The sequence below is a fragment of the Lapidilactobacillus salsurivasis genome, from assembly GCF_054785215.1.
On the sequence record NZ_BAAABI010000012.1, the window covers coordinates 1 to 57,671 of the forward strand.

55 protein-coding genes and 1 pseudogene are annotated in these 57,671 nt (G+C 50.6%); 24 read left to right on the top strand and 32 right to left on the bottom strand.

What is annotated here, in order from left to right:
• Nucleotides 1-109: 109 nt before the first annotated feature.
• A complete protein-coding gene (locus ACYVSB_RS11310; protein ID WP_263853261.1) occupies nt 110-232 on the bottom strand; it encodes a hypothetical protein in 123 nt (40 codons plus the stop codon).
• A gap of 621 nt (nt 233-853) precedes the next feature.
• On the opposite strand from ACYVSB_RS11310, the gene ACYVSB_RS11315 reads away from it, so the two are divergent.
• Complete coding sequence (locus ACYVSB_RS11315; protein WP_225422221.1) at nt 854-958, top strand: putative holin-like toxin; 105 nt, start codon at nt 854-856, stop codon at nt 956-958.
• Between the two features lie 737 nt (nt 959-1,695).
• Here the strand turns inward: ACYVSB_RS11315 and tyrS are convergent.
• The 9 genes from tyrS to ACYVSB_RS11360 form a co-directional block, all read right to left on the bottom strand.
• Entirely contained in the window at nt 1,696-2,961 is a 1,266-nt protein-coding gene (gene tyrS, locus ACYVSB_RS11320) for a tyrosine--tRNA ligase (RefSeq protein ID WP_461219460.1), read from the bottom strand.
• Nucleotides 2,962-3,287: 326 nt separating this feature from the next.
• On the bottom strand, nt 3,288-3,611 hold the full coding sequence (locus ACYVSB_RS11325; protein ID WP_461219461.1) for a hypothetical protein: 324 nt from the start codon (nt 3,609-3,611) through the stop codon (nt 3,288-3,290).
• A gap of 29 nt (nt 3,612-3,640) precedes the next feature.
• On the bottom strand, nt 3,641-4,072 hold the full coding sequence (locus tag ACYVSB_RS11330; RefSeq protein ID WP_461219462.1) for a hypothetical protein: 432 nt from the start codon (nt 4,070-4,072) through the stop codon (nt 3,641-3,643).
• A gap of 621 nt (nt 4,073-4,693) precedes the next feature.
• Nucleotides 4,694-5,350 carry a glycerol-3-phosphate acyltransferase gene (locus ACYVSB_RS11335; protein ID WP_461219463.1) on the bottom strand — a complete coding sequence of 219 codons (657 nt, stop codon included), beginning with the start codon at nt 5,348-5,350 and terminating at the stop codon, nt 4,694-4,696.
• A 283-nt stretch (nt 5,351-5,633) separates the two neighbouring features.
• Nucleotides 5,634-6,536 carry a sigma-70 family RNA polymerase sigma factor gene (locus ACYVSB_RS11340; protein ID WP_461219464.1) on the bottom strand — a complete coding sequence of 301 codons (903 nt, stop codon included), beginning with the start codon at nt 6,534-6,536 and terminating at the stop codon, nt 5,634-5,636.
• A gap of 191 nt (nt 6,537-6,727) precedes the next feature.
• Nucleotides 6,728-7,558: a hypothetical protein gene (locus ACYVSB_RS11345; protein WP_461219465.1), complete on the bottom strand. Its 831-nt coding sequence runs from the start codon at nt 7,556-7,558 to the stop codon at nt 6,728-6,730.
• Between the two features lie 564 nt (nt 7,559-8,122).
• A complete protein-coding gene (locus tag ACYVSB_RS11350; RefSeq protein WP_461219466.1) occupies nt 8,123-9,205 on the bottom strand; it encodes a C40 family peptidase in 1,083 nt (360 codons plus the stop codon).
• 201 nt (nt 9,206-9,406) lie between these two features.
• On the bottom strand, nt 9,407-9,646 hold the full coding sequence (locus ACYVSB_RS11355) for a DUF2922 domain-containing protein (RefSeq protein ID WP_461219467.1): 240 nt from the start codon (nt 9,644-9,646) through the stop codon (nt 9,407-9,409).
• Between the two features lie 16 nt (nt 9,647-9,662).
• Nucleotides 9,663-9,875: a hypothetical protein gene (locus ACYVSB_RS11360; protein WP_461219468.1), complete on the bottom strand. Its 213-nt coding sequence runs from the start codon at nt 9,873-9,875 to the stop codon at nt 9,663-9,665.
• A gap of 1,107 nt (nt 9,876-10,982) precedes the next feature.
• Here ACYVSB_RS11360 and ACYVSB_RS11365 point away from each other — a divergent pair.
• Nucleotides 10,983-12,290: an FRG domain-containing protein gene (locus ACYVSB_RS11365; protein ID WP_461219469.1), complete on the top strand. Its 1,308-nt coding sequence runs from the start codon at nt 10,983-10,985 to the stop codon at nt 12,288-12,290.
• A gap of 232 nt (nt 12,291-12,522) precedes the next feature.
• Here ACYVSB_RS11365 and ACYVSB_RS11370 read toward each other — a convergent pair whose 3' ends face one another.
• The 3 genes from ACYVSB_RS11370 to ACYVSB_RS11380 form a co-directional block, all read right to left on the bottom strand.
• Nucleotides 12,523-13,764: an SLAP domain-containing protein gene (locus tag ACYVSB_RS11370; RefSeq protein WP_461219470.1), complete on the bottom strand. Its 1,242-nt coding sequence runs from the start codon at nt 13,762-13,764 to the stop codon at nt 12,523-12,525.
• 450 nt (nt 13,765-14,214) lie between these two features.
• A complete protein-coding gene (locus tag ACYVSB_RS11375; protein ID WP_461219471.1) occupies nt 14,215-16,911 on the bottom strand; it encodes an ABC transporter permease in 2,697 nt (898 codons plus the stop codon).
• Between the two features lie 5 nt (nt 16,912-16,916).
• Nucleotides 16,917-17,621, bottom strand: coding sequence for an ABC transporter ATP-binding protein (locus ACYVSB_RS11380; protein ID WP_461219472.1), 705 nt, complete (start codon nt 17,619-17,621; stop codon nt 16,917-16,919).
• Nucleotides 17,622-18,397: 776 nt separating this feature from the next.
• On the opposite strand from ACYVSB_RS11380, the gene ACYVSB_RS11385 reads away from it, so the two are divergent.
• A complete protein-coding gene (locus ACYVSB_RS11385) occupies nt 18,398-18,586 on the top strand; it encodes a hypothetical protein (protein ID WP_461219473.1) in 189 nt (62 codons plus the stop codon).
• Between the two features lie 554 nt (nt 18,587-19,140).
• On the opposite strand, the gene ACYVSB_RS11390 is transcribed toward ACYVSB_RS11385, so the two are convergent.
• Nucleotides 19,141-20,694 (bottom strand): MucBP domain-containing protein, encoded by a 1,554-nt coding sequence (locus tag ACYVSB_RS11390; RefSeq protein ID WP_461219474.1) that lies wholly within the window; start codon nt 20,692-20,694, stop codon nt 19,141-19,143.
• 230 nt (nt 20,695-20,924) lie between these two features.
• Here ACYVSB_RS11390 and ACYVSB_RS11395 point away from each other — a divergent pair, with 230 nt between their 5' ends.
• Nucleotides 20,925-21,407 carry a glutathione peroxidase gene (locus tag ACYVSB_RS11395; RefSeq protein WP_461219475.1) on the top strand — a complete coding sequence of 161 codons (483 nt, stop codon included), beginning with the start codon at nt 20,925-20,927 and terminating at the stop codon, nt 21,405-21,407.
• A 322-nt stretch (nt 21,408-21,729) separates the two neighbouring features.
• Here the strand turns inward: ACYVSB_RS11395 and ACYVSB_RS11400 are convergent, their stop codons facing one another.
• The 3 genes from ACYVSB_RS11400 to ACYVSB_RS11410 form a co-directional block, all read right to left on the bottom strand.
• On the bottom strand, nt 21,730-21,876 hold the full coding sequence (locus ACYVSB_RS11400; protein WP_461219476.1) for a hypothetical protein: 147 nt from the start codon (nt 21,874-21,876) through the stop codon (nt 21,730-21,732).
• A gap of 86 nt (nt 21,877-21,962) precedes the next feature.
• A complete protein-coding gene (locus ACYVSB_RS11405; protein ID WP_125601832.1) occupies nt 21,963-22,160 on the bottom strand; it encodes a hypothetical protein in 198 nt (65 codons plus the stop codon).
• Nucleotides 22,161-24,140: 1,980 nt separating this feature from the next.
• Nucleotides 24,141-24,836 (bottom strand): alpha/beta fold hydrolase, encoded by a 696-nt coding sequence (locus tag ACYVSB_RS11410; RefSeq protein WP_461219477.1) that lies wholly within the window; start codon nt 24,834-24,836, stop codon nt 24,141-24,143.
• 94 nt (nt 24,837-24,930) lie between these two features.
• Between ACYVSB_RS11410 and ACYVSB_RS11415 the strand changes: the two genes are divergently transcribed.
• Entirely contained in the window at nt 24,931-25,173 is a 243-nt protein-coding gene (locus ACYVSB_RS11415) for a hypothetical protein (protein WP_125600400.1), read from the top strand.
• An 81-nt stretch (nt 25,174-25,254) separates the two neighbouring features.
• On the opposite strand, the gene ACYVSB_RS11420 is transcribed toward ACYVSB_RS11415, so the two are convergent.
• Both ACYVSB_RS11420 and ACYVSB_RS11425 read right to left on the bottom strand, forming a co-directional pair.
• Nucleotides 25,255-26,220 (bottom strand): glycosyltransferase family 2 protein, encoded by a 966-nt coding sequence (locus ACYVSB_RS11420; RefSeq protein WP_461219478.1) that lies wholly within the window; start codon nt 26,218-26,220, stop codon nt 25,255-25,257.
• 316 nt (nt 26,221-26,536) lie between these two features.
• Nucleotides 26,537-26,800, bottom strand: a complete 264-nt coding sequence (locus ACYVSB_RS11425) for a hypothetical protein (protein WP_125600394.1) — start codon at nt 26,798-26,800, stop codon at nt 26,537-26,539.
• 132 nt (nt 26,801-26,932) lie between these two features.
• Between ACYVSB_RS11425 and ACYVSB_RS11430 the strand changes: the two genes are divergently transcribed.
• The 3 genes from ACYVSB_RS11430 to ACYVSB_RS11440 all read left to right on the top strand — a co-directional run bounded on the left by ACYVSB_RS11430 (nt 26,933) and on the right by ACYVSB_RS11440 (nt 29,214).
• Nucleotides 26,933-27,169, top strand: coding sequence for a hypothetical protein (locus ACYVSB_RS11430; RefSeq protein ID WP_461219479.1), 237 nt, complete (start codon nt 26,933-26,935; stop codon nt 27,167-27,169).
• Between the two features lie 43 nt (nt 27,170-27,212).
• On the top strand, nt 27,213-28,013 hold the full coding sequence (locus tag ACYVSB_RS11435) for a tyrosine-protein phosphatase (RefSeq protein ID WP_461219480.1): 801 nt from the start codon (nt 27,213-27,215) through the stop codon (nt 28,011-28,013).
• A 211-nt stretch (nt 28,014-28,224) separates the two neighbouring features.
• Nucleotides 28,225-29,214: an alpha/beta hydrolase gene (locus ACYVSB_RS11440; protein ID WP_461219481.1), complete on the top strand. Its 990-nt coding sequence runs from the start codon at nt 28,225-28,227 to the stop codon at nt 29,212-29,214.
• A 180-nt stretch (nt 29,215-29,394) separates the two neighbouring features.
• On the opposite strand, the gene ACYVSB_RS11445 is transcribed toward ACYVSB_RS11440, so the two are convergent.
• The 5 genes and pseudogenes from ACYVSB_RS11445 to ACYVSB_RS11465 form a co-directional block, all read right to left on the bottom strand.
• On the bottom strand, nt 29,395-31,101 hold the full coding sequence (locus ACYVSB_RS11445) for a hypothetical protein (protein ID WP_461219482.1): 1,707 nt from the start codon (nt 31,099-31,101) through the stop codon (nt 29,395-29,397).
• 225 nt (nt 31,102-31,326) lie between these two features.
• The gene (locus tag ACYVSB_RS11450) at nt 31,327-33,438 is read right to left on the bottom strand and encodes a hypothetical protein (protein ID WP_461219483.1); all 2,112 of its coding nucleotides are present in this window, start codon (nt 33,436-33,438) and stop codon (nt 31,327-31,329) included.
• Nucleotides 33,439-33,689: 251 nt separating this feature from the next.
• On the bottom strand, nt 33,690-33,986 hold the full coding sequence (locus ACYVSB_RS11455; protein WP_461219523.1) for an LPXTG cell wall anchor domain-containing protein: 297 nt from the start codon (nt 33,984-33,986) through the stop codon (nt 33,690-33,692).
• Nucleotides 33,987-34,121 (bottom strand): annotated as a pseudogene (locus ACYVSB_RS11460) (bacterial Ig-like domain-containing protein); the annotation flags it as partial.
• A gap of 31 nt (nt 34,122-34,152) precedes the next feature.
• Nucleotides 34,153-34,776 (bottom strand): YczE/YyaS/YitT family protein, encoded by a 624-nt coding sequence (locus ACYVSB_RS11465; protein ID WP_461219484.1) that lies wholly within the window; start codon nt 34,774-34,776, stop codon nt 34,153-34,155.
• A gap of 371 nt (nt 34,777-35,147) precedes the next feature.
• Between ACYVSB_RS11465 and ACYVSB_RS11470 the strand changes: the two genes are divergently transcribed.
• The 3 genes from ACYVSB_RS11470 to ACYVSB_RS11480 all read left to right on the top strand — a co-directional run bounded on the left by ACYVSB_RS11470 (nt 35,148) and on the right by ACYVSB_RS11480 (nt 40,800).
• On the top strand, nt 35,148-36,137 hold the full coding sequence (locus tag ACYVSB_RS11470) for a DUF1002 domain-containing protein (RefSeq protein WP_461219485.1): 990 nt from the start codon (nt 35,148-35,150) through the stop codon (nt 36,135-36,137).
• 3,627 nt (nt 36,138-39,764) lie between these two features.
• Nucleotides 39,765-39,986, top strand: coding sequence for a heavy-metal-associated domain-containing protein (locus tag ACYVSB_RS11475; RefSeq protein ID WP_461219486.1), 222 nt, complete (start codon nt 39,765-39,767; stop codon nt 39,984-39,986).
• Between the two features lie 148 nt (nt 39,987-40,134).
• Complete coding sequence (locus ACYVSB_RS11480; protein WP_461219487.1) at nt 40,135-40,800, top strand: Crp/Fnr family transcriptional regulator; 666 nt, start codon at nt 40,135-40,137, stop codon at nt 40,798-40,800.
• Here the strand turns inward: ACYVSB_RS11480 and ACYVSB_RS11485 are convergent.
• Nucleotides 40,754-41,164 (bottom strand): hypothetical protein, encoded by a 411-nt coding sequence (locus tag ACYVSB_RS11485; protein WP_461219488.1) that lies wholly within the window; start codon nt 41,162-41,164, stop codon nt 40,754-40,756. The two genes, ACYVSB_RS11480 and ACYVSB_RS11485, sit on opposite strands and share 47 nt — an antisense overlap.
• Before the next feature lie 224 nt (nt 41,165-41,388).
• Between ACYVSB_RS11485 and ACYVSB_RS11490 the strand changes: the two genes are divergently transcribed.
• Complete coding sequence (locus tag ACYVSB_RS11490) at nt 41,389-41,580, top strand: hypothetical protein (RefSeq protein ID WP_461219489.1); 192 nt, start codon at nt 41,389-41,391, stop codon at nt 41,578-41,580.
• Nucleotides 41,581-41,712: 132 nt separating this feature from the next.
• Here ACYVSB_RS11490 and ACYVSB_RS11495 read toward each other — a convergent pair whose 3' ends face one another.
• Together ACYVSB_RS11495 and ACYVSB_RS11500 are read right to left on the bottom strand one after the other, a co-directional pair.
• Nucleotides 41,713-41,901 carry a hypothetical protein gene (locus tag ACYVSB_RS11495; RefSeq protein WP_461219490.1) on the bottom strand — a complete coding sequence of 63 codons (189 nt, stop codon included), beginning with the start codon at nt 41,899-41,901 and terminating at the stop codon, nt 41,713-41,715.
• 471 nt (nt 41,902-42,372) lie between these two features.
• Nucleotides 42,373-42,621: a hypothetical protein gene (locus ACYVSB_RS11500; RefSeq protein WP_461219491.1), complete on the bottom strand. Its 249-nt coding sequence runs from the start codon at nt 42,619-42,621 to the stop codon at nt 42,373-42,375.
• Nucleotides 42,622-42,952: 331 nt separating this feature from the next.
• Here ACYVSB_RS11500 and ACYVSB_RS11505 point away from each other — a divergent pair, with 331 nt between their 5' ends.
• The 4 genes from ACYVSB_RS11505 (at nt 42,953) to ACYVSB_RS11520 (ending at nt 47,031) form a co-directional block, all read left to right on the top strand.
• On the top strand, nt 42,953-43,102 hold the full coding sequence (locus ACYVSB_RS11505; protein WP_461219492.1) for a hypothetical protein: 150 nt from the start codon (nt 42,953-42,955) through the stop codon (nt 43,100-43,102).
• 92 nt (nt 43,103-43,194) lie between these two features.
• Complete coding sequence (locus tag ACYVSB_RS11510) at nt 43,195-43,389, top strand: hypothetical protein (protein WP_461219493.1); 195 nt, start codon at nt 43,195-43,197, stop codon at nt 43,387-43,389.
• Between the two features lie 50 nt (nt 43,390-43,439).
• Complete coding sequence (locus tag ACYVSB_RS11515; RefSeq protein ID WP_461219494.1) at nt 43,440-45,176, top strand: ABC transporter ATP-binding protein; 1,737 nt, start codon at nt 43,440-43,442, stop codon at nt 45,174-45,176.
• Nucleotides 45,169-47,031, top strand: a complete 1,863-nt coding sequence (locus ACYVSB_RS11520) for an ABC transporter ATP-binding protein (RefSeq protein ID WP_461219495.1) — start codon at nt 45,169-45,171, stop codon at nt 47,029-47,031. The genes ACYVSB_RS11515 and ACYVSB_RS11520 overlap by 8 nt, the downstream gene beginning before the upstream one ends.
• Before the next feature lie 54 nt (nt 47,032-47,085).
• Here ACYVSB_RS11520 and ACYVSB_RS11525 read toward each other — a convergent pair whose 3' ends face one another.
• Together ACYVSB_RS11525 and ACYVSB_RS11530 are read right to left on the bottom strand one after the other, a co-directional pair.
• A complete protein-coding gene (locus ACYVSB_RS11525) occupies nt 47,086-47,454 on the bottom strand; it encodes a hypothetical protein (protein ID WP_461219496.1) in 369 nt (122 codons plus the stop codon).
• Nucleotides 47,455-47,474: 20 nt separating this feature from the next.
• A complete protein-coding gene (locus ACYVSB_RS11530; RefSeq protein WP_461219497.1) occupies nt 47,475-47,900 on the bottom strand; it encodes a hypothetical protein in 426 nt (141 codons plus the stop codon).
• Between the two features lie 150 nt (nt 47,901-48,050).
• Here ACYVSB_RS11530 and ACYVSB_RS11535 point away from each other — a divergent pair, with 150 nt between their 5' ends.
• Complete coding sequence (locus tag ACYVSB_RS11535) at nt 48,051-48,371, top strand: hypothetical protein (protein WP_461219498.1); 321 nt, start codon at nt 48,051-48,053, stop codon at nt 48,369-48,371.
• Here ACYVSB_RS11535 and ACYVSB_RS11540 read toward each other — a convergent pair.
• Complete coding sequence (locus ACYVSB_RS11540) at nt 48,313-49,050, bottom strand: ribonuclease H family protein (protein ID WP_461219499.1); 738 nt, start codon at nt 49,048-49,050, stop codon at nt 48,313-48,315. The two genes, ACYVSB_RS11535 and ACYVSB_RS11540, sit on opposite strands and share 59 nt — an antisense overlap.
• A 99-nt stretch (nt 49,051-49,149) precedes the next feature.
• Between ACYVSB_RS11540 and ACYVSB_RS11545 the strand changes: the two genes are divergently transcribed.
• The 4 genes from ACYVSB_RS11545 (at nt 49,150) to cls (ending at nt 53,432) form a co-directional block, all read left to right on the top strand.
• On the top strand, nt 49,150-50,073 hold the full coding sequence (locus tag ACYVSB_RS11545) for an alpha/beta hydrolase (protein WP_461219500.1): 924 nt from the start codon (nt 49,150-49,152) through the stop codon (nt 50,071-50,073).
• A gap of 186 nt (nt 50,074-50,259) precedes the next feature.
• Entirely contained in the window at nt 50,260-50,910 is a 651-nt protein-coding gene (locus ACYVSB_RS11550; RefSeq protein WP_461219501.1) for a hypothetical protein, read from the top strand.
• Between the two features lie 245 nt (nt 50,911-51,155).
• Nucleotides 51,156-51,854, top strand: a complete 699-nt coding sequence (locus ACYVSB_RS11555; protein ID WP_461219502.1) for a zinc metallopeptidase — start codon at nt 51,156-51,158, stop codon at nt 51,852-51,854.
• A 108-nt stretch (nt 51,855-51,962) separates the two neighbouring features.
• On the top strand, nt 51,963-53,432 hold the full coding sequence (gene cls / locus ACYVSB_RS11560) for a cardiolipin synthase (protein WP_461219503.1): 1,470 nt from the start codon (nt 51,963-51,965) through the stop codon (nt 53,430-53,432).
• On the opposite strand, the gene ACYVSB_RS11565 is transcribed toward cls, so the two are convergent.
• Entirely contained in the window at nt 53,392-53,607 is a 216-nt protein-coding gene (locus ACYVSB_RS11565; protein WP_461219504.1) for a hypothetical protein, read from the bottom strand. The two genes, cls and ACYVSB_RS11565, sit on opposite strands and share 41 nt — an antisense overlap.
• Nucleotides 53,608-53,928: 321 nt before the next feature.
• Here ACYVSB_RS11565 and ACYVSB_RS11570 point away from each other — a divergent pair, with 321 nt between their 5' ends.
• Complete coding sequence (locus ACYVSB_RS11570) at nt 53,929-54,279, top strand: hypothetical protein (RefSeq protein ID WP_461219505.1); 351 nt, start codon at nt 53,929-53,931, stop codon at nt 54,277-54,279.
• Between the two features lie 7 nt (nt 54,280-54,286).
• On the opposite strand, the gene ACYVSB_RS11575 is transcribed toward ACYVSB_RS11570, so the two are convergent.
• Nucleotides 54,287-54,748: a hypothetical protein gene (locus tag ACYVSB_RS11575; protein ID WP_461219506.1), complete on the bottom strand. Its 462-nt coding sequence runs from the start codon at nt 54,746-54,748 to the stop codon at nt 54,287-54,289.
• A gap of 503 nt (nt 54,749-55,251) precedes the next feature.
• Here ACYVSB_RS11575 and ACYVSB_RS11580 point away from each other — a divergent pair.
• Nucleotides 55,252-57,108 carry a heavy metal translocating P-type ATPase gene (locus ACYVSB_RS11580; RefSeq protein ID WP_461219507.1) on the top strand — a complete coding sequence of 619 codons (1,857 nt, stop codon included), beginning with the start codon at nt 55,252-55,254 and terminating at the stop codon, nt 57,106-57,108.
• Between the two features lie 192 nt (nt 57,109-57,300).
• A complete protein-coding gene (locus ACYVSB_RS11585) occupies nt 57,301-57,531 on the top strand; it encodes a hypothetical protein (RefSeq protein ID WP_461219508.1) in 231 nt (76 codons plus the stop codon).
• The last annotated feature ends 140 nt before the right edge of the window (nt 57,532-57,671 follow it).

Genomic DNA, 57,671 nt, shown 5'->3' on the forward strand with positions numbered 1-57,671 from the left:
CGACCTGGGTAGCTCCTGAGCATTAGCCTAGCAACTATTTTGGAGGCCGGTCTATGCCTCCAGAATAGTTGCGTAGCTAAGCGGAAGAAGCTAGGTCGGCGAACACGTTTCAACGCCACGCTCCGCTCCAGCCGCTCAACGTTTTAACAGCCGTTTGAGCACTCACGCCAATTGGCAAGCTATCGCCAGTTAATAGGAAGCCACGGAATTGACGACCGTGGTTAGTGGTCACCAGCTTTAGATTGGTGACACCAAAGCAGTCTGTTTGATGAACTACGGCAAGTTCTTGATGGATCAGTTAAAACGGTCGGTTTCCAACCAAGAAGTGTTGAAGAAACCGGTAAAGATTTCCAGTCAGAATCTAATTAAATGGGTGCGACGTGCTGCTAGACTACCGAAATATCTCGGCCGATTAATCCGCATCAGTTGGTGTTGCCGTACCACGGAAAAAGGGCAAAAAAAATAACCGTCTAAGCTTTCAGCGGCTAACGGTTATTTTTTTAACATAATCACAGCCACCGTGATTGACACGGTTCTGCAGGAGCAGCCGCGCAAGGCTACTCTTTTTATACATTCAGTATAACATAGATTCCATTTTTGGCAATCAAATTTATCCGCACGAACGAGATATAGATTAGCCAGAAGAATCTAGTATGACCAAAATCAGTCGAATTTCTGATCCTCTCCACGTCACATTTTTGTTAGGAAATTCACCTATCTTTCCAATGCTTAACCTGTTAAACTAAGTCTTGCAGAGCGAAAGTGCGGCGGTGGCTAATCTGATTCGAAAGGTTGTGGTCGAGATGACCCCATGCGATGAACCAAGTCGTAAATCTTGAGAAAGGAATAGCAAATGTCCATCACAGAAATTCTCACTTTGCTGATATTGACTGGAACGTTCATTATCCAGTTAATTCAGCTCGTGATTGACGTGATTGAATTAGGACAAAAAAAATAACCGTCTAGCTTCCCGGCTCTCGGTTATTTTCCCAAATAATCACAGCCACCGTGGTTCACACGGTTCTGCAGGAGCAGCCACCAAACGGCTGCTCTTTTTATACATTCAGTATAACATAGACTCCATTTTTGGCAATCAAATTTCACCGCATTACACAGAATAGCAAAATGTCCATCACAGAAATTCTCACTTTGCTGATATTGACCGAAACGTTCGTCATCCAGTTAATTCGGCTAGTGATTGACGTGATAAAATTAGGGCAAAAAAATAACCGCCTAAGCTTTCCCTGGCTTACGATTATTTTTTTTTAATACAATCACAGCCACCGTGGTTCACACGGTTCTGCAGGAGCAGCCACCAAACGGCTGCTCTTTTTATACATTCAGTATAACATAGTTTCCATCTTTGACAATCAAACCTCGCCGTCCAATGGAACACATCGCTCGCCGCCTGTTTACAGAACACATATATACACATATATAATAGAAAGAACACGTCAAAATCCCTGCGCAAATGGCATCCCACCAGCCGCACGATCCCGTATCACTTGCGGGTTTAGCGCGTTTCACCCAACAAAAAAAGGCGTGGCGAACCACACCTTATCAAATAACTGTGTCTCGAATTTTTGGCAGGCGCGGGAATTAGCTTGCGGTCATGCGGCTGTGCCGCTGACCGCGCGCCGTCGCGGCTGTCGCTGGCTTGTTTCTTGGGGTATTTTTAGCTGGCGTGCTTGGGGGCTAGTCTTCGATTCGCACCAAGGTGTATTTCTTCTTGCCTTTACGGACAATGACAAACTTGCCGTCAAAGGCTGCGGCGGGATCGACTTGGAAGGCCACGTCTTGTTGGCGCTGGCCGTTGATGTAGATGGCGCCGTTGTTGATGTCTTCTCGGGCTTGTCGGCGACTTGGTTCGATCGCCGTCACGTCGACGAGGAATTCGACCAGGTCGTGGGGCGCGTTGGCGATGGTCACGCCGGGCATGCCGTGGAAGCATTGCGCCACTTCATCCGCGCTCAGGCTCAAGAGATCGCCGGAGAAGAAGGCAGCGGAAATATGTTGGGCTTGTTGACAAGCGGCGGCTCCGTGGACAAAAGTCGTCACTTCTTCAGCCAGCCGGCGTTGCGCTTCCCGCTTCTCAGGCGCGCTGGCAACTTTCGCCGCCAGGGCATCAATTTCGTCGTGGGACAGGAAAGTGAAGTATTTCAAATATTTGACCACATCACGATCGTCTTGGTTCAGCCAGAATTGATAAAATTCATAAGGCGTGGTCTTTTCCGGATCCAGCCAAACAGCGCCACCAGCGGTTTTGCCGAACTTGGTGCCGTCCGCTTTCAGCATCAACGGAATCGTCAAGCCATACACCCGCGCCTCCGCGCCTAATTTCTTGTGGATCAAATCGGTGCCGGCGGTGATGTTGCCCCACTGATCCGCGCCACCGATCTGAACTTGAACATCATGTTCCTTGTACAGCGTCAAGAAATCCACCGATTGCAAAATTTGATAGGTGAACTCCGTGAAAGAAATCCCTGTCGCCAACCGTGACGCGACAACTTCCTTGTTCAACATCACGTTGATCGGGAATTCCTTGCCATAGATCCGCAGGAAATCAAGCAGGCTGATTTTGGAAAGCCAGTCGTAATTATTGACGATCGAGAAATTCTCGGTGCCAAACAAACGGGTCATTTGCTTGGTGATCGCGTCCTCATTGTGCTTGACCTGCTCCATGGTCTGCAAAGTCCGCTCGGTTTTGCGCCCGGAAGGATCCCCGATCGAGCCGGTCCCGCCGCCGATCACAATGTAAGGATGATGCCCCGCATTCTGGAACCGTTTCAAGATCATGAACGGAATCAAGTGACCGATGTGCAAGGAATCGCCGGTGGGATCAACGCCGCAATACAGGGAAACCTGCTTCTCAGCGGTCAATTCCGTCAAACCATCCAGATCTGTCACCTGATTGACCGCGTCCCGCCACGCCAAATCCGCTAAAATTTCATTTCTTTCCATGTTAACGACCTCCATCATGTCTTCTTTTATTAAAATCATTCAATCCTAACTGGTTAACCTTCCAACCGCTCGATCCCCTGCCGCGGCAAAATAAAAAGTCCCCGATCAGTTAAGATCAGGGACGATAATTTACCGCGGTACCACCCAATTACCCGCCAACGCGGACAACTTTACGTTCGTAGAGAGAACGACGCTCGTGCTCATTCTAGTGTAATTCATGTTGGGAACGCGGCTGATTCGCAGCGAGCATCAGCTTTCTGAACGCGTCTGGCCGCAACACTACTGGGCTAGATTCGACCTATTGGAATGGATTAAATGTATCAGACTTAGTGGGTTATGTCAAGGGTTGGCGGAGAACAGCCTGCCTGCGTTGGTAAAAGTAGTCTGGCCGCAGCTTGCGCTGCGAAATTCGGGGTGAGCTCGCTGTGGGCGCTGTTTTGAGCCAATCCGCAAAGTGCGCGGCTTGGCTCAAAATCAGGCCTTGGTCTAAGTGGCATAGCCACTAAGACCAATTTCACGGCGATCTCACCCCGAATTTCTCCGCTCCAGCCGCTCAACGTTATAACAGACGTTTGAGCGCTCACGCCATCCGGCGAGCTATCTTCAATTGATGGGGAACCACGCAATTGACGACCGTGGTTAGTGGTCACTAGCTTTAAGTTGGTGACACCAGGACAGTCTACCTGATGAACAAACTTGGTTCTCGATGAAGCAGCCAGAATAGTAGCGGTTTGAGCCACGCTTGGCGTCGGTGGCGGGCAGATGTGGTGGGGCTCCAGGTCGGGCTGGGGGTGGTGGAACGCGGCGGGCACGATTTTGAGCTTTTCGGAAACCCGCCGAAAATCTCAAAACTCGGCCTTATTCTAGGCGGCAAAGCCGCCAAGAATAATATCGCGGCTGACTCACCCCCAGCCCGACCTTCCGCCGACAAGCAAACAGACCACCAACGCCACGCTCCGCTCCAGCCGCTCAACGTTATAGTAGCGGTTTGAGCACTCACGCCAATTGGCAAGCTATTGCCAATTGATGAGGAACCACGCAATTGACGACCATGGTTAGTGGTCGCAAGCTTTAAATTGGTGACACCAGGACAATCTACCTGATGAACCACCCTAGTTCTCAGCGAACCTGCTTAAATTACAACACAGATCTCCCCGAATCCTATCTTTTTCACCGAGACGAGCTTGGCATTGAAAGCGGTGATTATGAGGACAAAATGAGAGGGATGTGGTGGATTTTGGGGCGGAAATTTGTCTGATTTCCAGTGTAAAAATTGGCGCTGGCCGTCAGCCGAAATCGGCCAAAAAACGGTCGGAATCGGCTGTTTGTGAAGAATGCCTTTTCCGCCAAACTGGTCGATCAACCCCCTGCTTGACTGATTATCCCGCAAAAAAGGCGCGGGCGTTGACTAAGAGGATGACCTTTTCTTAGTCTGCGCCCACGCCTGTTGACGGGAATTATTTCGATCGGATAACTATCATCGCATCGCCCGCGCTGGTTCAGTATCCGTTGCGTAGCGTAGCCATTGAGTGACTGTTCCGTCGCTGTTCAGTGGCCGTGAGTGGTCGTTCAGTAACCGTCGCGCGGCCATTCAGTGGTCATTCAGTTACTGTTCAGTGTCTGTTCGGTATCTGTTCGGTGTCTGTCCAGTTACTGTCCATTGTCTGTTCGGTGATTGTTGCCGCCCACGCCGCAGTCACATTGCCTCGCCGTCCAGCTGCAGTGGGCTCGCCTATTTCTCCGAATCGTTTTTGTCGGCGGGGGTGGTGTTGGTGGGCTTGTGCTTGAAGCGTTGCAAGAGGTCGATCTTCTTGGACTTGCCGTGAGCCAGGTTGACTAGGTCGTGGCGAAAGCGGAAGGCGGACAGTAGGGTCAAGAAACCGAAGCCGGCCGCGGTTTCCCAACCGAAGAGGAGCGTGCTGACGATGGTGAAGCTCAGCAGGATGGTCACGCCGGGCAAGGCCAGGTCCTGCGTCACCAACAGGACGGCCAGGGCGATCAACAGGCAGATCAAGCCCCACTTCAGATCGTAGGAAACCAGCAACAAGGCGGAAACGGCCACGCCTTTGCCGCCCTTGAAGCGCAGCCAGACGGGGAAGTTGTGGCCCAAAGTGGCGCCGATGCCGGCGTACATGATCGCCAAGCGGCCCAATTCAGGGAAAAGCCAAACGCTGATCAGGATCGCCGCCAATGTCTTCAGTAAATCCCCGACGAGGACCAAAATTCCGAACTTCTTCCCCAAAACAGCGCCAATGTTGGCCGTGCCGGGATTGCCGGAGCCGATTTCGTGGGGACTTTTGCCGGTGCGCCACAAACTCACGAAATAAGCCGTGATGAAATTGCCCAACCCGTAACCGATCAATAAACTGTAAACCCGTGCCATAACCATCTTTTCTGCCTCCAACTCAAGTTAGGCCAATTATATCATTTTTCACGGGGGGAAAGCACGCCCGCCGCCGCTGAAAAAATTTCTGAAAAAATCCTTGGAAAATCTTCTCCGAAAATCTCTCCCGAAAATCAGCCTCGATGATCACCCTCGAAAAATCAGCCGTCATCCCCCAGCACCCTGGCCCAGTCGCCACTACCAAAAAATCCCCGCCAGCCTTGGGCGGAGGGAGTTGCCCAGAAGCTGGTGGGGATCAGTGAAACACAGAAGTTAAGTGGCCCCGTTCCTAGAAATGATAGTCCAGGATCTGGGCGAGGTGGTCGCGCAACCGAGCGCGGCGGGCGCGGAGGGTGCGCGGGCTCAGCTGGTGCTCCCGGGCGATTTGCGTCAGCGGCTGCTCGCAAATGAAGTGATTCCAGATAATCAGCCGATCCACGGTGGCGGCACTCTTGATATAATCGCGCAGGGTCAGCGCCGTCACACTGTCCGCCTCGAAATCCAAGTGGAAGTTATCGCTGAACTGCTCGGCCAGATCATCGCACTGCCGCCGTTGTTGATAGCGCAACAGGTCGGTCAACCGCCAAATGATCGAGTTGAAAGCGAAGTTCAGGAAAGTCGGATCGGTCGCCGGCTCCCCGGGAAATTCCTGATAAGCATAGGCGAAGGCGAAGTAAGCCTCCTGAACAAAATCCTCATAATCCTGGGACCCGCGCCAGATCCCCGCCCGTTTGACCGCGCCATGGATCAGTTGCGGATAATTCAGGGCCATTTCCAGTCCCCGGGTCAACGTTTGGATCGTTGGCAAAGCTGATCCCGCCGTTGCCGCCGTCGTTGACCCCGCCGAAGCGGTCTCCGGCGGCACTGTTGGTGACGTTGGTCCGGTTGCTGACACCGGTTCGGTTGATGATGTTCGTTGAGCTGGCGATATTCGTTCCGTTGGTGACATTCGTTCAGTAGTTGACGCCGGTGCAGTTGGTGACATTCGTTCAGTAGTTGACGCGGGTTCAGTTGGTGACGTTCGTTCAGCAGATGAGATCGGTGCGGTTGATGAAGTGCGTTGTGTTGATGACATTCGTTCTGTTAATGGCGTTTGTTTCGTTGCCGGCGTGGTCGGCGCCGTTTCGTTGGGGCGCCAATTCTGAGCGGCCAGGTAAGCTTGGTCGGCTGGTGATAATTCGGATCGATTCATGTGGAAAACCCTCTTTCAGTTTATCCACAAGCGCTTGTGGTACGTTCAATTTACCAGAACGGCGCCGGCCAATCATCTCGGAGCTAGTTGCCAACGCCCCCAAGGCTTCCCGCGAATTTCCCCGCACAAATAAAAAAAACAGCGCCGTCATGTTAGCGCTGCCATTTTTGCTCCGAGGAAAAATATTTAAATTAATTGAAACTGCGACTCCGTTCTAACTGGACCAAGAAATAATGCTTGAAGTCAATGAAGATCACGGTCAAGATCCCCAATTCAGGATGGCGCCGCACGGCTTCCAACGTCAATTCTTGGAACGACAACAGATAGCGCCCGATGCCCTCGGCGCTGACCGCCTCGCAGTGACTGCGGAAATTGACATCGGCGTCGCGCAAAATATTCCGCGACAACTTGGCCAGATCCATCGGCACACCCACTTCCGCACACAAATGCCGAAACGCCTCCAATTCAATCGCGCTCATCCACTCCAAGTGCGTCAACCGCGTATCGAAATTCCGTTGCACCGGTAGCGCCACCTGCAAATTCGACGCCAATTGGAACACCCGCGTATTCGCATCCTGCCCAGCAACGATTGCCTTCGTGTGATGCAAGGCCACCCAATCAGCCAACTTGGAGCTGGAGACCCCAGACAGATGCATCGCCACCCAATTGGCGAAACACAACGACAACTCACAATTGTCCGCCTGTGCCAAGTGCGTCCGCAACGCCCGCACCACCGACACATCCAAGATACTGTGACGCATATGATATTGCAAAATTTGCTTGGTCGAACGGGGCGTAAGATAAACCCCCGCGGGCGTGATCACCATGGTTTTAATCTGCTGTGGATTCGGCGCCGTGTAATTCAGCAGCACATAAAAATCTTTGATCAGCCCCGGATCCGGTACGATGGGAATCAACTTCCGCAAGTCCGCCTGCATCAGCCGCTCCTTCGTCAACACGCCCTGTTCATTGCCCGCGATTTCAACCAATTGTTTCAAACTCAAATAATTAATTCCTGTCATCTAATTACTTCCTTCCGTTATCTATTGGTCATATCATACCAGAGGTCGTTCAATGAGTTCAAGTGTAAATTTCGCAAAAAAAATAGCGATAATACAATTTGATAAGTTCCTAAACAGCGCTATTTTGTGCCAAAAACCGGCCATTCTCCCACCGGACAAATGGCGTCAAAGTTCATAAAAGCCAAAAAGTGCTCATTATCCAATTAGAGTCATACGCCTACTAGTATCGCACCAGAAGCAACACCACCGCCACTAGTAGCTCAACGTGGGCGTCATCAGCTAGCAACCAACAAGTCGGTGACTAACGGATCACCAGACAACACGTGTCCACCACGCACCCACCCACACCAGCAGCTAACGGCCACCAGCCAACACACCGCCGTTCCCATACCAGCGCCACCAACGCCATAACCGTTGATCACCATTGACCCGAAATTTCGGGCACAAAAAAAGAGAGTCGTATCTGCTAGAAGACGACTCTCTCTTATAACACTAACCAAGAAGGACTAAGCTCTATGGGCTAAAGCTTAGCCGTGAAAATCTTGGGAGCAAAATTAAGGAGTACTAGTATACACCTGGGACGCTCATGGCGAAGCTAGGTGCGAACCATTGACTCGAACCGATCGTAACGGTCTGGCCAGGTTGTGGTGCGTGGATATACTGACCATTCCCGAGGGAAATCGCAACGTGGTAAGTGCTACCACGTGTGCCGAAGAACACTAGATCACCGGCTTGAGCGGCGCTGGCTGCCTTGATCGTGCCATCATACTCTTGTTGGTAAGTGACCCGATGCAAGTTGATCCCGAAATGCCCGTAGACATATTGAACCAACCCAGAGCAGTCAAAACCTGCTGGTGTGGTGCCGCCCCATACATAAGGGACACCCATGAAGGTCTTGGCATAGTTAACGATTTGTTGCCGTGACGCTTGCGCAGTCGTGGTGATGCTACCACTGCCAGCGTTGGAATTGTTGTTCGTATTGGTTGAACTCGAGTTATTGGTATTGCCGTTGTTGGTTGAATTGCTGGTATTACCGGAATTAGTTGCGCCCGTATTGTTAGCATCAGCGTTGCTTGCAGCTCCGCCTAAACTAACATATGAACTCAAAACCCAGCCACCATCAGCCAATTGGTACCAAGTGCCACCATTGATGGTCTTGGTTGCAACGTACTTCGCAGTCTGGCCTTTGACCATGTAACCCTTCACTTGGCTGAAGTTCATATTCTGCCAAACGGTGGTGGCGCCACTTGCGTAAGTGACCGTCAAAGTCCCAGCAGCAGCACTGGTATCAGCACTGCTCGTGTTACTAGAAGTATTGCTGTTATTACTATTATTAGTCGTACTAGTTGATCCGGAGATTTCACCGGACAGATAGGTTTCAGGAACCCAACCGCCATCGGTCGTCTCCAACCATTTCGTACCACCGACTTGCTTTGCTGAGACGAACTCAACAGTTTGGTTCGGTGAGAGATAACGTTTCGCTTTTTGACCTGCGCTAGGGCTGGTCCAAACAGTTGTTGCACCCTCTGTATAAGTAACTTTACGTGTTGCGGCTTGTGTTTCATCCGTCTTCTGTGCTGCTAATGCGGCGGTTGTCAGAACCCCGACGCCCAGCAGTAAAGATGCCATTTTCTTCTTTTGCGCCATAAAATCAATTACCCCTTTTCGAAAAAGCAGACATGAAGCACTCGACTAGTTACAGGTAATCATAACGCTTTAATGTTACGTTTGTGTAACAACAGTAACACACTTCTATGACACAACAGTCACTTTGTGCAGACGATCCCGAAACCCCCGACCAATTCTAGATTTCCAATGTGAAGAAATCTAAAGATTGTTTAAAGAAATTTACGCTTCCACCGCGTCCTTCTCTTCATCGAAGATCGGAGTGACGATCCGTTCAACGTATTGCGCGCTGAGCGGTTGATCGTAGAGACGCTCATCCCCGTTGGTAAACAACTTGGTCGCCGCGATCGCCTGCATTTGTGTCTTGACCTGATCACCTGTTAAGGCTGTGTTCACATCGCTGAGTGTGACGTGATGCTTCTTATCGAAATTGCTTTGGAAATTCAATTGTAATTGCTTCATCTTCTTCTACCTCCGCTTAACCTAAATTGACGATCTGTTTCGTGGTTACTTCCGCATCGACCACCGTCTCGTTGACCCCCAGCGCCGCGATCGCATGACCAAAGGCATTGAGCTGTTCGACAGACGGTTGGGCCACAACCTTGGTAAACCGACGGATCTTCCCGTCTTCAGGCAATTCGTCCCCGATAAAGTTGAATGCAAGTGCAGTTGCTGACCATTCTAATTCCATGATGTTTCCTCCATTGAGTTCTATTGTTAAGCCAATTTCTTGCCGGCGTAAATTGTCTTACACTATTAGTAACGTTTGAGCGACCCCAAAACGGCAAGAAATCTTCCTAAGATTTCAAAAACCTTTTCTGAGTTTCTGAGGTAATATTAATACTATACAGACCGTTTGCCATTTAAAATTCAGCCCTCATCAGACCCGCGATAGAAAAATATTATCATTAACATCACAGGAAACTTGGTCATTTTTACGAAAAAATCTTCAAAAATATTTTTAAAAAATTTGAATTTTGGCCGAAAACTGACCAATTTCGACCAGAATTTGACCCGCGCTTCGGAGAAACGCGCAGAAAATGACCAGATCAGACCCGAAAATTCTCCCGAAAATAGATCAAAATCGGCAAAAAAATCTACCACCAACCAGAAAAATTTCAAAAAAAGCGGCCACCAATTAAAAAACGACCAAAAAAGCGGCCGATTCCGTCCATCAACCGCAAAATTCGCCGCCAAAATCTAAAAAAAAGTGGCTGCCACCACGCAACTGATCTAAAAATCGGCCCCCATTATCGCGAAATTCGACAGGATTACACCAATCAGTCACCGCCAGTGGTCGCCGCGGGCCCGTCAACCACTGCCAAACGTCTAAATCTGACCACCTGGCTTATCTCTGGCCTGGCCCGCCCAATCATCCTCCACAGGTAAGAACGTGCCTAAATGACGTTTAAACGTGTTTAAACCGCCGTAAAATGAGCGCAAAACTAAAGTCAACGCGCTGAACGAGTAATGAGTTTAACGAACTGAACCGAACTTAACGGGCTGAACGGTGGACTGAACGGAAATTAACGATGTTGAACGAGACTTAACAGAGTTCAGCGAGCTTAGCAGAACTTAATGACCCTAACAAGCCTAACCACCTTCACCAACAAACGGCTAGACCCGCAAAATCAAGCCAGCCCCCCCTGTCGGCTCCACCCCATAAATCGCCTGACCAACGCCCCTGCCCCTATTGGTCGTGGTACCATCGGCTTAACAAGCAACACCTGACTGGCGCTGGTCACAGCTGAACTTAGCAATCTGGGTGCTGACTGATGAAGAATTGGAGGTTAGACTCATGACAGACGAGTATTCTAGCAAAGATGGCCGGCAGAGAACCGTGGGCTCGGTCGCCGACTACATCAAACAGATCATTCAGTTGGAACAGGACGCCAACTTGGTCAGCTCGGAGAAATTACTCTACCGCGGGGAGAATCGACTCTACCCAACAACCTTACCTGGTCTTTATCGCGATCCTAATTACATCAAATACGAAGACCGACTCCTCACTGAAATGCGACCCTTGAGCCCCAAGCGCTTCATTGCTGGCACGCCCTTTATCTCAACCTTGGCCCGTTTACAGCACCATGGCTTGCCCACTCGCACCTTAGACCTGACCGGAAATGCTCTGATTGCGCTCTACTTCGCCTGTGAAGGCGGTTCTCAGACCATTAGCAACAAGTGCAGCGCCACTGTTGACTCTAACGTTAACCAGACAGACCCCAATACCGGACGCGTCCTGATCTTTCGCGGCAATTCTCGACCTGAACCAGCGCAACCAGGAACCGCTGTGGATGCTGACTGGGACCAATTCACTACGCCGCAACACCGCCCCTCCCTCAAAACAGTCGCCAGCGATACTGTAGCAATCACCGCCAACTTAGCGCGCTTGGACCTTGACCACAAGGCGCTGTTGTTCAACGCCTTCCGCCGGACAATGCCCCACGGCTTCCGACCGTTCACCTGCTGTCAATCCCAGCACCAATCCTTCCCCAAAATGCGACCATTGCCAGTTCAACCAAACCAAGTAGCAGACCCGCTCAAGCAACGGCTAACCGACCTCCAGCAACAATATGATCTGGCCTTCACTGCCATCAGACAGTTAAGCCCCCGCCAACTCAAGCACTGGCGCCAACGCTTCAATGCGGAGACGGACGTCATCTATCTGATCCACGAAATCCAACGAGACTGCCCCAACTATAACCACCAGATCATTCCCCTAGACCTGTATCGGGACACGATCGTCCGCCTAGACCAGAACGATCCCCGGATAACACGCCAAGATGGCTATCTTCTCCTCTGCGGTGACCTGTTCACCGTCGTCAATTACCAAGACACCAGCGATCCAAACGACGACAAGTTCCAGTGGGCTCAAGCAGAGATCACCTTCCGAATCAATCAGTTGCGCCTACACCTACCCGCAACAACCAGTGACGCCCAACCAACCGCCATCGACCTCCTGATCCCAGACAAACTCAAACCTACAATTCTCCAAGAGCTAGCTGTCCTCGGCATCTCCGAAGCAACCGTCTACCCCGACATCGATCATCAGGCCCACACCGTTCGCGAGCTGGTCAGTCGCTGGGACAAGTCAATCGAGAAATAAGGGTAGCTGAGTCAGGCGGTTTGTTGACCATCAGCTCCCGGCTAAAACACAATATTCAAAATTGCAGATAGAAAAAGGGTCCAGGCGTAATTGAAAAGCGCCTGAACCTTTAATTTATCGAAAGCCATAAAGACTTGATGGTGAACGAAAATCCAGATGACAGTTCACGTTGAATCGATAATTCGAACAAAAAAACAATCCTACCGAAGTAGGATTGCCATGAAATCAATGATTATTTTTCTGAGAACTTAGCGTAATCGTTGCTAACCCATTGGTTGCCGCCAAGGTTGTAGTAAGTAGTACCCTTGATTGTAATCTTCTTGAATACTTTCCAAGCAGTACCATGAGCTAATTTCTTAGCTTTGCCGTTCGCATCGCGAACGATCTTGCCATCTTTGTAGCTATCCCATACTTGAATGCCGTAACCAGGGACGTAGCTGATTTCAACAACACCAGAAACTTTCTCTTCTGTAGGAACTTCTGCTGCTGCAGTGACATTAATGTTACGAGTAACTGTAGCATTGATTTCTTTAATTGCTCCATCTTCACTTACACTTGGGGTTGCAGAAACCTCAAAGCCATTACCTGAAGCACGATATTCTTTGGTTGTGTCATTGAATAGGCTGAACTTGACGCCATTCACTGAAGAATCAGCCAAGCTAAACTTCGCATCCAAGCTCTTAAGTGCTGTATCATCAAGACGCAATGTATAGCGTTGATAAGCAGTGCCAGCTTTGACAAACTTGCCGCCAGAAACAAGATCACTCGATACAATCGATGACATTGCAGTCATGTATTGACCCAAGTTAAGTGAAGCACCAGTATCAGAGGTAGCCTTCAAATCTGAAGTAACACCGTTATAGTCTTCGAACCCTTTTGTGCTATCGCCAATAACTGCTGATAAAGGAGCTGTAAACTGAACAGAAGCACTCTTAACAACTGTTGCAGCTGCATCTGGTGTATAAGTCAATTGATACGTGTTTGATTGTTTTTCATCATACTTCGTATCATCATCCTTGCTTTTAGTAAAGACAGTCACTTTAATGTTAACTGAACCACCATTTTTACGTAGTTGCTCGATTGCTTGCTTTGAGCTTGCGCCTGGCGTAGCCGAAATTGAGTAGAAATAGGTCGAAATGTCAGCATCAGAATTGAGTTTTGCATTCTTAGCCTTCAATAAGCCTAAAATTTTATTATCATTACCGCCATCTGCTGCGAATTCCTTCTTATCGACAAAGCCTTGACCTTCTCCGGGATCCAGAATGCTATCAAGGTCATCTGCAGTTACAGTCTTTGATCCCAAGAAACTCATGTAAGTGTTCATATCATCAGCAGCTTTATCCTCTGCTGAAACTGCTGCTGAAACAACTGATACATTGCTTGCTGCAGAAAGTGCTGGTGCAGCAACTGGTGCTACTAATAGTAAAGCTGCGGCGCAAAGGCCGACATAACGTAACTTAGAATTTTTCTTCATTACTTATTCCCTCCAAGAGACAATCTTATTATTAATTAACAAAGCTAATTGTAGCATTTAGTAATTGCTCGTGCAACCCTTTTATCGCTTAAAAGTGATTAAAGTTGCATTTTTTAGCCAAAGAAAGCCGCAAACCGAACTATTTCACCATTTAGCGACCGGTCAAGATAATCTAAATGAGAAATAGCCGAATTCCGTGGCACGAGCTTGTGGCAAACTAATGCTTACCTGTATCATAGAACTTTTTTGGATAAAATGATAGTTCTTTTTTGGTTTTTTTATCCATTGGTGCTGGGAATTCGCGGCATTTCATGTGATTTATACGACTAATGTTGGTGAAAGTGTGGACGGGCGTAGATGAAAGTTTGATAATGACAAGGTTTGACCGTTTCGATGCTGGAAGTGCTTTATACAGATTCCTATTCAGAAGAAGTTGACTAGTATGCCCAGTTAATCATTGGCTTTCAGCGCGGCGATCATATCAATCGCCTTTAAATGGCGGTGGGTCACAAACATGACGATGATCGTAAAGAGAATGGTCATGGTGATCGCCACGGCGTAACCGAGGAAACTGATTGTTAAGGGGAAGACCACTTGGCTGGTGGCGGCTTGGTGCAAGATGAAGAGCGTCAGGAGATTACCGAAGCCTAAGCCCAAGATGATGCCCAGGATCGTCAAGATCAGGTTCTCGCGGACGATGTACATGGTGACTTCCCGGTCGTAGAAGCCCAGGACTTTGATCGTGGACAATTCGCGGATCCGTTCGGAGACGTTGATGTTGGTTAGGTTGTATAAGACGATGAAGGTCAAGAGTCCGGACAGGAGGATGAAGATCACCACGATCAGTTGTAACATTTGCGTTTGGCGGTCAGCGGCGGCTTGTTGGGTGGACAGGTAGCTGACGTTGACGACTTGCTTGGTGGCCAGCAGTTGTTGGGCCAAGTCTTGTTCTTGGGCGCTGGTGGCCGACTTGGTCCGGACCAGCCAGGTGTTGATCTGGTCCCGGTCGGCGGCGACTTGGTGCAAGTAGCCGCGGCTGAAGTAAATGAAATGGCCAGCGTAATTGGTGGTCACGCCGCGCAATTTCGCTTGGAAGCGGACGCCATCGCTGGCTTGGACGGTGAACTGATCGCCTACCGTCAGTTCCAGGAGTTGGGCGGTTTTGGCGCTGAGGATGACGCCATTCTTGTCGGGTAAGGGGCCGGTCAATGCCATGTAACGCTGGAACTTGGCTGGTTGGGCGGCGGCGTATAAGGTGACGGCGTCGACTTGCTGACCAGCGGCGCGCAAATTGACTTGTTCAGCGTGGACCGGGAGCTTGCTTTGGTAGCGGCTGTCGGCGGCCAGGACTTGGGCGGCTTTGGGCGCGCTGGTTTTGGTAGTGGTGACGACGGCTTGGTAGTGGATGATCTCGCTGAATTGGCGCTCACTGGAGGCGGCAATGGAATCGCGAATACCGAAGCCGGCCAGGATCAGTCCGGTGCCGCCGGCGATGCCTAAGATGCCCATCCACATCCGGGATTTGAAGCGGAAGAGGTTGCGGTAGCTGACTTTGCGGTTGAAGCTGAGGTGTCGCCAGAGAGGTTTGATTTTCTCCAGGAGGATCTCTTTACCGGCTTTCGGCGCTCGTGGTAACAACAGCGCGGCTGGGCGTTCCCGCAATTCGCGGCTAATGGCGATCCCGACGGCGCCTAACGTGGCGAAGGCTGCCAACAAGGAGGCGATGGCAATCGTGCTGGGGATGTACAGAACACCGTGGTCGGGTAAGCTGAATTGATTCTGCATCATTTTGAAGATGATTCGCGGCAGGGTCTCGGTGCCAATGATCACCCCAGCCACGCTCCCGCACAAAGCGGCCAACAGCGCGTAGGTCAAGTAGCCGCGGCCGATTTCCCGGCGGGTGTAGCCCAGCGCCTTCATGGTGCCGATCTGCAGGCGGTCTTCTTCGATCATCCGGGTCATGGTGGTGAAGGTGACCAGGATGGCGATCAGGAAGAAGATCAGGGGGAAGACGTTGGCGATGGCTTGGATGCGCTCGGCTAATTCGCCGTAACTGCTGTAACCAGGGAGAGCTTGGCGGTCATTGAAATAATACTGGGTGTTGATCTGCGCCTTGGCTTGCTGGCGGGCTTGCTGGAGCTTGGTGGCCGCCGCGGTCAATTGTTGGGCTTGGGCGGTCAATTGAGTCTGTTGGGTCTTAAGCGCCGCTTGTTGAGCGGCCAAAGTGGCTTGTTGGCTGGCGCTAAGTTGGTCACTGGCGGCCAGTTGTTGGTCCAGTTGTTGCTGCTGGGCGGTCAGTTGGGCTTGAGCGCTGGTGACTTGTTGCTGGCTGGCGGTCAGTTGGTCCTGCTGTTTAGCTAGTTTCGCCTTGATCAGGGCGAATAAGGCCGCGTTGCGCTGGGCCGCCCGCCCTTTGAAGATCTTTTTGAGCCGTTTGGTGGCTTGGGTGCTTTTGTCCTGATAGGTGTCTTGGAAGGGATTCAGCTTGGTCAAGGACGCCACTTGCAAGTAGAGGACGCTGTAAACCTGGTTGCTGAAATTCTGCGCGGTGACGCAAGCGAAATAGTCCACGGTGCCGGCGCCAATGGTGGTGGTGCCTCGGGCGGTGCGGTCAATGAACAGCGGTGACCGGGCGAATCCGACGATGCGAAACTGCTGGCGGGCCAAGCCGCTGGTCTGCTGAAACTTGTAAGTCTGGCCCAGTCGATAACCTGCTCGCTGGGCCTGCTCGTCCAGAATGATCTCGTTGGCTTTAGTGGGCCGGCGACCGGCCAAGACCTGGAGCTGATTCAAGTCCTGGGGCAGGCTCATTAAATGGACCGTGCGATGATTACTGGCGGTCAGCGCGTCGACGGACTTGCCCGCCTCGACTTTGGCGCCGGTGAGTTTCTCCGCCAATTTAACGTCGGTTTCGGTCAGACCGGTGGTGGAAATGATTTGCAGATCGCTGGCCTGTTTATTGGTGAAATACGTTTGGGCGTTGTTGTAGAGCACGGGGCCGCTGGATTTGATGCCCACATACAGGAGCACCCCTAACATCATGATCAGAATGATCGCGACGAAGCGGCCCCAGTTGGTTTGGATGCGGCGCTTCAGCAATTGGCGCTGCAAACGGCGCTGGCTGGTCGGCATGGTTTTCTTCCCCATTTGGCTCACCATTCGATCGCCGTGATCGGCGTGGGCGTGGGATTGGTGGTGATTTCCCGGACTTTGGCGTCGTTGATTTTGATCACCCGGTCAGCCATGGGCGCCAGCGCCGCGTTATGGGTGATGATCACCACGGTTTGCCCTTGTTGATGGCTGACGTCTTGCAACAACTGCAACACCTGTTTCCCGGTTTGATAATCCAACGCCCCTGTCGGCTCATCGGCCAAGAGTAACTTGGGATTCTTCGCTAACGCCCGGGCGATTGCCACCCGCTGTTGCTCTCCACCAGAAAGTTGCGCCGGGAAATTGTCCAAGCGCTGGCCCAAGCCGACATTTTCCAACACCGTGCTGGGATCCAAGGCGTCCGGCGCCACCGCGGTCGCCAACTCCACATTCTCCAACGCCGTCAGATTCGGAATCAAGTTATAAAATTGGAACACAAAGCCCACGTCGGTGCGGCGATAGCTGGTCAATTGGCGGTCGTTGTAGCTGGCAATGTCAGCGCCATCGATCAGCACTTGGCCGGATGTCGGTTTGTCCATGCCGCCGAGAATGTTCAAGACGGTGGATTTGCCTGCGCCACTGGGGCCGAGGATCACCGCCAGCTCGCCCTTTTTGATGGTGAAGTTCAATTTGTCGTTGGCGGTGATGGTGGTGCTGCCCATTTGGTACTGCTTGGTTTCGTCGACCACTTGAATGTAATCTGTCATCTTAACTACCTCGTCTCTGGATTTGCGGATCGCGGTCCACACAACTCAATTATAGTCTAACTGCGGCGGAATTGTGAACGCTTGCTTTCCGAAAAGTATTTGATGACGGTTGTGACGCGCAGCCGGAGCTGCGCTGGGGCAGCACTGCGTTGTTAAAAGTAGGTTGGCCGCAGCTTGCGCTGCGCGTGGCGTTGGTGGTTGGCAGGTGTGGTGGGGCTCCAGGTCGGGCTGGGGGTGGTGGAACGCGGCGGGCACGATTTTTAGCTTTTCGGAAACCCACCGAAAATCTCAAAACTCGGCCTTATTGTAGGCGATAAATCGCCAACAATAATATCGCGGCTGACTCACCCCCAGCCCGACCTTCCGCCAACTAGTAAACGGCCCACCAACGCCACGCTCCGCTCCAGCCGCTCAACGTTTTAACAGACGTTTGAGCACTCACGCCGACGAATAAGCTGTCGTCAATCGGTGGGGAGCCACGTAATTTACGGCCGTGGTTAGTGGGTACTAGTTTTAAATTGGTGACTCCGGGACAGTTTGCTTGATGAACTGAGGCAAGTTCTTGGGTGGGAATCGGCGGAATCGATCGGCTTCCACTCAGGAATTGTCTAGGGAGCAGCCAAGGATGTCCGGTTAACGTAAACTATCCACCCCAAATTGAGCAATTTTATCGTCTGGCGCCAAACTCGGATTTTGACTGGCGCATGCATAGCTGTACTAGACAAGATTCATCCGGCGATAAGGCGCGACAGATCAAGGTTCCCGAGCATTCTCGGATGGGAATTGTTGCGAAAACCTTCTATTTTAAAATATTCAATGGACACTATTTCGGTGATCACAGTGGCGCCGGCAAGTCTCTGCGGTTGTCCTATCGCCGCGTCAAACTGTTGGCCTTCAAGGGTTTCCCGTTCGTCGGCGTTCAGGTTGGTCAGCGTAATTGGATCAATGATCTGGGGTGTGGTTGATGCGCCCAGGTAAATATCGCTGACACATCCAACTGGGTTTTAATTTTCCCAATAACCGCTTCCATTTGCGAAACGAGTTTGGACCCTTGCTTAGGCTTCAGCGAAACGATTTCCCGCGCCAGCCATTGGGTGACCACATAAGCATCGAGCTTGGTCAAATTAGCGCCTCTCAGCCCCTTGATGACCTTGAACCTGATTTCTCGGTACCCCGCGATAAAGCCAATGCTAACACCCGCTTCTGTGTATCTGTCAGCGTAACAGCCGCTTTGACCTTGCCATCAAAAACAATCCCAGATATTTTGCCATCAGAGGAACGATTCAATTATGGGATGCCACTAGCAGAATAACGATTCGATGCTTGGATTTCGCTATCAGGAGAGTGATTTGACGCTTGGATCTTGCCATCAGGACGGTCATTATTGGGCGAGATTGGCCTGTGGTGAAATCCGATCAGTCGCGGTAAAAGTCCAAACTAAAAAACACCCAAAAAATTTGAGTGTTTTCCGTCGGGATTGCGTATTTAGTTAAGTAGGATTTTTGCATTCGCTTGTAAACTAATCGCGCCGTTTGCGGGCAACAATGACCGCCACTGCCACGACGCCAGCCAAAGCCACGCCCGCCGCGCTCAACCAAGTTGCCAAGACATGATGACGCTCGCCAGTTTGCGGCAAAGTCGTTTTGGTGGTTACTCCGGTCGCCGGGAGAACTGGCTTAACCGCCGTTGTTGGGTCAGTTACTGGGTCGGTTGTCGGCTTCTCCTGATCGCCGCCAGTTTCGCCACCCGTGATCGGCAACGTCGGCCGCTCTGGATCCGTCGGCGTGGTCGGATTGGTGGTGTCTGGATCGGTTGGATCTGGATCAGTTGGGTCGGTTGGATCGGGATCGGTTGGATTTGTTGGATCGGTTGGATCGGTGGTTCCGGGATCAGTCGGGTCTGGATCCGGGATAACTACTGATGCGTTCTTCTTATATGTGAACGTGATCTCGCTGTCGGTGCCGTAAGTGACGGTTTCCTTGTCTTTGCCATTGACGGTGTAACCGTTAATTTCCGGTGCTTCAATATCGGTCATTGTACCAATAACGCCTGATTGAGTTTCAGTGCCAATTTCTTTCCCATTCTCATCCACACTTTTGACGGTGATACTGGCTTGTTTCAGTGTGTACTTCAAGGTCACCGATGTTTTCCCTGCTTCCAAAGGCAAGACCAAGGTCCCACCAGTTCCAAGGGTGTAGTCCTTGGACAGTTCATAATTGCCGATTTCCGCTAAGTTAGTCGCAGGAATCGTGACCGAGGTTGCGCCGGGATCGACTTCAACTGTTGTCGGTGTACCGATTGGTGAGCCATCTGGATCTTGATAGTTGATGGTGATGGTGGTTGTTTCCTTAGCATTCTGGAAATCGCCAAGCTTGTCCAATAATGCGTTGATGACAGCTACATAATGGAAATAGCCTTTCGATTCCGGCTTCGCAATTAAATCAGCACCATCAGCTAATGCTTGCTTCAGTGCAACACCCTCTGCTGTAGATTGTGCTGTCGGTTTCGAGTCATAATATGTTTGTACGTTAGGCTCGACAAATTCTAATATCTTGATCCAACCCGGTAGTGCATTGTCTACAGTAGATGCTAAATGGTTTGGATCAATTATCTCCTCAATCCCTCTAACAAGATTATCGGCAGCGGAATATGTGTGAGCCATCCCCCCTTCTATCATCTGACGATAGCTATCTGCATTTGTTCTCATATTGTCAACAATTTTGGGATGTGATTTGCCTGAAGAATCCGTAACCATATTTGTGATGTAGAGATAGATATATTCAGCATCAGCATAGAACACAGGACCTTTTTGATGTGCTTGATTGGGGAAATAACGATAGACTTTCGATACTAATTCATTGGCTTGGTCTGCAACTTTTTGACCGTCAACTAGTGCCTTATCAATTCGATCTACCAATCCCTGCTTCTCATCATCAGTTAAATCGGCCGCCTGCGCTGTCTCTATCTGCGAGCCTGCACCGAGTTCTGGAACCACGACCGCGGCCCCCGCCGCTAAACCCATTGCCAGCAAAATCGTGCCGGCTTGCGTAAATTTGTTTGTTGCTTTTTTCATAGTCGAAACCCCCAAGATTATTTCCAATAATTTCGTTGCTGTGGAACTGGTTTAAGTATATTTTCCTTGTCGTTGCTTATGTTGTTGAACGCCTAAAGCCTACCACGTTTGCGATCGCCGCGGCGATTTCACCACCATTCTTTCACGAAAAAACGTTGCGGGCCGCTGGTGCAAATCGCTAACCGAAAGTCAGCGAAACCGCTATACTGAACGAAAGGAGGTTTTAGCTAATGTCAATTTATGATTTCGATGTGACGCTTGAAGATGGGACGACCTATTCGCTGGATCGCTACCGCGGCCAGGTGTTGGTGATCGTCAATACGGCGACCAAGTGTGGCTATACGCCGCAGTTTGGTCCTTTAGAAGAGTTGTACAAGAAGTATCATGATCAAGGTTTGACGGTGTTGGGTTTTCCTTCCAATCAGTTCAAGCAGGAGCTGAAGTCCAGTGCGGACGCGGCCCAGGCTTGCCGAACGACTTACGGGGTAACGTTCCCGATGCATCAGATCGCACCTGTCAATGGCAAGGAGGCGCAACCGCTGTTCCACTACTTGACCAAGGAAAGTGGCGCTGATTTCGAAGGTCGGATCCGTTGGAACTTTACCAAGTTTCTGATTGGTCGCGATGGCAATGTGGTCCAACGGTTTGACACCCGGATCAAGCCAGAAGAAATGGTGCCGGCGATCGAAGCGGCCTTAGCAGTCAAGGCTTGATTTTGTAAAGTGATCGCGCACAGCCGCGCATGTTCGGCGAAGGTAGCCCTAGTTTGGGGCTATTTTTTTCTGCCCGCAACTTGTTCTGCTGGAAAAGACTGAGATTGAAAGTAGATTGCCCGCAGCTTGCGCTGCGCGTGGCGTTGGTGGATTGCAGATGTGGTGGGGCTCCAGGTCGGGCTGGGGGTGGTGGAAGGCGGCGGGCACGATTTTGAGCTTTTCGGAAGTGCACCGAAAATCTCAAAACTCGGCCTTATTGTAGGCGATAAATCGCCAACAATAATATCGCGGCTGACTCACCCCCAGCCCGACCTTCCGCCAACTAGTAAACGGACCACCAACGCCACGCTCCGCTCCAGCCGCTCAACGTTTTAACAGCCGTTTGAGCGCTCACGCCGCCTGACAAACTATGGCCAATAGATACAGGTTCACGCAATTGACGACCATGACCAATGGTGACACTGTTCAAATCAGCGGTCCCCAATGCGGTCTATCTAATGAACTAGGGCAAAATCTTGACGAATCAACTGAATCCGTTGGTGTCGCTGTACCACTCTAAAAATGGGCATTTCTTTGACCTCTCGCTTGCAAAAGAACTTCGCTAAATATCCATCTTCGATTGCTGATTGGCTCAATTCTGCCTAGCAACCGGCTGGGACTGCGCGGCTCAGTGGTGAAATTGTCCTTGGCGGCTTTGCCGCTTAGGACAAGGCTCGATTTGAAGACAATTCCCGCTTTTGGAATTGGCTTCAAACGACGCCCACCACGTTCCAGTCCGCAACAGCAGTCCCAGCCGGTTGCGCTCACGCGCAACACCCACCACACCCGCAATCCAGCGAAAAACTATTTTTCACCGTTTTTTTGACGAAAGAGTCGGGAAATAAAAAAAGGCCACATTCAAGTCGCGAAACGCGCTTGTCTGCAGCCAACGCAACTCAGATCACCGGGGGGCGGTACTTAAGTTGCCTCGGGGGACATGACTGGTGGAAACGAAGCGATTCGCTGGGAACCGCAAGAAATCGGGCGTAACAACAAATAAGCGAGTCGACCCGTCAAACTTATCATGACTCTGCGACCCGCTCAGCTAGGGCGAGCTTCTTAAACTAAAAACTTGAAAACAAACGCAAATCATCAACGCGATCTTAAGAATCGCCCGCTCGTTTGCTCCGATTCAACTAACTATTGAAATTTGAAATTCACTGGAAACTGACGCGAAACCCGCCAAAAAGCACCTAACAAAGTCAGATGATCATTGACCACACGAAATAATCGTCGTGCTTTCAGTAGTTAGTTCGATCGGAGCAAACACCGATTTGTCTGATATGGCAACATCCTTTCATCATGCTCTGAATTGAAGTCGCTCCCGGTGGCACCGGCCGACGCTCACAAGTCAGCATCGTACTTCCCCCGCGCTTGTGATCAGAACGCGCCAACCCCCATTGACGTGACGACCGCATCCCCCGAATTGGTCATCTGGTTCTCGATCGGCACGGTGCCACCGAACAGATGATTCGCTGCCTAAGCAACTGAATGTTGAAGCGCTCCGCAAAATGCTTCGTTTGAAAATATTCCTGAGACTGGTGATTCCCCACGAACAACCAGCCTCACCGCTAATGAATTTGATGCCGCTCGCGAAACTGTGAATTGACGCGAATTATGCAACGTTGTTTACTTGACGATTCGTTGGCGCGGACACACTTGTTACTTCCCCCGTAACTTTGAAGTCTGTTCCGCTAACGCAACTAACCATCTCGGCATCGAAAGTCCCGCTCGCTGAAGATTCCCCCGAATTATTCAGACAAGTTGCGACGTTCCCCAAAACGTCAACTCTCGATTCCCCGCAGCCGATGTCCCGCATTTAACGTTTCTCGTCTAATCTCGCGAAATCATTAACGCGTTTGATCTTAACCACAAATTGATTATATCATACTTTATTCATAATTGGTTACAATTTCTTCAATCTTTTGGGGAAAAGTTTGGCGGTCAATAAATTATTCGTTATTCAAATTCTATATTACTAATTTATTCAAATATAACGATTAAATACAATGGAAAAGCCGTATTTCCCGTGCTACCACCGCCCTAATATCGATCGAACCAATTTTCGATCGGATCAAATGGCGATTTTTGTCATCGACAAGAAGTCCATTGAAAAACGTCTCAGTTATGTTGTCTTATCAGTGTTTCAGTCGCCCACCCCATTCCTTCCCTCCACAAAATTAAGTCCTCCAGAACCGTGGAACTAATGTCGGCTTACGATTCGACTCATCATTTGTGACTTATTTGTGACTTTATTATGCGTTATGCGCGATTATATTCGTTATATTCGGTGAAAGCGTAATTACTTTATTGAAATATTTTTTGTAAGCGGAAGTTTCATAAATTGGTCTAGTTGGTGTTGAGGACGTTTTCATAACAATTATCAATAAAAATTCACACTTTTACTGGTTAAAGAGGGTTGATCTTGTCAAGGCGTCCACAAACTTCAGCGCACGAATCGTACAGTTTCATTGGCTTCTTCTGGACATTGCTTGGGGCCTTCTCGCAGTTACAGGTAAATTGCGCAAACACCCGAAAATAGATTTTGTACAATTTTTATTCATTTTTTATATAGAAGCGGTCCGCTAGCGGACATTATCTTTCCACTTGACTGACCACCAAAAAAGCCAGACCGGCACTGATTGGCGGTCTGACTTTGAAGTTGAGATTCAGTTTTTTGGTGGCGGGCACTGGCTAGCCTTGCTTGTGGGGTGGCACCTGGTCCCGCGCGGGTTGGCTGGCGAATTTGCGGATGATCGGCAGTAGTTTGAAGCTGTCGATCACGTAACTGCTGTGGGTTTCTTTGGGCAGGATCATTAGGCTACTGTCGGGGATCTGGTCGGCGATGTAGCGGGTGTGGCTGATTTTGACGGCGTCTTTCTCACCAGCCATGACCAGCGTGGGGATCTGGATCCGTTGCAGGTCGGCCTTGGTGATGTTGGGCTCGGTGTTCAGCAGGCGCACTTCTGGCCGCCGCGACCACAAATGGACGTTCCAGGCGAGAAAGCGGTCTTTGCTGTGGAGGCCGTTGGGGTTCAAGTTGGCGCCGCTGACCATCAGTTTGCCCAGCAGGTCGGGATGCTGGCTCGCCACCAGCAGGCCAATAATGCCGCCATCGCTGAAGCCGTAGAGCAGCGGCTTTTCTAACTTGAGCTGTTTGATGAAGTCGACCACGTCATTGGCCATCTCCTGATAGTGGATTTCTTTGACGGGGGCACTTTTGCCATGGCCGCGGTTGTCCAGCGCGAAGACTTGGAAATAGGCGCTCAAGGTCGGCAACAATTTGTCGAAAATCTGATGGCTTTCGCCGTTACCATGTAACAAAATCAGCGGTTGGCCCTGGCCGCTTTGCACGTAATATAGTGTCGTATGATTGACTCTGATTTCCATTTTTCAACGCCCCTGTTTTTCTATGACGAATAGTTGCTTTTCCTGTTCCTTTGCCTGCTTTATCGCTATAATTTAGGTAAAAGGAGTGATTGTCATGTCTGAAGATGTCTTCTTTAACCCTGGCGACGCGATCGCCAACGCTCACGATTTCGCTGGTGCCATGCAAAGCGCCGAGATTTTCAAGCAAAAGGCGCCGTTGCAATCACCTTTGATCATTGTGGAAGCCGCGGATAGGAAAGACGCGTTCGCGGTCTACTTTGAAAAGGATGCCCACATTGCCAGCAAGCGGGATGTGCCCGTGATTCAATATCACATCCGCCAACGTTTGGAACCGTGATTTGCGCTAGGCTTGGCTGTCAGTTTGACGTAAATTTTCGTTCAGCGTCGCTTTTTCTAGCTTAGTATAACTTTTTCTAGTTTAGTGGAGCGTCATGTCTTCGCGCTGGCTCAAGTCCGCTTGGCGGGTCCAATCGTAACGCGCCAACGCTTTCGCCTGGCGATTCAGCGCGAAGGACCTGGTCGCCCGCCCTAATATCGGCGTCGACTGCTTGATCGGCAATTGACGCAGTTTATTCTTTTGCGGCTGTGATTCAATGGTGATCGCGGCCTTTTTGTGCATGGCGGTTTTCTTTTTAGGCGTGGCGGTTTGGCGATTCTCAGGTCGATTCAACTCGCGGAAAATCCGGAAATTCGCCAAGAAATTGTCAGGCACCTTCTGCAAATCGAAGGCATGGACGATACTGTCGGCCCGTTGCACATAATGATACAGTGGTTTGGTATCGAAGTAGAAGCGCTCGCCTTGATTGCTATACTGAATGTTGAACAGCTGATCTTCCATCAAGCCTAGATCCGTATCAAAAGCCAGTTGATGTTGCCGAATCAAGGCCGTTCGATACGCTTTGTTCCAAGTATAGCCGCGGACACTGCCACCTAATTTCAAAATCCGATTTTGTAACTCTTTTCGGCTCAAAATGCCCGATTCCACTTTACTGGCGGCACTGCGGCCAGGCGGATCAATGAAATAACCGCAGCTGACCAGGTCCGCTTCGAAATATTGGAGATTTTTGACCATGAAGGCGACATAATCCCGTTCGACCCAGTCGTCCCCATCGATAAAAGTCAGAAATTCCCCGCGGGCTAAGGACATGCCCGCATTGCGCGCGGCAGAAATACCGCGGTTTTCTTGATGGAGGACTTCGATGCGGCGGTCATGAGCGTGCCAATAGTCGATGCGGTCGCTGGTACCGTCATCGGAGCCGTCATCAACGAGAATGATCTGTAAGTTGGGATAGGTTTGGTTTATAATCGTGCGCAACGCGCGGTCGAGATACGAACGGACGTTGTATAAGGGCATGATAATGCTGAATAAAGGATTTAGCGACATGGGCAACCAGCCTTTCGTTTCTTGTCTTCAATTATATACGACTAAACTTGAAACACAAGCGGCGCGCAAGCCACCCCCACCAAAAGCGTTGCGGACCAACGGGCCGCTCCGCTACTTAGACTGGTTGAAAGTAGGTTGGTCGCAGCTTGCGCTGCGCTTGGCGTTGGTGGTGAACAGATGTGGTGAAGCTCCAGGTCGGGCTGGGGGTGGTGGAACGCGGCGGGCACGATTTTGAGCTTTTCGGAAACCCACCGAAAATCTCAAAACTCGGCCTTATTGTAGGCGATAAATCGCCAACAATAATATCGCGGCTGACTCACCCCCAGCCCGACCTTCCGCCAGACGAGTAAACAGACCACCAACGCCACGCTCCGCTCAACGTAACCTTATTCATTGAAGCACTCACGCCGACTGGCAAGCTATGGTCGATTGATGAGGAGCCACGCAATCGACGACCGTGGTTAGTGGTCACAAGCTTTAAATTGGTGACACCAGAATAGTCTGTCTGATGAACTAAGGAAGTTCTTGATGAATCAGCTGGATCGGTCGGTTTCCACCTAGTGGATCGTTCAGGAAACAAGTAGAGATGTTCAGCCTACTCAAAGTGTTCCGACTCCTGATCCAAATTCGTTGGCATTGCCGTACCACCCCCAAAAGGGCGATTGTTTGACCTCAATCTTGCAAAAGCGCTTCGTCTGATATACAACTTCGATTGCAGATAGGCTCAATTCTGTTCAGCAACCGGCTGGGACTGCGCGGCTCAGTGGTGAAATTGTCCTTGGCGGCTTTGCCGCTTAGGACAAGGCTCGATTTTGAGACAAGCCGCGGGTTTTGCGGATTGGCTCAAAACGACGCCCACCACGTTCCAGTCCGCAACAGCAGTCCCAGCCGGTTGCGCTCACGCGCAACACCCACCCACACCCGCAATCAAGCACCAAACATTCAATAGCAACCAAAACCATTTTTCAAATTCTAGATTTGGAGGTATTGTAATGACAACTCAAGAACACTCAAAACGCGTGATCGACCTGTTAGGCACAGTCAATTTCCGCGACTTAGGCGGTTACCGCAACACCCACGATCAAGTCGTCCAGTGGCGCCGGATTTTCCGCGCGGCCTCGCTGGGTGGGTTGACCCCCGAGGATCAAACTTTGCTGGCGGATTTGCAGGTGACTAAAGATGTGGATTTGCGCTCACCGGCAGAGCAATCTGGTTATCCTGATCAAAATTGGCCTGGCGTTCAGTTGGTTCGCGATCCGGTCTACCCCACTTCTGGTTTTGGTCGGCTAATGAATCATGGTCCTTTCGCGCGCCTGCGCTTCAATCGGCATCGCCGACCACAACTGCAGGATCCAGTGGCGCAAATTTACCAAAATGTGGTTTTGAACGAACATAGTCAACAAGCTTTCGCCACGGTTTTCCGGCAATTATTGAGTTTGCCGGAAGATCAGGCGCTGGTTTTCCACTGCGCGGCGGGCAAGGATCGGACGGGGATGACCGCGGCCCTGATTTTACTGGCGCTGGAGGTGCCGGAAGCGGTGATTGTCCAAGATTACTTGTTGACCAACGATTTGTACAACTTTCCTGATGGCGCGGCGGTCAGCGATGATGAAGTGGCAACGGCGGTGGCGCAAATGAACACGCAGACCGGCGACGCGCTATTCATTCAAGGCGTGGTGCAAACGATCGCCCAAGGTTACGGCGGCATCGCCAACTACTGGCGGCAAGGGCTGAAATTAGCGCCCAGCGACTTGAGCCAATTGCGGCGGCAATTCTTAGTCCCAGCAAAATAAGGTGGCATTTTTTCGCGAATATTCGTCACGAACTGACAGACTGGCGCTGACAGGCGGCCAAGCTTGATCTGCCGGTTTTTCTAAGACGCTGGGGCTGATTCCGCCGCCGCGTTGAGCAAGCGTGCTTGTCGCAAAAGTGGCGATTTTCAGCTACGATATAAGGGTAAGCAAACGCTGGACGTGTGCGCCAGCAATCCACGAGGTGAAGATGATGAAATGGCAAAAAATCGCCGGTGTCGCGGTTCCCAGCGCTTTCCTTCTGGGTGTAACGGCGACCAGCGCGGCGTTATATCGTTATGGCTTTGGCCGGATGAAGCAAAAGGAAGCGACGCGGCAGTTGGCGGCGTTCAATCGTAAGAAGCACAGTTGGAGCGCGTGGTATGAGCGCCAGCCGCGCGAAGACTGGTGGCTGTACGATGACGATCCGCAAAATCGCCTGCACGCGCTGTATTTGCCGCACCCGCGACCGACGAAGAAAGTGGTGCTGATCGCCCACGGTTATCACGGCAGCGCCTTAACGATGGCCAGCTATGCCCAAATGTTTCAGGAGCTGGGTTACAATGTGCTGATGCCGGATAATCGGGCCCACGGTGAAAGCGCCGGCGAATGGGTCAATTTCGGTTGGCTGGATCGGCTGGATTATCGGGATTGGTGTCTCGATCTGGTGGATCATTTAGGCCCTGATTGCGAAATTGTCCTGTTCGGCGTCAGTATGGGCGGCGCCATCGTGATGATGATGAGTGGCGAGGTCCTGCCACCACAGGTCAAGGCGATTATTGAGGATTGTGGTTACAGCTCATTACGCGGCGAGTTGGCTTACCAAATGAAGGCCCAGTTTCACTTGCCTGAATTTCCCTTCGTGCCCGTGGCCAACCTGTTCAACCACCTGACCTTGGGCTTCGATTTGAAAGAAGTCGATTCCTTGACCGCGCTGAAAAACAACCGCCGGCCGATTTTCTTCATTCATGGCGAGCGCGATGAGTTCGTCCCCACCGCGATGGTGCTGGAAAACTACGCCGCCACCAGCGCGCCCAAGGAATTGTGGGTCGTGCCCAACGCCGATCACGCCCAAGCTTTCGGTGTCGATCCCCACGCCTACAAACACCATGTCGCCAAGTTCTTGCGGCATTATCTGCACGATGACAGCCGCAAAGTCAATCCTGATCAAGCTACACTTAGCAAGGAGTCCGCGCTAAATTAAGCTATTGGCCCAAGCACGGGGCTTCAATCTCGTGTATTAATCCACCCGCTCGAATCGAAAACACTCGACCGATTTTCCCAACGAGGAAAATTGATCGAGTGTTTTTATTATGGCGTCTTTTCAATAACGAGAACAGGTGAAATTAACGGGCGCGTTAATTCCATTCACAAGTATCAATGCTTACGGCCTGCGCGGATGCCAATGTTTGCGTAAAATCAAAATACCCCACAAAACCACGCCGATTAATAAGGCTACACCCCAAAATGGTGACCATTCCTGTTCACCGGCCGCTGGCAGCTTGGCGGTACCCCCCGCATCATGATCAGGTTGGTTCGCATCCGGATTTGGGACTGTTGGTGTTGTGCCGCCCCCATTTTCATCAGAACCCGGATTCTCTGGGTCTTCAGGATCTGGGTCTGGATTCGGTTCCGGGTCTGGATTTGGATTTGGATCCGGGTCTGGATTCGGTTCCGGGTCTGGATTTGGATTTGGATCCGGGTCTGGATTCGGTTCCGGGTCTGGGTCTGGGTCTGGATCCGGATCACTTGGTTTATCGTAAGTTAGTCGCATTTTATTAAGATCTGCGTCGCTCAAGTGAAGCGCCGCCATCGCCGCTTTAAACTCTGCCATGGTCATAGTTGTGGCCTCCGAGAGTTGACCAGATGCGTCTGCGGTTTGTTTTGTGACCTGATCAGCGGCAAAACGGTAAATAATATTGTGCTTAGTCTTGGTAGTGACCATTTCTAGGTTCAATTCTCGCAGGGTGTAGCCATTTTTTTCATAAATGAGCCAAGGTTGCACGTCGATAATCGGATCATCCGTATGCTCGCCTTCATCTTGAACAGGAATTGATATCTTCGTCTGCTCGTTATCCACAAATAGTGGCTGACCCTGACTGTCGCGATACTCAACAATATGCTCATAGAATGACTTGACGGTCACATGAGTAGCATTGGTGACGTCGTACATGCCCAAAAAGTATTGTTTATGCCAACTTGCAAAGGATTCTTGCCACGTGGTTTCCTTGCCTTGGATGGTCTCGGAAACAGAAACATTTTTGTCTTTTCTTAACATTCCTGACTTGAACGATGGAAACTCAAATTTGTAGGTAACCCCGTCCGGGTCATCAGAAGTAATCTCCATGCGCCGCAAGGTTAAATCGCCGCGGGAATAGAGCGCCCAGGAATTAAAATTAAGATAACGGCTCGAATCGATTGCTTCGAGTTGAGCGGGCACCAAATTCGCTTCAGACCCGACAAACACAGGATTCCCGGACATATCTTGATAAGTACTTTCTAGCGTCAATGCTTGCTTGCCCGCCTGTGTCGCGCTGGTGCTTTGCGAATACCAGGCGTTCTGCGCTTGATCACCATAATATACAGCAAATTCCAGCGGTTTAATCACTTTCAAATGGTCAAAGGCGGTGGCGACCTGATCCGCTGACACTAATGGTTCTCCGTAAAAACGATCCACCACGTCCGGTCCAATTGCAATCGGGAGTCCTTTAAAGATGAGCGCGTACAGTTGATGCTTCGCCGCCAACGAGGCCAATTGTTCGTTCACTTGGCCGCCTGATACCGCCGCGCCTGGACTGGCACTGGTAATCACGCTGCTTTCTTCTTCAACCAGTTGATACCCTGTTACTTGGTCATAGGCAAAAACGTTTATCTTAACAGTCACGTTAGGATTGACCGCCGCGGTTGATGTCTCGTCAACAATCCCACTGACCCATTTCAACATTTCCGTAACGGTCCCATTATACGCCGCCTGGGCCAAACTCGCGCGTCGTGTCCCCATCAGCAGCACTGAAAAGAAGACAAGTAAGCCCACCGCCAAACAAGTTAGGACCCTTTGCCACTGGTTTCCGCGCTTATTCTTGATTGCCATGCAAATCCCTCCATTGATTTTCGTTAGTTCCCCATTACGCACTAGCTGAATTTCTTGAAAGCGCTTGTATTGACAAATCAATCATATCGAATCAAGCACGACTTGACAAGTAGCGCCAACATCATCCGCAACAACGTTAATCGCGACAACCAACTTTGAATCCCGTGCAACGCAAGAACGCCTGCAAAGTCGACTATAGAAAAAACAGCGAGCGGACTGCTCTTTTCAACTTTTTTGACCCACCCCAGTTCGCTTCCGCCATGACCGCCTGCGCCAAAACAGCAGACCGGCTAGCAAAAGCGCCCCGTAAACTTGTGGGTCTGAGCCCTGCTCACCTGCAACTGGCAACAACCGCGGACGAGACGGTGCCGGTGCGGTTGGTCTTGGGTGCGGCGGAGTTGGCGCTGCCGGTGCGGTCGGTTTGACCGGCTCGATTGGTTGAGTTGGTCCAACTGGCTTGGCTGGTGTGCTTGGCTTGGCTGATACGATTGGTTGAGTTGGTACAGTTGATTTCGTTGGTTCGGTTGGTCCAACTGGTCTACTCGGTTCAGTCGGTCTAGTCGGTACAGTCGGTGGAGTTGGATCAGTCGGTTCTGTCGGTTCTGTCGGTGGAGTTGGTTCCTTCGGTGGAGTGGGACCAGTCGGCTCGGTTCCGCCATGGTTATGGTCACCAGAGTTGGGCTTTGTCGGCGTGGCTGGCCCCGGTTTTCCAGGCTGTGGTCCTGGTCTGCTGGCTTGGTTTTCGCGATAGACCAAGGTCATGTGGGTCACGCCGGCCGTAATCATCGGTAGTCGTTTGATCACGGTCTGCCATTGGTCGGCCGTTAGCACTTGATCGTTCTTAAGTGCTGTCAGCCTGAGCAGCGCCGTCGTTTCCGCAACCGGCAGCTGATTCGTTGTCGCCGACTTTTGTGGCGCTTGGCTTATCTTCACCTGATTTTCAGGTGCTTGCTTCATCATCGCCTGATCTTCAGGCGCTTGTGGCGGAACCACCTGAGCTTGGCCATCCTGGCTGGCCTGGTCCGGCCGCTTGATGGTGACTGTGCCGTCCGCGCTGAAGTTGCTGGTGATCGTCCGTGGTTGTTGACCGTCCAAAACTGTCCAAATAATTTTCTGCAATGTTTTATTTTGGTAGGTGGTGGGCAACCAATTCCTGCCGTCCAAAGCCAGTGTTGACGGGCTATCTTGATCGGTCACAAAGCACAAACTTCCCTGGGCTGGCCCCCGGTCATCAAACAGCGGCCGGCCTTGTTTATCTTGGTAATCAACCATTTTGGTGTAAACATAATCGAAACTCAACGTCTGCGGACCGGGCGTGTCTGAATAAATTTCACTCTGGCTAAACGCGGCGACAGTATTACCAAAGCCAATATCGACCTCCGGACTGTCAGAATCCGGATCGGTAATGGCGAATTCTGGTGAGAAGTTCTCGGTAATCGTTTCCCCCTCGGCGGTCATTTTAAGCGCGGACAAGCGATAGCCCTGCCAGTGAAGAATAAGTTTCGAAAGCAGGTTAAGGCTCAAGGCGGCGCTAGGATCTTGACGATCACGACCGTTGAGAATCAAAGGGATCACAGGTGGCTCGGCCCCAGCAAACAGCGGTCGCCCCTGATCATCATGAAATTGGCGTTTGAAGATAAACGGGCTTGCCTGTAAAAGCTGCGAGCCGACGGTCAACTGTCGCTCGATATCAGGCAAGTCACTAGGCCCCAAAAGCCACGCCGCCGACGCGGATGTGCCGGTGTACAAATAGACTTGCGTCACGCCGGTCACCACTTTACCGGCAAATAATTGCTTGATCTGGTCCAGACTGAGGAAAAAAGTGCTACGACCGATATTGAGATCCAGTTCTGGTCGCGGTGCAATGGCCAACGCCCGATAGTTTTGATCTTGGCCTAAAAAGCCGATGCCGTATAAATGTTGACGAGAAGCGGCCTGCTCGATCAGGGCCACGATCCGATCGCCGGAAACAGGCTGGCGAGATGGCGTCGACCGCAAAATCGTCTCCTGGCCGGTTTGGTGCTGATAGGCGAACCCGTTTAATTGATAAGTCTTGACGGTCACCTGATCATCAGGCGCCGCGACTAAGCCCGAACCAGGCGCCCGCACCCCGGACAAAAGCGGTACCGTCTGCAATTCGACCGGATTATCGCCATTGCGGGCTACGCTTGCGCCGCTTGTTTGCCCAGCGCTGGACTGCTTTTGTGTCGGATCAAGCACCGCCGCCCGCGCCACGGTTGGCGAAGATCCGCGCTCGCTTCGAGTCAAATCGCCACGGCCAGCCCCCACCAGCAGCAAGCCGCACAATAGACACGCACTAATTTGTTCTTTCTTCATTGCCCCGAATCTCCTTAATCTGCTTGACGCTACCAGACCCAATCCCGTTTCTGCCACCACAATGTGTCCAAGCAGCCGCCATTGATTTTTCCTATATTTCGATTGGCGAATAATTGTTTACATTTTCATTATCCGTGCAGAGGGATCCCTGACAACCAGTTCCAGCGCTGGAAGCTGACGAATAATCGCCAGAAAAAAACACAAACCAGATTGGCTTGTGTTTTGGTGACTAGATTGATTGTGGGCTGAGATTAATGGAAATCAGTTCGGAAATATTTGATTGTCACACCAATGAGTAAGGAGGCGGTGATCAACCCCATCGCTACCATGGCCAGATTTTCCCGAGCACCCGTTTGTGGTAAGATCGCCTTTTCCGGATTTTTGGTGGTCGCACCGCCTGTTTGAGGCAAGGTTGGTTTGACCGGGTCAGTTGGAACACTTGGTTTTGTTGGTTTGGTTGGCTTGGTTGGTTTCGTTGGTTTTGTTGGTTTTGTCGGCTTATCTGGATCCACTGGCTTGCCACCATCATCTGCGACGACGGTAATCACGACAGTGCGGCTGATTTTGCCATTGCGATAAGTCAGCTCGTATTTGCCAACACGGTTAACGTCCACGGTGCCCAACACGTTGATCTGCTCAAAGGTCAAGCGATTGTTGCCACTGTCAGTCGCGCTAACAAAATTATCCTTGGCTTTTCAAACGAATTTTCCCTCATCATTCCCCATCCTTCACGACCACACCACCACGGCGTCGCTTGGCGCTGATGATTTGGCGCCAGAGACCGATGACTTGGCCGACGAGCAGCGCGCTGAGAATGGTGCCGTAGCCGTAGTTGGCGCCCATTAAGATGCCGAGAAGAATGAAGATCACGTCCATGGCGCTGCGGGTCCAGCGCACGGGCCAGTGCAGGCGGGTGCTGCCAAACATCATCAGGCCTTCCAAGGCGCCGTAACCCAGCCGGCCATACATATAGATCGCCGAGCCGGAGCCAAGAAAGCAGATGCCCAGCAGGCTGAGCACCAATGTAGGCCAGTTCTGCGCCGTGATGAAGGCGTTGAAGCCCGCTAACAAATCCACTGTCAGTCCGACACAGGTGGCGTTGATCACACTGCCGACGCCAAGCAGCCGGCGATCAAGGAAGAACAGCACGATCAACATGATCACGTTGAACGCAACGATCAGATTGCCCAAGGACCAGGGAATGAAGGTTTGCACCCCCGCCAGAAAAGTACTGAGGGGATCGATGCCCACTCCAGAATCCACCAACAAAGCGATCCCCAAGCCGATCATAAAAGTCCCCACCACCGTGATCATCAAACGCCGCAACATTTTCATCATCCCACTGACCCTTCCTGAACGTACCAATTAGTAAAGCGGTTACATTGTATTTATTTTAACACATTGTCCCGGCGATTTCGCTAAAAACTGGGTTTGCGGGTAACTATTTTATTTCGCGACCAACTCGTTTAGTTTGATTGCTGACTGGCGCGGCTTTTTGGTGACTGGAGATAATTCTTGCCGATTTTCGCGACCCGAACGAATTTTTAAACGACCGGGCGCAATGTCGGCGCGCGTCACGCTCCCTGGCCTCCGCCGCAGGACTGATTTTGCTTAAGGGATGGTTAAGATGGGCGGGAATGATTGGGCGAGCGGTGGCGGGCTTGGTATAATGGAGCTAGCAATTATTAAATGAAAAACGAGGTTCGATCATGAAATCATTCTTGAAGCAAATCATCGCAACCCTGGGCGTGGCGCTCTTTGTCGGCGCGGCAGTCGGCTTCAGTCATACCAAGTCGGCAATGGCCCAAGCAGCAGACAGCAGCACTTGGACGGAACCAGTCCTGACCTTGGGCACCTCACTGACCGCGGCGCAAAAGCAAGGCACGATTGACACCTTGACTGCCAAAATCAGCGGCAACTATCAAACGATCACCGTTAACGGCGCGACTTTGGTCAAGTATCTCAATCCTTCTGGTTCAACTTTTACCACCAGTTCGGGCGTTTGGTCCAGCGCGCTGATCGAGAAAACAGCGTCCGGCTCAGGAATCAATGTGCAGATCCTCAATTATAACGGCAGCAATAATATCACCACGATCACCGCCGACCAATACAAAAACGCGGCCTTGACCGCCGGCGTGACCGACGCGAATATTTATGTCACTTCCGCCACGCCGATCGACGGCTCCGGCGCGCTGGCTGGCGTTTACGCCGCCTATGCCTCCACAGGCAACACGCTTAATCAGAGTCAAGTGACCGCCGCGCAGGAAGAAATGTCCACTTTAAGTGACATCAATAGCGCCAATAAAGATAAAGACGGCTACTCCGACGCCCAACTGAACAACGCCATCGCTGGCGCCAAGAAAGAGATGGCCGAGAAAGGCAGCGATATTTCCACCGGCGACATCACCACCATCGTCAATAATCAGCTGACCAACAATGGCATCATCAACATCATCACCGACAATCAAAAGACCCAGATCATCAATATGTTGGTCAAGATCCGCGATTCCGGCGCCCTGGATTCCGCTGGTTTCAAGGAACAAGCCAGCAAACTGATCAGCAACATCCAAACCAACGCCAAGTCGATTTTCAGCAAGCTCGACACCGAAGAGAACCGCAATTTTCTCCAGAAAATCGGTGACCAACTCGGCAAATTCTTCCAAAGTCTCTGGCAAACCATCAGCGGCTGGTTTAAGTAATTCCCGGCCACAGCGCTGAAGCGGCGGTCGATTCGCTTCAATGATTTAACGACACCTGACAACAAGAATAGGCTTCAAAAAAACCGATCATCATCTGGCACAGCCGCGCAGATGATGATCGGTTTTATGTTGAGAAAGGAAATATTTTGCATCAGCGTTGCTCGTTAGTGGCCCCACTCTTTATCGGGTCTGATGTCCGTTAAGGACGTCATCGTCTTGTTGTTCATGGCCGGAACTTTTTTCGTTTAGGCTGTCCAACTCGCGATTGATCTGATTAAATTAGGTCAAAAAAAATAACCGTTCAACTTCTGACCGAGTTACGGTTATTTTTGTAACAAATCAATCAGTCACCGTGTTCTCACGGTCTTGGGGAGCAGTCGTTGGCGCGACTGCTCTTTTTACATCTTTATTATAGCAGATGAACCCAAATTAGCAACTTAGAGAAATCACAAGAAAACAGACAAAATCGCAAAACTGTCTGTTCCTTTTCCAGATATTAACTGATAGACTAGGTATCACAGGGTAAGTTGATGCGGTGGCTAATCTGATTCGAAAGGTTGTGGTCTTATGGCCAATACGATCATTTCTCGGTCGTAAATCTGGAGAAAGGAGTAGTCTGATGTCCGTTAAGGACGTCATCGTCTTGTTGTTCATGGCTGGAACTTTTGTCGTTCAGGCTGTCCAACTCGCGATTGATCTGATTAAATTAGGTCAAAAAAAATAACCGCGTCTAACTCTTGACAGTATCGCGGTTATTTTAAACAAATAATCAGTCACCGTGTTTTCACGGCCCTGGGGAGCAGTCGGTCCAACGACTGTTCTTTTTATATCTTCATTATAGCAGATGAACCCAAATTCGCAACTTAGAAAAATTACAAAAAACCACCAACATCTCATCGAACGAACAGATAAATCGTAAATCTGGAGAAAGGAGTAGTCTGATGTCCGTCAAGGACGTCGTCGTCTTGTTGTTCATGGCTGGAACTTTTGTCGTTCAGGCCGTCCAACTCGCGATTGATCTGATTAAATTAGGTCAAAAAAAATAACCGCATCCAAACTTTTGACAAAGTTGCGATTATTTTTGTAATAAAATAATCAAGTCACCGTGTTTGCACGGCCCTGGGGAGCAGTCGTTGGCGCGACTGCTCTTTTTACATCTTCATTATAGCAGATGAACCCAAATTAGCAACTTAGAAAAAACAAGAAAGCTCACCAACAGTCGCACCCACCGCACCAGACAGAATTGCAAAACTGTCTGTTCCTTTTCCAGATATTAACTGATAGACTAGGTGTTACAGGGTAAGTTGATGCGGTGGCTAATCTGATTCGAAAGGTTGTGGTCTTATGGCCAATACGATCATTTCTCGGTCGTAAATCTGGAGAAGGGAGTAGTCTGATGTCCGTTAAGGACGTCATCGTCTTGTTGTTCATGGCCGGAACGTTCATCGTTCAAGCTGTCCAACTCGCGATTGATCTGATTAAATTAGGTCAAAAAAAATAACCGCATCCAAACTTTTGACAAAGTTGCGGTTATTTAAGTAACAATCAGTCACCGTGTTTTCACGGCCCTGGGGAGCAGTCGGTCCAACGACTGTTCTTTTTATATCTTCATTATAGCAGATGAAGCCAAATTCGCAACTTAGAAAAAACAAGAAAACTCACCAACAGTCTCATCGACCGAACAGACAAAATCGCAAAACTGTCTGTTCCTTTTCCAAATATTAGCTGATAAACTAGGTGTTACAGGGTAAGTTGATGCGGTGACTAATCTGATTCGAAAGGTTGTGGTCTTATGGCCAATACGATCATTTCTCGGTCGTAAATCTGGAGAAAGGAGTAGTCTGATGTCCGTCAAGGACGTCATCGTCTTGTTGTTCATGGCCGGAACGTTCGTCGTTCAGGCCGTCCAACTCGCGATTGATCTGATTAAATTAGGTCAAAAAAAATAACCGCGTCAAGCTTCTGACAGTTTCGCGGTTATTTTTGTAACAAAATAATCAAGTCACCGTGTTTTCACGGCCCTGGGGAGCAGTCGGTCCAACGACTGCTCTTTTTACATCTTCATTATAGCAGATGAACCCAAATTAGCAACTTAGAAAAAACAAGAAAACTCACCAACAGTCTCATCGACCGAACAGACAAAATCGCAAAACTGTCTGTTCCTTTTCCAGATATTAGCTGATAGACTAGGTATCACAGGGTAAGTTGATGCGGTGACTAATCTGATTCGAAAGGTTGTGGTCCTATGACCAATACGATCATTTCTCGGTCGTAAATCTGGAGAAAGGAGTAGTCTGGTGTTCGTTAAGGACGTCATCGTCTTGTTGTTCATGGCCGGAACGTTCGTCGTTCAAGCTGTTCAACTCGCGATTGATCTAGTTAAATTAGGTCAAAAAAAATAACCGCACTCAACCTTTGACAATCGCGGTTATTTTTGTAACAAAATAATCAAGTCACCGTGTTTTCACGGCCCTGGGGAGCAGTCGTTGACGCGACTGCTCTTTTTACATCTTCATTATAGCAGATGAACCCAAATTAGCAACTTAGAGAAATTACAAGAAAACAGACAAAATTGCAAAACTGTCTGTTCCTTTTCCAAATATTAGCTGATAGACTAGGTATTACAGGGTAAGTTGATGCGGTGACTAATCTGATTCGAAAGGTTGTGGTCTTATGGCCAATACGATCATTTCTCGGTCGTAAATCTGGAGAAAGGAATAGTCTGATGTCCGTCAAGGATGTCATCGTCTTGTTGTTCATGGCTGGAACTTTTGTTGTTCAGGCTGTGCAACTCGCGATTGATCTAGTTAAATTAGGTCAAAAAAAATAACCGTTCAACTTTTGACCGAGTTACGGTTATTTTTGTAACAAATCAATCAGTCACCGTGTTTTCACGGCCCTGGGGAGCAGTCGTTGACGCGACTGCTCTTTTTACATCTTCATTATAACAGATGAACCCAAATTCGCAACTTGGAGAAATTACAAAAAACCACCAATATCTCATCGACCGAACAGATAAATCGTAAATCTGGAGAAAGGAGTAGTTTGGTGTCCGTTAAGGACGTCATCGTCTTGTTGCTCATGGCCGGAACGTTCGTCGTTCAGGCTGTCCAACTCGCGATTGATCTGATTAAATTGGGTCAAAAAAAATAACCGCGTTCAACTTCTGACTGTCGTGGTTATTTTTGTATTAAAGTAATCAAGTCACCGTGTTTTCACGGCCCTGGGGAGCAGTCGTTGTAGCGACTGCTCTTTTTACATCTTCATTATAGCAGATGAAGCCAAATTCGCAACTTGGAAAACCTCAAGTCCAAAAGAAGTTAACAATTCTGTGTTGATTTGTTGTAGAATAGATTTCAAGAGCGATTCCTCCTAGAAAGTTGTTTTGTCAATTACTATTCTAGCATAAAGGGAATCGCTCCCTTTTTATCTTCAACTATTCCACCCACTTAAACTTTACGCCAACACCCAAATCCGCAACCTAGAAAAAATGTGGGATTTGGGTCAATTTTCCGCATTGACACTGTCCTCCACGCCCCTGATTTGTGGGAGAAACTTGATCGAGGTCAATTATTTACCGATTCGCTTGAAGTAGACTAGAATAGTAGTGGAAAGTAGGCAATCAGAATGGCGAAATTAACAATCACCTTGGAACCGCTGGCCTGTCCGGCATGTTTCGAGCATATTCAAGCACAGCTGGAGGAACAACCTGGCGTTGGCGAGGTCGGCGCCCTTTTCGAAAAGAACGAACTGGAGCTCCAGTTCAACACGCAGACCACGACGGCGGCCAAATTGGCGCAGGTGGTCACCGATCTCGGTTATAATATTGCCAAGACCAAAATCGACTGAGCGGAAAGCTTCATAAAAGAAACAACGAACAACCACATTGCTTCGATTTTGGATCAATGCTTGCGGCGCTCAACTCAAAGAGCCAAAATCAAGTCGCAAGTCGAACAAAGCGTCTTATCTGACGCTAAATTATCAGTGAGGTGATCCCATGACAGAACACGTTTGCGCGGAGATCGTGCCGATTTTTACCCAGCTGGATCATGAGGAATTGGTGCGGGTTTCGGCGTTGGTCAAGCATCATCATCTGACCAAGGGCGAGATCGCGCTGGGGCCGAACACGCCCAAACAGCTGGTGATCCTGGCCCAAGGCGCGGCCAAGGTCTACCAACTGGCCGCTAATGGCAAGGAACAATTATTGCGGGTCCTGGAGGCCGGCGATTTCGAAGGCGAGAAAAACCTGTTCGGGATCACCAATCAGGATCTGTATGTGGAGACGTTGAAAAACGCCAATTTTTGCGTGCTGCAAGCGCAAGATTTCCAGCCTCTTTTGGAACGTTATCCCAGTATCGCTTGGAAACTATTACAAAGTAACGCCAATAAGATTGACGCGTTGGAGCGGCAAAATCAGTTATTGAACCATGATTTGATCGAGCAACGGCTAGCGACTTATTTATTGGATCTGGCGAAGGTCGATGAGACAGATCAGGTCACGTTACCGATGAAATTGAAGGAGTTGGCCAGTTTCTTGGGCACGACGCCGGAGACGATCTCCCGGAAGTTCAAGATTTTTGAGGATGAGCAGTTGTTGCGGCGGCAGGGCAAAACGGTCAACTTGTTGGATGTAGACGGGTTGGCCGCTGTCCGCGATGCCTAACGCCTTGCGTGGCGTTGGTGTTGATGTACTTCCACAGTAGATTAGCCGCAGCTTGCGCTGCGAAATTCGGGGTGAGCTCGCTGTGGGCGCTGTTTTGAGCCAATCCGCAAAGTACGCGGCTTGTCTCAAAATCAGGCCTTGTCCTAAGCGGCAAAGCCGCCAAGGACAATTTCACGGCGATCTCACCCCGAATTTCTCCGCTCCAGCCGCTCAACGTTTTAACAGACGTTTGAGCACTCACGCCGACTGGTAAGCTGTTGTCAATTGATGGAGAGGCACGCAAATGACGACCGTGGTTAGTGGTCACAATCCTTGAATTGGTGACGCCAGCACAGTCTATCTGAGGAACAAAGCTAGTTCTCATTGAACTAACTGAATTGGTCGACTCCCACTTAAGGATTGATTAGGAACCAGTAAAGATGTCCAAACAAATGCAAACTGTACCAACCAACAAATCCAAATCCGTTGGCATTGCCGCACCATCTCAAAAGTGGGGATTGTTTAATCTCTAGCTCGCAAAAGCACCTTGTCAAATCCATCGTATCAATTGCAGATAAGCTCAATTCTGCCCAGCAACCGCCTCAGGACGTGTGGCTCAGTGGTGAGATTATTCTTAGCGATTTATCGCTTAGAATAAGGCCTGATTTTGAGACAAGCCGCGCACTTTGCGGATTGGCTCAAAACAGTGCCCACCGCGTTCCAGCCACGACAAACGTCCTGAGGCGGTTGCGTCCCCACCCCAACCAGCACACCTGCAATCAAGCACAGATTCAAGCATAGAACCAGTAATTCCTGCACACGCCCATCGGCAAACTAAAACGCAAAGGCAAAATGGACAGTTCAATTCCATTTACCTTTGCGTTATTTATATACTCTGATGACTTGGAACAATTTAACGATCAGCAAGCAGCGTTATTTTTCTCGGATGAACAATTCGACAACAAAAGTGATGCCGCCGATGACCGCGGCCACGCCGAAGCTGGATAAGACTTTGCCGACCACGGTTCCGTTTGTAAGCCAGAACCAAACCAAGCCGGACATAAACCACAGCGCAAAAACAAGCAATCCCACCACAAAATCTGCGCCGATACGCTTAGCCATTACTTTCGTCCACCTTTCCCTTGCCTACCCTATTGCGCACCGACTACCTGCCTAGTTCTGGCGGCAACGAAGCCGTGCCAGTTGATTGGTGCGCCGGTCATGATTATCGTATCACATTATCGCCTGCCGCGAAACGGACTTTGCCCACAAAATTTCGCGATCAACCTACCTCCGTCAACCAATTGGCTCGCGCTGATCCGACCTTTCCAGCTGTCAACCACCTGTCCCTCGATTCCTCAGGTAACTTTCAACCTTAGCTCAGCTCGCTTGGTGCTCAGGGGCAGCCCCAGGTTCCAGCAAGTGGTCCTGCTTCAACGATTTATCGCGTGGCCTCAGTTTGCCACACCTTGTTGCCGCCAATCTGCCAATCGCTCTCATTTTATGCCTTTTTCGCAAAAACCCCTCATAAATATTCACAAAAGATTACCATTTTACTAGTTGAATTGCGTTAAGATAAATGAAGGAGGTCGTTCACACTATGTTGTAACGTGGTGGGCGTTGTTTCCATTGATTGGAATGACTGGTTTCTATTCTTGATCTTGTGCTTGATTGCAGGTGGGGTGGGTTTGGGTGGTGACGCAACCGCCTCAGGACGTTTGTCGTGGCTGGAACGCGGTGGGCACTGTTTTGAGCCAATCCGCAAAGACCGCGGCTTGTCTCAAAATCAGGCCTTATTCTAAGCGATAAATCGCTAAGAATAATCTCACCGCTGAGCCACACGTCCTGAGGCGGTTGCTAGGCAGAATTGAGCTTATCTGCAATCGCGGCGAAGGATTTGACGAAGCGCTTTTGCAAGCGAGAGGTCAAACAATCGCCCTTTTGGGTGTGGTACGACAATGCCAACTGATTTGGATTAGAAGACCGGGATATTTTGCGTAGGCTGAACACTCTCTGCTTGTTTCCTTAACAATCATTGGTTTGGAAGCCGACCGAATTCAGCTGATTAAGCCGACCGATTCAGCTGATTCATCAAGAACTTGCCTCAGTTCATCAGACAGACTACGCTGGTGTCACCAATGTAAAGTTTGTAACCACTAACCACGGCCGTCAATTGCGTGGCTCCGCATCAATTGGCGATAGCTTGCCAACTGGCGTGAGTGCTCAAACGGCTGTTATAACGTTGAGCGGCTGGAGCGGAGAAATTCGGGGTGAGATCGCCGTGAAATTGTTGAGAGTGCGAGCCGACCTGGTCAGCTTCTGAGCATTAGCCTAGCAACTATTTTGGAGGCTGGGCTTTGCCTCCGGAATAGTTGCGTAGCTAAGCGGAAGAAGCTAGGTCGGCGAACACGTTTAGTGGCTTTGCCACTTAGACCAAGGCCTGATTTTGAGACAAGCCGCGCACTTTGCGGATTGGCTCAAAACAGCGCCCACAGCGAGCTCACCCCGAATTTCGCAGCGCAAGCTGCGGCCAATCTAACACGTTGTGCGTCAGCGCTTCACACTTTTGGTAAGCAAAACATAGGCATTCGCGCGCGTTTTAGCGTATGATGGGTAGTATCGGTATTTTTTATTTTATAATTACATAGGAGGTTGATATCTTGCTGAAAACACTCTCGCGCTCGATCCGCCAGTACAAAGGTTTGACGATTCTGTCGCCGATCCTGGTGGCGGTGGAAGTTGCCGTAGAAACGTTTATTCCCTTTTTAATGGGTAATATCATTGATGCTGGGATTCAAAAAAGTGACATGAATTACATTACCAAATATGGTCTGATTCTGTTGGCCATGGCGATTTTCTCGCTGATCTGTGGGGCGGCGGCTAGTTGGGTCGCGCCGCACGCGGCCGCTGGTTACGCGACCAATCTGCGCCACGATCTGTTCTATCATATTCAAGATTTCTCGTTCGCCAATATCGATCATTTCTCCGGGTCCAGTTTAGTGACGCGGCTGACCACCGATATTTCCAACGTCCAAATGGGTTATCAAATGATGATCCGGATGACGGTGCGGGCGCCGCTACTATTCCTGTTCTCCATTATGATGGCCTTTCGCGTCAATAGTCAATTGGCGCTGGTTTTCGTGGTGATGATCCCGATCCTGACGATTTTCTTAGTGCTGATCTTGCATGCGGCGCGGCCGTTGTTCCGGGTCGTCTTCCGGCGTTATGACACTTTGAACCGGGTCGTTCGGGAAAACATTCGGGGCGTGCAGGTGGTCAAAACTTACGTGCGCGCTGATGAAGAGAACGCTAAATTCAAGCAAGCGTCCAAAGGCATCGCCGATGTTTTCACCAAGGCGCAACGGATCATGTCATTGAACGGTCCAGCGATGATGCTGATCTTGAACCTGTCTTTGCTGCTCTTATCTTGGTTCGGCGCGAAATTGATCGTGGGCGGTTCATTACAAACCGGCGAACTGGTCAGTATGTACGCTTATTCTAATTCGATTTTGTTCAGCTTAAATATGTTGGCGATGGTCTTCACCCAATTATCCATCGCTCAAGCCAGTGGCGAGCGGATCACGGCGGTGTTGCAAGATCGGCCAACGATCAACGACCCGAAGGACCCGATCAAGACGGTGGCCAATGGGGCGATCGAGTTCCAACATGTTAATTTCACTTTCAACGATTCACCGCGGGAGATCTTGCAGGACATCAATTTGCAGATCAAGTCCGGTGAAGTCATCGGGATCATCGGTGAGACCGGCGCTGGTAAAAGTAGCCTGGTTCAGCTGATCCCCCGGCTTTACGATGTTTCCCACGGGCGTTTGCGGATCGGCGGGCATAACGTGCGCCACTACGATCTGCGGACACTGCGGGACAATGTGGCGATGGTCTTACAAAACAATGTGCTTTTCTCCGGCACGATCGCCGAGAACTTACGCTGGGGCAATGAGGACGCTAGCGATGAGGAATTGATCGCCGCGGCTAAAATCGCTCAAGCTGATGGCTTTATCAATGAATTCCCAGATGGTTACCAAACCCACATCGAACAAGGTGGGAGCAACGTTTCCGGTGGGCAGTTACAGCGTTTGACCATTGCCCGGGCGCTGCTGAAGAAGCCGAAGATCTTGATCCTCGACGATTCGACCTCTGCCGTGGACACCACCACCGAGCGGATGATCCGCGAAGGACTGGCCGCAGATCTCCCAGACACTACCAAAATCATTATTTCCCAACGGATCGTCTCGATCAAAGACGCCGATCAGATCATCGTTATGGACCGCGGCCATGTCCAAGCCGTCGGTACCCATGACGAACTGGTCAAGAGCAACGCCTTGTACCGTGACATCTACCAATATCAAGAAAAGAAAGCAGGTGATGAAGCCAATGGCTAAAGTTAAACAGCAGAAAGAACCTTTTCGTAAAGATACGTTGAAACGGTTGTTGAAATATATTGTCCAAACTTACCCGGCACCCTTCATCATCGCCATGGTCGCCATTATTGTTTCCGCCGCGGCTACGGTTTACGGCTCGCTTTTCTTACAACGGCTGATCGATGATTATATCGTCCCGTTGACGCAACAAGCCTACCCTAATTTCACGCCGCTGTTCCACGCGATCCTGGTCATGGGCGCCATCTACCTGTTAGGCGTGATCGCCACCTTCATTACCACACAAACCATGGCGGTTCTGGGCCAGCGGTTACAAAAGAAGATCCGCGACGACATGTTCGCTCATATGCAGTCCTTGCCGATCATTTACTTCGACCAAAACGATTACGGCGATATCATGAGCCGCTACACCAACGATGTGGATACCTTGATGCAAATGATTTCCCAAAGTATCCCCCAATTTGTTAACTCGGCCTTCAACTTGATTTTCGTTCTGTTCGGAATGTTGGCACTCAGTCCGTTGTTGACCCTGATCACCTTGGCGATTTTCGGCTTGAGTATTGGCGTGGTGCGCTATTTGACCAGTCGTTCTGGTTATTATTTCAAGCAACAGCAGAAACACTTAGGCATCGTGAACGGTTATGTGGAAGAAGTACTCAACGGTCTGAAAGTCGTTAAAGTTTTCTCCCACGAACCGCAGATCAAAGAAGAATTTGACGTTTATAACGACCAATATCGCGTCGACGCGGCTCGGGCCAACTCCTTCGCGGTCATGTTGTTCCCGATCATGGGCAACATTGGTAACGCCTTGTACGTCTTGATCGCGATTTTCGGCGGGATGATCGCCATCAATCATTGGGCGCCGCTGACTTTAGGCGCGATTGCGGCCTTCTTGCAGTTAAGCAAGTCCTTCAGCCAACCGATCTCCCAAATCTCCCAACAATTGAATTCCATCGTCCTGGCATTGGCTGGGGCGGAGCGGATTTTCCAATTGGAAGACAGTCCGGTGGAAGTCGATGATGGCCAAGTCACCTTGAAACAAGACATGACTGACACCGCCGCCGGTTCGCGCCGCTGGTTCTGGGAAGTTCCCAACGCGGACGGCACGATCAAGCAAGTGCCGGTGCTGGGGCGGATCGTTTTTGACCATGTTAATTTCGGTTACCTTCCTGGCAAAACCGTCCTCCACGACATCAACGTGACCGTGGAACCTGGCGAGAAGGTCGCCTTGGTCGGGGAAACCGGCGCCGGGAAAACCACTTTCAGTAGTATGTTGAACCGCTTCTACGAAATCGATTCCGGCACGATCACCTACGACGGCATCGACATCAAGCAGATCAAAAAAGCCGACCTGCGGCACTCGATGGCGATCGTCTTACAGGCCACCAACCTGTTCAGTACGTCGGTTCGCGAGAATATCCGCTTCGGGCGGTTGAACGCCACCGATAGCGAAGTCGAGGCGGCCGGTGAGTTGGCCCAAGCCGATGAGTTCATCGACGATCTACCCCGGGGCTACGATACCCCGATCGACGGCGATGGCTCGGATCTGTCGCAAGGGCAACGGCAATTATTGTCGATCGCCCGGGCCAGCGTGGCGGACACGCCGCTGATGATCTTAGATGAAGCGACATCCAGTATCGATACGCGGACTGAGCGGCAAGTTCAGGCGGGGATGGATAACTTGATGGCCGGGCGGACGACCTTTGTGATCGCCCACCGGTTGTCGACAATCGCCAACTCCGATCTGATCTTGGTGCTGGATCATGGGCGGATCATCGAGCATGGCAATCACGATGAACTAATGGCCTTGCAAGGTTACTACTACGAACTCTACACTGGTAAAAAAGACCTGGATTAATTTTTGCCATTTCAAAAAGCAGCTAACGTGGATTTTCTGCGTTAGCTGCTTTTTTCATTTGGTGTGCGGCTGGGGTTTGCCTGGGTCTGAAAGTAGGTTGGCCGCAGCTTGCACTGCGAAATTCGGGGTGAGCTCGCTGTGGGCGTCACTTTGAGCTTCGCAAAACCCGCGAATCTCAAAGCTGAGCCTTGGTCTAAGTGGCAGAGCCACTAAGACCAATTTCACGGCGATCTCACCCCGAATTTCTCCGCTCCAGCCGCTCAACGTTTTAACAGCCGTTTGAGCAGTCCCGCCGACTGACAAGCTATTGCCAATTGATGTGGAGTCACGCAAATGACGACCGTGGTTAGTGGTCATCAGTTTTAAATTGGTGACACCAGAGCAGTCTTTCTGATGAACTCGGGCAGGTTCTTGATGAATCAACCGAATCAGTTTGCCTTCACTCAAGTATTGTCTAGGGAGCAGGTAAAGTCGGTCAACCTACGCATGGTGGCCCAACCGACTAATCCAAATCCGTTGACATTGCCGTACCACCCCAAAAGTAGATTGGCCGCGGCTTGCGCTGCGAAATTTGGGGTGGGCTCGCTGTGGGCGCTGTTTTGAGCCAATCCGCAAAGTGCGCGGCTTGTCTCAAAATCAGGCCTTGTCCTAAGCGGCAAAGCCGCTAAGGACAATTTCACGGCGATCTCACCCCGAATTTCTCCGCTCCAGCCGCTCAACGTTTTAACAGACGTTTGAGCACTCACGACATCCGGCAAGCTATTGCCAATTGATGGGGAGCCACGCAAATGACGACCGTGGTTAGTGGTTACAAACTCTAAATTGGTGACACCAGTACAGTTTGTCAGTTGAACAGAGCTAGTTCTCAATGAATCAACTGAATTGGTCGGTTTTCACCGAGAATCGTTTAGGGAGCAGGCAAAGATGTCCAATCAACGCAAAATGCACCAACCAACAAATCCGAATCAGTTGACATTGCCGTACCACCCCAAAATAGGGTAATTGTTTGACCACCACACTTGCAAAAGCACTTCGTCAAATCCTTCGCTTCGATTGCAGATAGGCTCAATTCTGTTCAGCAACCGCCTCAGGACGTGTGGCTCAGCGGTGAGATTATTCTTAGCGATTTATCGCTTAGAATAAGGCCTGATTTTGAGACAAGCCGCCGGGCTTGCGGATTGGCTCAAAACAGTGCCCACCGCGTTCCAGCCACGATAAACGTCCTGAGGCGGTTGCGTCCCCACCAACACCCACCACACCTGCAATCAAGAACAAACCCAGTTACATTGCGTCCATGGTTTTGTTCAAGAGTTCGTCAACGAAAATATTGCCGGAATTAGTGGCGTGTCCCTTGGCCCATTGGAAGTTCAGCTGACTGAAATGCGTCAACAACTGATCGATCTGTTGCCAAGCTTCCAAATTGGCAATGACTTTGCCCGTGGATTTACGCCAATCACGCTGGCGCCAATTGTTCAACCAGCCTTCGCGGATCGGATCAAGCACATAGTGAGAATCGCTGGTGATTTGGATGGCGTTGCCTTGCAGATTTTCGCTTTGTAATTTCTCTAAGGCGTTGATCAGGGCCAGCAGTTCCATGCGGTTATTGGTCGCGCCGGTTTCGCCAGCGCTGCCGCTGAATTGTTGGCCATCGGGAAGGATGATCAGGTAGGCCCAGGCGGCTAGGTCGTCGCTTTTGACATGCTGGCCTAGTTTATTGCCGGTGTTGCGGGAGCCGCCATCCGTGAAGACTTGAATGATGTTCGGGTCTTGGACATTCAAATCCAGATGCAGTGGCGTGCGTTGGGGTTGCGTGTTGCTTTTCGCGGTCGGGGGGGTTGATTGGGTGGCGGTCGCCGGTTTGTCCGCTTCGATGGCTAACCAAGCCGCGGCCGCTTCCTTCGTGTCGAAACTCTTGTAGCGGGCGTTGGAGAAGCCGAAAACTTCACCTTTGACCACTTCCCAATCGGTATAAATACCAGGCCGGCGCCCTCTTAATACTGCATAATAATTACGAGCCATAAAAATTCCTCCATTAAAAGTTATGATAAAGTTGTTAATTTTCCTATTGATCAATATAATGTTACTAGAGAAGTAAGCTGGAGAATGGGTGGATAGTTTTTGAAAACGAATAAAAACACGACTAAAGCCTGGGCGCATTTCGCTAGTGGCGTCGCGGTGGGCTTGGTCGGCGTCGGGGTTGCGCTGGGGCAACGGCGGCGTGTCAAGGAGCACTATCAAACAGAACAATATGAAAAGGCACAACAGCCTGATCACGGCTTGACCGCGCAAGATCGCGCGCGGCCGCATCAGGTGCCGACGATTTATGTGCACGGTTTCCGTGGTGGTGATTATACCACCAACAAAATGGTGCTCAGCGCCCAAAACGCCACCGACAGTGATACTTATTTGAAGGTGATCGTTGATTGGCGTGGTGACCTGACTTATGAGGGTCATTGGTCGACGGATCCTTATCCTTTGATCCAGATCGTCTTCAAGGATAAGTGGATGCCGGTTTTGCAAATCGTCAATTGGCTCAATCTGGTGCTGCCCAAACTTAAGGCCCAGTTTGGCTTTTCCGAATATAATGCGGTGGGGCATTCGATCGGCGCCACGGCTTTGGTGCGGGTGGAAATGCGCAATTACGACAACGCCGCCTTCCCCAAGCTCAACAAGTTGGTGCTGGTGGCCGGTGTGTTCGATGGCGTGGTGGCCCTGGGCGACTGGCCCAATGTCAACCGCTTGAACCACGAAGGGCGGCCGGTGATCATGAATCCTCATTACTTGCAACTGTTATTGGGGCGCCATCGGTTTCCCGCTAACGTTAGCGTGCTGAATATTTACGGCAATATTGGCGACACCAGCAATACCGATAAATATATCAGCGTGATCTCGGCCAAGTCGATTCGGTACATCCTCGCCCCCATCGCCAAAACCTTCAAAGAAGTCGAGGTCTTCGGCAAAGACGCGGAACATTCCAAGTTGCATGATGACGAGCGGGTGTTGGCAGTGATCAATCGCTTTCTATTCAATCATAACCATTAAGTTCAACGACGAGTCGCGGACAACTCTTAAGGAAGTCTTCGACTCGTTTGTCATTTCAAGTCACGTGCCTACTTCTGCCCCGCTGCCAGTCTGCCCAATTAATTGGGATTCAGTACCGGTCGGGAAATGTGCACGGATTAATTATCTCACAACCTTTTTAAATTTCAATCACTAAAGGAAGCAATCATGACCAAATTTGAAAAATATCATCCCATTTTAACCGACCACTACACTTTGGACTGGTTGACCAACGCACCGCTGAAAAACAGCCACGCCTTGCTCCAACAATTACCACAATTGGCCGCGCAAACCAGTGACTATGCCCACACCGCTCAATTCATTCAAGGGCAAATGTTGGCGATCATGAAAAATCAACGCTTGCTCTGGGGGATCACGCAGCGAAGCACCGGCGCCTTGGTGGGCGTGGCGCGGATCCTGCCCTGCCAACTGTCCACGGCAACCAGCCAAACAGCCACGCAGGCTGCGACATCAGCGGCACCCGTGGCAGCAGCGGCACTAGCGATACCAGCAACACCAGCAGCGCCCACCGCAAGCCCCCGCGATCCCGAAAAGACAGCGGCGCTATCGCCAGAGCTTGGCGCCAGCTTGGCGGTTTGGCCCAGTCCAGCATTAGTTTCCGCACAACAATCGGCGCTATTTCTAGAGATCACCCGCCATTTGACCGCGTTTATTTTCGTCGAATTGGGCGGAGAATTGATTGAGATGGCGGCGTCTGGCCTGACGGCGGCGCAACAAACCAGTTTACGCACGCTGGGCTATCAGCTGACTCCCAGTGGCAATTGGCAGATCCAACGGCAAGTCAACTGGCGGGCCTGAAATGGCCAAGCCGAAATCGTACGGCCGAAATTGTAAAGCCGAACGACGCCGCCTAACAGCTGGTGTTCGCTTTTGACTCAGACTTAAGCACCAAAGTCACCGCTAACGCTAGTTTTTCCAGGCGGGCGTGGTAGAATGGTGACAAGCGCTTAGTGACAAACAGTCACAGAAAACGGGCTTGGCGCTGCCGGCACGAGAAATGCTGGTTCAAATTTTTCTCATTTGCGTTGCTCTTCAATGAAAGGATGAGTGTGATGTTCTTCTTCGACCCAACTTATATTTTCGTGATTGTTGGCCTGATCATTACTGGAATCGCTTCGGCGCGGGTCAACAGCACTTTCCGCAAGTTCGACCAAGTCCATAGTCAAAATAATCTGACCGGTGCTGAGGCGGCGGCGCAGATCTTAGCCGCCTCGGGGATCACCGATGTGACGATTCAAGAGGTTCAAGGGCATCTGACTGACAATTATAATTCTGGCAACCGCACGCTGAGTCTGTCCCAAGCCACCTATAATTCCACGTCGGTGGCGGCGATCGGCGTGGCAGCCCATGAAGTCGGGCACGCCTTGCAACACCACCAAAATTACGTGCCGCTACGAATTAGGACGGGGATTTTCCCATTGGTCAATTTAGGTTCGACCATTTCCTTACCCTTGATTATTATTGGGGTCTTGTTCAGTTGGAACCAAACCCTGATCAACATTGGGATTTGGGCCTTCGCCTTGGTGCTGGTTTTCCAATTGGTGACCTTACCGGTGGAATTCAACGCGTCCGCCCGCGCTTTGAAAATCTTGAGTAGCGATGGGTTGTTGACCACTGAGGAAGTGCCGATGGTCCGCCAGGTGTTGACAGCAGCGGCGATGACCTACGTCGCGGCGGTCTTGTCCAGCTTGCTGCAATTGTTGCGGCTGGTTCTGCTTTTCGGCGGGCGCGACCGGGATTAAGCGCCGTAATCGGCATTGAACGCCGCAAACTGGGGTTAAACCAGGTCAACTAGGGTTAAGCCATGTCAACTAGGGGCAATTAGGGGAGTATTCAATTAGGGGAGTATTATGAATTTACGGATTGTTATTTTGATTATTATCGCGCTGTTGCTGATCAACACCGCGGGCGCGATCATTACCGTGTTTCACCGCCCGCGAAGTATTCCGGCGACGCTAGCTTGGCTGCTGGTCTTGGTCTTACTGCCAGGGCTAGGCTTTTTGATCTACGCTTTTCTCGGGCGGGGCATCGCGCGGGAGAACATCTTCGCCCTGAATCATCAGGACCATATCGGGTTGGCCCACTTGAAGGACCTGATCGTCCACGACCTCCCCGCCAAAAACGACCACTCGGACCAAGCGGACACCACCAAACAGGCGGCTGGCTTGATCGAATATTTCGACCGCGCCGAGGATTCGCCGGTGACCCACCACAACGATGTCCAAATTTACACCGATGGGGCCGCCAAATTCGCCGCTGTTTTCAAGGATATTGAAGCGGCGCAACGCTTTATCCATGTGGAATATTATTCCTTCTACAACGATCAAATCGGCAATGACTTCCTGGATTTACTGATCCGCAAGGCCCGGCAAGGCTTGGAAGTTCGGTTGATCTATGATCCCTGGGGCTCGCCAGGCACTAGTCGCAAATGGTTCAAGCCGTTGCGCGACGCTGGCGGCGAAGTGGTGCCCTTCATCACCTCCCGCGACTTGATCCGCAAAACCCGACTGAACTATCACTTGCACCGCAAAGTCGTGGTGATCGACGGCCAAGTTGGCTGGACTGGCGGCTTCAACGTCGGCGACCAATACCTAGGCCGCAGTAAAAAGTTTGGCTACTGGCGAGACACCCACGTCCGCATCGTCGGCACCAGTGTGTTGGCGTTGCAAGAGCGGTTCATCATGGATTGGAACGCCTCGATCGAACATTATCACCAGCGCATCTGGTTCCGCGAAGAATACTTCCCGCAAACGATCGCCTTGGCTCAGGGCCACACCCCGATCCAAATCGTTTCCGACGGTCCCGATACCGAAGAGGATATCCTTAAGGGCGGCATGATGAAAATGTTGCTGACAGCGAAGAAATCCGTTTGGATCCAGACACCCTACCTGGTCCCCGACGATTCAATGATCAGCGCCCTTACTGTTGCCGCTCGCTCGGGCATCGACGTCCGGGTCATGGTTCCCTGTATGCCCGATCACCCGTTTATTTATCGCGCCACCCAATATTACGCCAATCTTTTGACCACGTTTGGCGTGAAGATCTACATCTACACCAATGGCTTTCTCCACGCTAAAACCGCGGTGGTGGACGATCAATATTGCTTCATCGGCTCAATGAATCAGGACTACCGCAGTTACTCACTGAATTTCGAATGTAACGCCTACATTTACGACGCGCAAGTCAGTCAACAGCTCAGCGCGATTTTCCGTGACGATATGAAAAACGCCTATTTGTTGACGCCAGAGATCATCGGGCGGCAATCGCATTGGTTGCGGTTCAAGCAGTATTTCTCCCGGTTATTGTCTCCGATTTTGTAAAAGAGTGCTTGCTGGATTGCGGGTGTAGTGGGTGTTGCGCGTAAGCGCAACCGGGTCGGGCCATTTGTGCGGCTGGAACGCAGTGGGCATCGTTTTGAGCCAATCCGCAAAACCCGCGGCTTGTCTCAAAATCGAGCCTTATTCTAAGCGGCAAAGCCGCAAAGAATAATTTCACTGCTGAGCCGCATGGCCCGACCCGGTTGCTAGGCAGAATTGAGCTTATCTGCAATCGAAGTTGGGTATTTGACGAAGTGCTTTTGCAAGTGTGGTGGTCAAACAATTGCTCACTTTTTAGGTGGTACGGCAATGCCAACTGATTTAGGTTAGAAGGTCGGGACATTTTGCATAGGCCGAATATCTCTGCTTGTTTCCTTAACAAACCTTGGATGGCAAGCCAACCGATTTAGTTGATTCACTGAGAACTAGGTTCGTTCATCAGACAAATTGCACTGGTGTCGCCAATTTAAACCTTGTATCCGCTAACCACGGTCGTCAATTGCGTGGCTCTCCATCAATTGGCAACAGCTTGCCAGTCGGCGTGAGTGCTCAAACGTCTGTTAAAACGTTGAGCGGCTGGAGCGGAGAAATTCGGGGTGAGATCGCCGTGAAATTGGTCTTAGTGGCTTTGCCACTTAGACCAAGGCCTGATTTTGAGACAAGCCGCGCACTTTGCGGATTGGCTCAAAACAGCGCCCACAGCGAGCTCACCCCGAATTTCGCAGCGCAAGCTGCGGCCATCATTGAAACGTGCCCACAACAACAATGCAAAAAAGCAGTCACGCCAAAGTCGCGCGACTGCTTTTCATTTACTGTTCCCTTTTGTTCGCCAAATCACCGCAAGAACTGACGAGTGATTAAGTCAGATGATCGACTTCGATCTTAACCGTTTCCGGCAACAACTTAGCCAACGTTTTCAACAGCACTTCTAATCCCTGATTGAAATTCATTTGAATCTGCTGAGCGTCATTGATCACAAACACAATGATCACCCGCACTTTACCATTGGGCAGCGTGACCGGCAAGACCTTCAAAGCCGTCACCGTGGAGTAATCCACCACCCGGGAGAAGAGCCCGCTGGTAACCAACCGTTTCGACCCGATCCCCCCAACACCATCCATAAAATTCAAGGTGAAAAAGGCGGCCAATAAAATCACGAAAGCGAAATTATTGATCGGTTCACTCAAGGCCCAGCCACCGATCAGCAGACTGAAAATCAGCGGCGTGTACTTATAGCGAGCCCGGATCACGATCTGGGACTGCCAGTAGATCCCAAAGAGCATGCTAGCCAGCAAGGCGGCAATTAATAGATAGATCATCATCGGCGCAACACCTCCGTTACTTTTCTACACATCTAATTCTACACTTATCCCCGGCAAATATCAGCAATTCTGTTCAAACTCCGCCAATATCGGCCTTTAGTTGGAGAGGCGCCGCGCTGGAACGCGGATCAGGCGATGATTCTCCTTCTGCCCAGCAAAATCAGCGCAACCGTGGTATACTGAGGTTGATTAGATAAGCTTCGATTGTCAGAAAAATAAATTATTTCTAATTATTTCGTTGATCTCGGTTACGGTGTTTTTCTAGAAGATAAGCGACATAAAATCCGGGATTGTTCTAAATAGGTTGTAGACAATCTTGTTCGTTTATCGACGAAACCATTGTCATATCAACGTTTATCACCATTTTGCTTAAACGATTTATAATCAGATCATTTTTAGACTCATTCTAATTTACATCACAATTCTTCTATGCTATACTGACGATGAACAGGTCAGGATGGCTTTTTTTAGTTGGACTGACTTCGAAGGAGGAAATTTTTATGGCACATCAAAAAAAATTTCTGACGGTTTTGGCAGTCGGATGTGTGGCTTTGATCACACAATTTCTGTTTCATCAGCCAATCGTAGCACAAGTTATCGTCACCGTGATGGGGGCGATTCTAGCCTTGTCCATGTTTGTGGAAATGGTCAAGACTTTGAAATCAGGCAAATACGGCGTGGATCTGCTGGCGATCATGTCGATCGCCGCGACCTTAAGCGTCGGTGAATATTGGGCCAGCTTGATGATCCTGGTCATGTTGACCGGTGGCGATTCATTGGAGGATTACGCCGCCAACAAAGCCGGTTCCGATTTGAAAAATCTCTTGGACAACTCGCCGTCCATCGCCCACGTTCAGGAAAATGGTGGTCTAGTGGATAAATCCATTGATGACGTGCAATTGAATGACATCGTGGTGGTCAAACCTGGTGAAGCCGTGCCCGTGGATGGGATCGTTACCGCCGGCTCAGGGAGCTTTGACGAATCGTCGATGACTGGTGAGTCAGTTTTGATTCCCAAGAAAGTCGGCAGTGACCTGTTATCAGGGACGGTCAACGGCGACACTGCAATCACCATGCGGGTCACCCACTTGGCCGCCGATTCGCAGTATCAGACGATCGTCAAATTGGTCAAGGAGTCCGCGGACAAACCCGCGCATTTCGTGCGGATGGCCGACCGTTACGCTGTGCCTTTCACGATTATTTCCTTGGTGATTGCCGTTGTAGCTTGGATCGTTTCCGGCGATCCCCATCGCTTCGCGGAAGTGCTGGTTGTCGCCTCACCATGTCCGTTGATTTTGGCGGCGCCGGTGGCCTTGGTTTCCGGGATGAGCCGCTCCAGCCGCAACAGCATCATTATTAAATCAGGGACCAGCATCGAGAAACTGGCCAAAGCTAAAACAGCCTTCTTTGACAAAACCGGGACGATCACCACAGGGCGTTTGAATGTGATCGCCGTTCACCCTGAAGCTTGGCTGTCCGAGGCCGAATTTATCGGCGCGTTAGGTAATTTGGAGATCCAGTCGAATCATATTTTCGCCCGGGCGATCGTCCGCTATGCCAACGAACAACCTGATTTCGCCGCGGCGCAAGTCGATGATTTCAGCGAAGTCGCCGGTCAAGGTGTCCAAGGTCGCTTCGCGGAACACGAAATCAAAGCGGGCCGCGCGACTTTCATCGCCGCAGCCCCAGCAGAAGTCCAATTAAATGAAGGCGAATCCGTGATTTTCATGTCGATCAACGACCGCTTCGCCGGCTATGTCACCTTGGCCGACCGGATCCGCACGGAAGCGCCCCAAACCATCAAAACGTTACGGCAACAAGGTTTGTCGCGGTTGGCCATGTTGACCGGCGACAAGCAGGAAACCGCGGAACACATTGCTGCCCAAGTGGCGCTGACCGAAGTCCACGCGGAATGTTTACCTCAGGAGAAAATCCGCCTGATCACCGAAGCGCCGGCCAGCGACCGACCAGTGATCATGGTCGGTGATGGCGTCAATGACGCGCCGGCCCTAGCCGCCGCTGATGTGGGTATCGCCATGGGCGCGAATGGCGCCAGCGCCGCCAGCGAATCCGCCGACGCCGTGATTTTGAAAGATGATATTTCCAAAGTCGCCACCGCCGTCGAACTGGCCCGCGATACCATGAAAGTAGCGCGACAATCCGTGATGATCGGGATCATTATTTGTACCGTGCTCATGTTGATCGCCGCCACTGGGGTGATCCCAGCCTTGTTTGGCGCCATGCTCCAAGAAGTCGTCGATACCACGTCGATCCTCTGGGCGCTGCGGGCGCGGATGTCCCACGAGAAGTTGAACAAGCAGACGCCACCGGCACAACACAAGACGGAAACGGCTTAGCTCACCTGTAACGTCATGAAAATCAGACGAGGTTAAAACAGAAGTACGCCTATTAAAAAGCAATCGCATGAAAAATGCGATTGCTTTTTTGCAACGTGTTCGCCAGCCCAGCTTCTTCCGCTTAACTACGTCAGACCTCTGGAAGTGCCCTCATACTCAAGACACTCACTGGGTGAAGGCCGACTGATTCGGTTGATTCATCCAGAATTTATCTTGGTTTATCTGGCAAATTATTCTGGTGTCGCCAATGTAAAGCTGGTAACCACTAGCCATGGCCGTCAATTGCGTGGTCCCACATCAATTGACAACAGCTTGCCAGTCGGCGTGAGTGCTCAAGCGCCTATTAAAATGTTGAGCGGCTGGAGCGGAGCGTGGCGTTGGTGGTCTGTTTGTTCGTCTGGCGGAAGGTCGGGCTGGGGGTGAGTCAGCCGCGATATTATTCTTGGCGGCTTTGCCGCCTAGAATAAGGCCGAGTTTTGAGATTTTCGGCGGGTTTCCGAAAAGCTCAAAATCGTGCCCGCCGCGTTCGAAACAGAGTGTGCAACGCAATGGGTTGCTTTTGA

What these genes read in the sequence shown, in the direction of transcription:
- ACYVSB_RS11315 (WP_225422221.1), top strand. Translation starts at nt 854, where the DNA reads ATGTCCATCACAGAAATTCTCACTTTGCTGATATTGACTGGAACGTTC.
- ACYVSB_RS11335 (WP_461219463.1), bottom strand. Translation starts at nt 5,350, where the DNA reads ATGGTTATGGCACGGGTTTACAGTTTATTGATCGGTTACGGGTTGGGC.
- ACYVSB_RS11465 (WP_461219484.1), bottom strand. Translation starts at nt 34,776, where the DNA reads ATGATGAAAATGTTGCGGCGTTTGATGATCACGGTGGTGGGGACTTTT.
- ACYVSB_RS11370 (WP_461219470.1), bottom strand. Translation starts at nt 13,764, where the DNA reads ATGAAGAAAAATTCTAAGTTACGTTATGTCGGCCTTTGCGCCGCAGCT.
- ACYVSB_RS11520 (WP_461219495.1), top strand. Translation starts at nt 45,169, where the DNA reads ATGGCTAAAGTTAAACAGCAGAAAGAACCTTTTCGTAAAGATACGTTG.
- ACYVSB_RS11380 (WP_461219472.1), bottom strand. Translation starts at nt 17,621, where the DNA reads ATGACAGATTACATTCAAGTGGTCGACGAAACCAAGCAGTACCAAATG.
- ACYVSB_RS11575 (WP_461219506.1), bottom strand. Translation starts at nt 54,748, where the DNA reads ATGATCTATCTATTAATTGCCGCCTTGCTGGCTAGCATGCTCTTTGGG.
- ACYVSB_RS11390 (WP_461219474.1), bottom strand. Translation starts at nt 20,694, where the DNA reads ATGAAAAAAGCAACAAACAAATTTACGCAAGCCGGCACGATTTTGCTG.
- ACYVSB_RS11495 (WP_461219490.1), bottom strand. Translation starts at nt 41,901, where the DNA reads ATGGCTAAGCGTATCGGCGCAGATTTTGTGGTGGGATTGCTTGTTTTT.
- ACYVSB_RS11360 (WP_461219468.1), bottom strand. Translation starts at nt 9,875, where the DNA reads ATGGAATTAGAATGGTCAGCAACTGCACTTGCATTCAACTTTATCGGG.
- ACYVSB_RS11345 (WP_461219465.1), bottom strand. Translation starts at nt 7,558, where the DNA reads ATGACAGGAATTAATTATTTGAGTTTGAAACAATTGGTTGAAATCGCG.
- ACYVSB_RS11355 (WP_461219467.1), bottom strand. Translation starts at nt 9,646, where the DNA reads ATGAAGCAATTACAATTGAATTTCCAAAGCAATTTCGATAAGAAGCAT.
- ACYVSB_RS11540 (WP_461219499.1), bottom strand. Translation starts at nt 49,050, where the DNA reads ATGGCTCGTAATTATTATGCAGTATTAAGAGGGCGCCGGCCTGGTATT.
- ACYVSB_RS11410 (WP_461219477.1), bottom strand. Translation starts at nt 24,836, where the DNA reads ATGGAAATCAGAGTCAATCATACGACACTATATTACGTGCAAAGCGGC.
- ACYVSB_RS11340 (WP_461219464.1), bottom strand. Translation starts at nt 6,536, where the DNA reads ATGAATCGATCCGAATTATCACCAGCCGACCAAGCTTACCTGGCCGCT.
- ACYVSB_RS11470 (WP_461219485.1), top strand. Translation starts at nt 35,148, where the DNA reads ATGAAATCATTCTTGAAGCAAATCATCGCAACCCTGGGCGTGGCGCTC.
- ACYVSB_RS11480 (WP_461219487.1), top strand. Translation starts at nt 40,135, where the DNA reads ATGACAGAACACGTTTGCGCGGAGATCGTGCCGATTTTTACCCAGCTG.
- ACYVSB_RS11445 (WP_461219482.1), bottom strand. Translation starts at nt 31,101, where the DNA reads ATGGCAATCAAGAATAAGCGCGGAAACCAGTGGCAAAGGGTCCTAACT.
- ACYVSB_RS11450 (WP_461219483.1), bottom strand. Translation starts at nt 33,438, where the DNA reads ATGAAGAAAGAACAAATTAGTGCGTGTCTATTGTGCGGCTTGCTGCTG.
- ACYVSB_RS11435 (WP_461219480.1), top strand. Translation starts at nt 27,213, where the DNA reads ATGACAACTCAAGAACACTCAAAACGCGTGATCGACCTGTTAGGCACA.
- cls (WP_461219503.1), top strand. Translation starts at nt 51,963, where the DNA reads ATGAATTTACGGATTGTTATTTTGATTATTATCGCGCTGTTGCTGATC.
- ACYVSB_RS11395 (WP_461219475.1), top strand. Translation starts at nt 20,925, where the DNA reads ATGTCAATTTATGATTTCGATGTGACGCTTGAAGATGGGACGACCTAT.
- ACYVSB_RS11350 (WP_461219466.1), bottom strand. Translation starts at nt 9,205, where the DNA reads ATGGCGCAAAAGAAGAAAATGGCATCTTTACTGCTGGGCGTCGGGGTT.
- ACYVSB_RS11375 (WP_461219471.1), bottom strand. Translation starts at nt 16,911, where the DNA reads ATGGGGAAGAAAACCATGCCGACCAGCCAGCGCCGTTTGCAGCGCCAA.
- ACYVSB_RS11415 (WP_125600400.1), top strand. Translation starts at nt 24,931, where the DNA reads ATGTCTGAAGATGTCTTCTTTAACCCTGGCGACGCGATCGCCAACGCT.
- ACYVSB_RS11440 (WP_461219481.1), top strand. Translation starts at nt 28,225, where the DNA reads ATGAAATGGCAAAAAATCGCCGGTGTCGCGGTTCCCAGCGCTTTCCTT.
- ACYVSB_RS11420 (WP_461219478.1), bottom strand. Translation starts at nt 26,220, where the DNA reads ATGTCGCTAAATCCTTTATTCAGCATTATCATGCCCTTATACAACGTC.
- ACYVSB_RS11580 (WP_461219507.1), top strand. Translation starts at nt 55,252, where the DNA reads ATGGCACATCAAAAAAAATTTCTGACGGTTTTGGCAGTCGGATGTGTG.
- tyrS (WP_461219460.1), bottom strand. Translation starts at nt 2,961, where the DNA reads ATGGAAAGAAATGAAATTTTAGCGGATTTGGCGTGGCGGGACGCGGTC.
- ACYVSB_RS11550 (WP_461219501.1), top strand. Translation starts at nt 50,260, where the DNA reads ATGACCAAATTTGAAAAATATCATCCCATTTTAACCGACCACTACACT.
- ACYVSB_RS11365 (WP_461219469.1), top strand. Translation starts at nt 10,983, where the DNA reads ATGACAGACGAGTATTCTAGCAAAGATGGCCGGCAGAGAACCGTGGGC.
- ACYVSB_RS11485 (WP_461219488.1), bottom strand. Translation starts at nt 41,164, where the DNA reads ATGAGAACTAGCTTTGTTCCTCAGATAGACTGTGCTGGCGTCACCAAT.
- ACYVSB_RS11555 (WP_461219502.1), top strand. Translation starts at nt 51,156, where the DNA reads ATGAGTGTGATGTTCTTCTTCGACCCAACTTATATTTTCGTGATTGTT.
- ACYVSB_RS11475 (WP_461219486.1), top strand. Translation starts at nt 39,765, where the DNA reads ATGGCGAAATTAACAATCACCTTGGAACCGCTGGCCTGTCCGGCATGT.
- ACYVSB_RS11385 (WP_461219473.1), top strand. Translation starts at nt 18,398, where the DNA reads ATGGGAATTGTTGCGAAAACCTTCTATTTTAAAATATTCAATGGACAC.